Annotated in this window: 50 protein-coding genes (2 of these 50 only partly in view); 27 read left to right on the top strand and 23 right to left on the bottom strand. The window is 66.5% G+C overall.

Annotated features, from left to right (window positions below):
* The 4 genes from amt to M2319_RS01040 all read right to left on the bottom strand — a co-directional run.
* Positions 1-1,336, bottom strand: partial view of an ammonium transporter gene (gene amt / locus M2319_RS01055; protein ID WP_264599574.1) — the start only. The gene continues 1,922 nt to the left of window position 1, outside the view; only the first 1,336 of its 3,258 coding nucleotides appear in the window; the start codon lies at positions 1,334-1,336; the stop codon falls past the left edge of the window.
* 185 nt (positions 1,337-1,521) lie between these two features.
* Positions 1,522-2,403: a 2-hydroxy-3-oxopropionate reductase gene (gene glxR / locus M2319_RS01050; RefSeq protein ID WP_406682055.1), complete on the bottom strand. Its 882-nt coding sequence runs from the start codon at positions 2,401-2,403 to the stop codon at positions 1,522-1,524.
* A 31-nt stretch (positions 2,404-2,434) separates the two neighbouring features.
* Positions 2,435-3,193: an HpcH/HpaI aldolase family protein gene (locus tag M2319_RS01045; RefSeq protein WP_264599573.1), complete on the bottom strand. Its 759-nt coding sequence runs from the start codon at positions 3,191-3,193 to the stop codon at positions 2,435-2,437.
* Between the two features lie 14 nt (positions 3,194-3,207).
* Positions 3,208-4,557, bottom strand: coding sequence for an enolase C-terminal domain-like protein (locus tag M2319_RS01040; protein WP_264599572.1), 1,350 nt, complete (start codon positions 4,555-4,557; stop codon positions 3,208-3,210).
* Between the two features lie 438 nt (positions 4,558-4,995).
* Here M2319_RS01040 and M2319_RS01035 point away from each other — a divergent pair, with 438 nt between their 5' ends.
* From M2319_RS01035 to M2319_RS01010, 6 genes are all read left to right on the top strand, one after another.
* Positions 4,996-6,039 carry a type 2 periplasmic-binding domain-containing protein gene (locus M2319_RS01035; protein WP_264599571.1) on the top strand — a complete coding sequence of 348 codons (1,044 nt, stop codon included), beginning with the start codon at positions 4,996-4,998 and terminating at the stop codon, positions 6,037-6,039.
* Between the two features lie 107 nt (positions 6,040-6,146).
* Positions 6,147-6,584 carry a tripartite tricarboxylate transporter TctB family protein gene (locus M2319_RS01030; protein WP_264599570.1) on the top strand — a complete coding sequence of 146 codons (438 nt, stop codon included), beginning with the start codon at positions 6,147-6,149 and terminating at the stop codon, positions 6,582-6,584.
* A gap of 25 nt (positions 6,585-6,609) precedes the next feature.
* Positions 6,610-8,118, top strand: a complete 1,509-nt coding sequence (locus M2319_RS01025) for a tripartite tricarboxylate transporter permease (RefSeq protein ID WP_264599569.1) — start codon at positions 6,610-6,612, stop codon at positions 8,116-8,118.
* On the top strand, positions 8,115-9,647 hold the full coding sequence (gene garD / locus M2319_RS01020) for a galactarate dehydratase (protein WP_264599568.1): 1,533 nt from the start codon (positions 8,115-8,117) through the stop codon (positions 9,645-9,647). The genes M2319_RS01025 and garD overlap by 4 nt, the downstream gene beginning before the upstream one ends.
* A gap of 43 nt (positions 9,648-9,690) precedes the next feature.
* Positions 9,691-10,728 carry a LacI family DNA-binding transcriptional regulator gene (locus tag M2319_RS01015; RefSeq protein ID WP_264599926.1) on the top strand — a complete coding sequence of 346 codons (1,038 nt, stop codon included), beginning with the start codon at positions 9,691-9,693 and terminating at the stop codon, positions 10,726-10,728.
* Between the two features lie 417 nt (positions 10,729-11,145).
* A complete protein-coding gene (locus tag M2319_RS01010; protein WP_264599567.1) occupies positions 11,146-12,519 on the top strand; it encodes a DUF2778 domain-containing protein in 1,374 nt (457 codons plus the stop codon).
* A 36-nt stretch (positions 12,520-12,555) separates the two neighbouring features.
* On the opposite strand, the gene M2319_RS01005 is transcribed toward M2319_RS01010, so the two are convergent.
* Positions 12,556-13,233, bottom strand: a complete 678-nt coding sequence (locus tag M2319_RS01005; RefSeq protein WP_264599566.1) for a histidine phosphatase family protein — start codon at positions 13,231-13,233, stop codon at positions 12,556-12,558.
* Between the two features lie 324 nt (positions 13,234-13,557).
* On the opposite strand from M2319_RS01005, the gene M2319_RS01000 reads away from it, so the two are divergent.
* From M2319_RS01000 to M2319_RS00990, 3 genes are all read left to right on the top strand, one after another.
* Positions 13,558-15,315 (top strand): PhoX family protein, encoded by a 1,758-nt coding sequence (locus tag M2319_RS01000; protein ID WP_264599565.1) that lies wholly within the window; start codon positions 13,558-13,560, stop codon positions 15,313-15,315.
* Between the two features lie 87 nt (positions 15,316-15,402).
* A complete protein-coding gene (locus M2319_RS00995) occupies positions 15,403-15,780 on the top strand; it encodes a rubredoxin (protein WP_264599564.1) in 378 nt (125 codons plus the stop codon).
* A gap of 46 nt (positions 15,781-15,826) precedes the next feature.
* A complete protein-coding gene (locus tag M2319_RS00990; protein ID WP_264599563.1) occupies positions 15,827-17,560 on the top strand; it encodes a hypothetical protein in 1,734 nt (577 codons plus the stop codon).
* Between the two features lie 105 nt (positions 17,561-17,665).
* Here the strand turns inward: M2319_RS00990 and M2319_RS00985 are convergent, their stop codons facing one another.
* Genes M2319_RS00985 through M2319_RS00955 form a run of 7 tightly spaced genes read right to left on the bottom strand, consistent with a single transcriptional unit; the run spans position 17,666 to position 25,123 of the window.
* On the bottom strand, positions 17,666-18,400 hold the full coding sequence (locus M2319_RS00985) for a GntR family transcriptional regulator (protein ID WP_264599562.1): 735 nt from the start codon (positions 18,398-18,400) through the stop codon (positions 17,666-17,668).
* Between the two features lie 32 nt (positions 18,401-18,432).
* Positions 18,433-19,494 (bottom strand): AbrB family transcriptional regulator, encoded by a 1,062-nt coding sequence (locus M2319_RS00980; protein WP_264599561.1) that lies wholly within the window; start codon positions 19,492-19,494, stop codon positions 18,433-18,435.
* On the bottom strand, positions 19,491-20,615 hold the full coding sequence (locus tag M2319_RS00975; protein ID WP_264599560.1) for an ABC transporter ATP-binding protein: 1,125 nt from the start codon (positions 20,613-20,615) through the stop codon (positions 19,491-19,493). The genes M2319_RS00980 and M2319_RS00975 overlap by 4 nt, the downstream gene beginning before the upstream one ends.
* Positions 20,612-21,733: an ABC transporter ATP-binding protein gene (locus tag M2319_RS00970; RefSeq protein ID WP_264599559.1), complete on the bottom strand. Its 1,122-nt coding sequence runs from the start codon at positions 21,731-21,733 to the stop codon at positions 20,612-20,614. Before M2319_RS00970 ends, M2319_RS00975 begins: the two co-directional genes overlap by 4 nt.
* 10 nt (positions 21,734-21,743) lie before the next feature.
* Positions 21,744-22,625, bottom strand: a complete 882-nt coding sequence (locus tag M2319_RS00965) for an ABC transporter permease (RefSeq protein ID WP_264599558.1) — start codon at positions 22,623-22,625, stop codon at positions 21,744-21,746.
* Between the two features lie 3 nt (positions 22,626-22,628).
* The gene (locus tag M2319_RS00960) at positions 22,629-23,570 is read right to left on the bottom strand and encodes an ABC transporter permease (protein WP_264599557.1); all 942 of its coding nucleotides are present in this window, start codon (positions 23,568-23,570) and stop codon (positions 22,629-22,631) included.
* 2 nt (positions 23,571-23,572) lie between these two features.
* A complete protein-coding gene (locus tag M2319_RS00955; protein ID WP_264599556.1) occupies positions 23,573-25,123 on the bottom strand; it encodes an ABC transporter substrate-binding protein in 1,551 nt (516 codons plus the stop codon).
* Positions 25,124-25,453: 330 nt separating this feature from the next.
* Between M2319_RS00955 and M2319_RS00950 the strand changes: the two genes are divergently transcribed.
* The 3 genes from M2319_RS00950 (at position 25,454) to M2319_RS00940 (ending at position 28,800) form a co-directional block, all read left to right on the top strand.
* Entirely contained in the window at positions 25,454-26,083 is a 630-nt protein-coding gene (locus tag M2319_RS00950) for an isochorismatase family protein (RefSeq protein ID WP_264599555.1), read from the top strand.
* A gap of 160 nt (positions 26,084-26,243) precedes the next feature.
* On the top strand, positions 26,244-27,533 hold the full coding sequence (locus M2319_RS00945) for an amidase (protein ID WP_264599554.1): 1,290 nt from the start codon (positions 26,244-26,246) through the stop codon (positions 27,531-27,533).
* Between the two features lie 220 nt (positions 27,534-27,753).
* Positions 27,754-28,800, top strand: coding sequence for a glycoside hydrolase family 3 N-terminal domain-containing protein (locus M2319_RS00940; RefSeq protein ID WP_264599553.1), 1,047 nt, complete (start codon positions 27,754-27,756; stop codon positions 28,798-28,800).
* Here the strand turns inward: M2319_RS00940 and M2319_RS00935 are convergent.
* The 3 genes from M2319_RS00935 to M2319_RS00925 form a co-directional block, all read right to left on the bottom strand.
* Positions 28,778-30,019, bottom strand: a complete 1,242-nt coding sequence (locus M2319_RS00935; protein WP_264599552.1) for an NAD(P)/FAD-dependent oxidoreductase — start codon at positions 30,017-30,019, stop codon at positions 28,778-28,780. The genes M2319_RS00940 and M2319_RS00935 overlap by 23 nt on opposite strands.
* Before the next feature lie 45 nt (positions 30,020-30,064).
* Positions 30,065-30,409, bottom strand: a complete 345-nt coding sequence (locus M2319_RS00930; RefSeq protein ID WP_264599551.1) for a RidA family protein — start codon at positions 30,407-30,409, stop codon at positions 30,065-30,067.
* A 283-nt stretch (positions 30,410-30,692) separates the two neighbouring features.
* Positions 30,693-31,628, bottom strand: a complete 936-nt coding sequence (locus M2319_RS00925; protein WP_264599550.1) for a LysR family transcriptional regulator — start codon at positions 31,626-31,628, stop codon at positions 30,693-30,695.
* A gap of 252 nt (positions 31,629-31,880) precedes the next feature.
* Here M2319_RS00925 and M2319_RS00920 point away from each other — a divergent pair, with 252 nt between their 5' ends.
* The 6 genes from M2319_RS00920 (at position 31,881) to M2319_RS00895 (ending at position 38,629) form a co-directional block, all read left to right on the top strand.
* Complete coding sequence (locus M2319_RS00920) at positions 31,881-32,930, top strand: amino acid ABC transporter substrate-binding protein (RefSeq protein ID WP_264599549.1); 1,050 nt, start codon at positions 31,881-31,883, stop codon at positions 32,928-32,930.
* Between the two features lie 115 nt (positions 32,931-33,045).
* The gene (locus tag M2319_RS00915; RefSeq protein WP_264599548.1) at positions 33,046-34,275 is read left to right on the top strand and encodes an amino acid ABC transporter permease; all 1,230 of its coding nucleotides are present in this window, start codon (positions 33,046-33,048) and stop codon (positions 34,273-34,275) included.
* Positions 34,272-35,363 (top strand): amino acid ABC transporter permease, encoded by a 1,092-nt coding sequence (locus M2319_RS00910; protein ID WP_264599547.1) that lies wholly within the window; start codon positions 34,272-34,274, stop codon positions 35,361-35,363. The genes M2319_RS00915 and M2319_RS00910 overlap by 4 nt, the downstream gene beginning before the upstream one ends.
* Positions 35,364-35,386: 23 nt before the next feature.
* Positions 35,387-36,589: a pyridoxal phosphate-dependent aminotransferase gene (locus M2319_RS00905; RefSeq protein ID WP_264599546.1), complete on the top strand. Its 1,203-nt coding sequence runs from the start codon at positions 35,387-35,389 to the stop codon at positions 36,587-36,589.
* 85 nt (positions 36,590-36,674) lie between these two features.
* On the top strand, positions 36,675-37,673 hold the full coding sequence (locus tag M2319_RS00900; RefSeq protein ID WP_264599545.1) for a ketopantoate reductase family protein: 999 nt from the start codon (positions 36,675-36,677) through the stop codon (positions 37,671-37,673).
* Positions 37,674-37,696: 23 nt separating this feature from the next.
* Entirely contained in the window at positions 37,697-38,629 is a 933-nt protein-coding gene (locus M2319_RS00895) for an AEC family transporter (protein ID WP_264599544.1), read from the top strand.
* Between the two features lie 28 nt (positions 38,630-38,657).
* Here the strand turns inward: M2319_RS00895 and M2319_RS00890 are convergent, their stop codons facing one another.
* The 5 genes from M2319_RS00890 to M2319_RS00870 form a co-directional block, all read right to left on the bottom strand.
* Positions 38,658-39,746 (bottom strand): ABC transporter ATP-binding protein, encoded by a 1,089-nt coding sequence (locus M2319_RS00890; protein ID WP_264599543.1) that lies wholly within the window; start codon positions 39,744-39,746, stop codon positions 38,658-38,660.
* An 8-nt stretch (positions 39,747-39,754) separates the two neighbouring features.
* Positions 39,755-40,582 (bottom strand): carbohydrate ABC transporter permease, encoded by an 828-nt coding sequence (locus tag M2319_RS00885; RefSeq protein ID WP_264599542.1) that lies wholly within the window; start codon positions 40,580-40,582, stop codon positions 39,755-39,757.
* A 5-nt stretch (positions 40,583-40,587) separates the two neighbouring features.
* Complete coding sequence (locus tag M2319_RS00880; protein ID WP_264599541.1) at positions 40,588-41,430, bottom strand: carbohydrate ABC transporter permease; 843 nt, start codon at positions 41,428-41,430, stop codon at positions 40,588-40,590.
* Between the two features lie 79 nt (positions 41,431-41,509).
* Complete coding sequence (locus M2319_RS00875; RefSeq protein WP_264599540.1) at positions 41,510-42,751, bottom strand: ABC transporter substrate-binding protein; 1,242 nt, start codon at positions 42,749-42,751, stop codon at positions 41,510-41,512.
* Positions 42,752-42,936: 185 nt separating this feature from the next.
* Entirely contained in the window at positions 42,937-43,698 is a 762-nt protein-coding gene (locus M2319_RS00870; protein ID WP_264599539.1) for an SDR family NAD(P)-dependent oxidoreductase, read from the bottom strand.
* A 226-nt stretch (positions 43,699-43,924) separates the two neighbouring features.
* On the opposite strand from M2319_RS00870, the gene M2319_RS00865 reads away from it, so the two are divergent.
* From M2319_RS00865 to M2319_RS00825, 9 genes are all read left to right on the top strand, one after another.
* Entirely contained in the window at positions 43,925-44,698 is a 774-nt protein-coding gene (locus M2319_RS00865; RefSeq protein WP_264599538.1) for a DeoR/GlpR family DNA-binding transcription regulator, read from the top strand.
* A gap of 35 nt (positions 44,699-44,733) precedes the next feature.
* A complete protein-coding gene (locus tag M2319_RS00860; protein WP_264599537.1) occupies positions 44,734-45,537 on the top strand; it encodes a BtpA/SgcQ family protein in 804 nt (267 codons plus the stop codon).
* A gap of 12 nt (positions 45,538-45,549) precedes the next feature.
* On the top strand, positions 45,550-47,061 hold the full coding sequence (locus M2319_RS00855) for an FGGY-family carbohydrate kinase (RefSeq protein WP_264599536.1): 1,512 nt from the start codon (positions 45,550-45,552) through the stop codon (positions 47,059-47,061).
* Positions 47,058-47,693: an HAD family hydrolase gene (locus tag M2319_RS00850; RefSeq protein WP_264599535.1), complete on the top strand. Its 636-nt coding sequence runs from the start codon at positions 47,058-47,060 to the stop codon at positions 47,691-47,693. Before M2319_RS00855 ends, M2319_RS00850 begins: the two co-directional genes overlap by 4 nt.
* 123 nt (positions 47,694-47,816) lie before the next feature.
* Positions 47,817-49,301, top strand: coding sequence for a xylulokinase (locus M2319_RS00845; RefSeq protein ID WP_264599534.1), 1,485 nt, complete (start codon positions 47,817-47,819; stop codon positions 49,299-49,301).
* Positions 49,302-49,355: 54 nt separating this feature from the next.
* Complete coding sequence (locus tag M2319_RS00840) at positions 49,356-50,297, top strand: ABC transporter permease (RefSeq protein ID WP_264599925.1); 942 nt, start codon at positions 49,356-49,358, stop codon at positions 50,295-50,297.
* A 23-nt stretch (positions 50,298-50,320) separates the two neighbouring features.
* Positions 50,321-51,262, top strand: a complete 942-nt coding sequence (locus tag M2319_RS00835) for a sugar ABC transporter substrate-binding protein (RefSeq protein ID WP_264599533.1) — start codon at positions 50,321-50,323, stop codon at positions 51,260-51,262.
* Between the two features lie 42 nt (positions 51,263-51,304).
* Positions 51,305-52,069 carry an ATP-binding cassette domain-containing protein gene (locus M2319_RS00830; protein ID WP_264599532.1) on the top strand — a complete coding sequence of 255 codons (765 nt, stop codon included), beginning with the start codon at positions 51,305-51,307 and terminating at the stop codon, positions 52,067-52,069.
* 101 nt (positions 52,070-52,170) lie between these two features.
* Positions 52,171-55,425 (top strand): GH36-type glycosyl hydrolase domain-containing protein, encoded by a 3,255-nt coding sequence (locus M2319_RS00825; protein WP_264599531.1) that lies wholly within the window; start codon positions 52,171-52,173, stop codon positions 55,423-55,425.
* Positions 55,426-55,467: 42 nt separating this feature from the next.
* Here the strand turns inward: M2319_RS00825 and M2319_RS00820 are convergent, their stop codons facing one another.
* From M2319_RS00820 to M2319_RS00810, 3 genes are all read right to left on the bottom strand, one after another.
* Positions 55,468-56,283, bottom strand: coding sequence for a carbohydrate ABC transporter permease (locus M2319_RS00820; protein WP_264599530.1), 816 nt, complete (start codon positions 56,281-56,283; stop codon positions 55,468-55,470).
* On the bottom strand, positions 56,273-57,145 hold the full coding sequence (locus M2319_RS00815) for a carbohydrate ABC transporter permease (RefSeq protein WP_264599529.1): 873 nt from the start codon (positions 57,143-57,145) through the stop codon (positions 56,273-56,275). The genes M2319_RS00820 and M2319_RS00815 overlap by 11 nt, the downstream gene beginning before the upstream one ends.
* 88 nt (positions 57,146-57,233) lie before the next feature.
* Positions 57,234-57,410, bottom strand: the 3' end of a protein-coding gene (locus tag M2319_RS00810) for an ABC transporter substrate-binding protein (protein ID WP_264599528.1). The gene runs 1,059 nt beyond the window's last position; only the last 177 of its 1,236 coding nucleotides appear in the window; its start codon lies beyond the right edge, outside the window; its stop codon occupies positions 57,234-57,236.

Below are 57,410 nucleotides of genomic sequence, written 5' to 3'. Positions count from 1 at the left end.
CATCCTCCACATGGCCGATGCCGAGGCGCGTTCCGTGTTCGGATTCGTTGAGGCCGACCTCTTCGCCATGGGCGTCGACGCGCAGCAGGATGACCTTGCCGAGCAGGTGGAAGAAGACGAGGCCGAGGCCGAAGGCCCAGGCGAAATTGACGCCCGAGCCGAGCGCCTGCACGCCGAGTTGCGCGAGCCGGCCGCCGGCCGGAAGGTTCTCCACCGGGGCAAGCAGCGCAACGCCGAGCGTGCCGACGACACCGGCAACGCCGTGGACGCCGACGGCGCCGACGGCATCATCGACATGCAGCCGGCGTTCCAGCAGACCGATGCCGACGACCGCGGCGGTGCCGCCGAGAAAGCCGATGATCAGCGCGCCGCCGGGCTTCAGCGCCATGCAGCCGGCGGTGACGGCAACGAGGCCGCCGAGAAGGCCGGAGAACACCTTGTCGGGAAGCAGCACCCGCTCGCGCCACCAGCCGAGCAGATAGCCCGCCGTGCCGCCGGTGGCGGCGGCAAGCACCGTGTTGGCGATGACATGGGCGACGGCCGGCGAGGCCTCGAGCGTGGAGCCGCCATTGAAGCCGATCCAGCCGACGAACAAGAGGATGGCGCCGGCGGTGGCCAGAACCGGACTGTGGCCGTGGAACCGCACCGGTTTGCCGTCGGCATCGAAGCGGCCGTGGCGGGCGCCGATGACGATGCAGGCGGCAAGCGCGATCCAGGCGCCGGTGCCGTGGACGACGGTGGAGCCGGCGAAATCGACGAAGCCCATATGGGCAAGGAAGGCGCCCGGGCTGTCGGTGAGTGCCGTGCCCCAGGCCCAGTGCACGAAGGCCGGATAGACCAGCCCGGAAATGAAGATCGAGCACAGCACATAGGCCGACAGGCGCATGCGTTCCGCGACGGCGCCGGAGACGATCGTCGCCGCTGTGCCGCAGAACATCACCTGGAAGACGAAGAAGGTCAGGCCCCAGGCGTCGACGTCGGACAGCATCAACAGCTTGCTGTCGATGCCGATCAGGTAGCCGGTCGAACCGCCGAAGGCGAACATGAAGCCGATGCCGGCAAAGACGACGACCGAAAAGACGAAGTCGAGCAGGTTCTTCTGTGCGACGTTTATGGCGTTCTTGGACCGCACCATGCCCGCTTCGACCAGCAGGAACCCGACCTGCATGAGAAGCACGAGCGCTGCGGCGACGAGCACCCAGGCGAAATCGAGCTTGCGCTGCACTGCAGCGATCGCCTCGGTGACCTCGCTCGCCGCTGCCGGAGCGGACAACACTGCCAGCAGCACTGATGCCAGCAGCATCCAGCGCGCGCCATGTAGTCCCTTGAAAATCATCGGTCGCCCCCCGCGATCCCTTGTATACACAGTGCGGGATTTTCCGGACGACTGGTAAAAATGGAGATAACGACGGCGCGTTTTTGCGCCGAAGTATCTGAGACATTTGGCCCACGAATTTTCAGGGGGTGGAGCGGACCGGGAGGACGCAGGCCCTCTCTCCCGGTCTTTGTCTGCGCGCGACGTCAGGCGACGTCGTGGTCGGCGAGCAGCTCCAGCGCCTTGACCATCGCCGAATGGTCCCAGCCGGCGCCGCCGTGGGCCGTGCAGGCGTTGAAGAGTTCCTGGGCCGTTGCCGTGTTCGGCAGGCCGACGCCCATCGCCCGGGCGCTCGAAAGGGCGAGATTCAGGTCCTTCTGGTGCAGTTCGATCCTGAACCCCGGATCGAAGGTGCGCTTGACCATGCGCTCGCCGTGAACCTCCAGAATCTTTGAGGAGGCAAAGCCGCCCATCAGCGCCTCACGCACCTTGGCCGGGTCGGCCCCGGCCTTGGAGGCAAACAGCAGCGCCTCGCCGACGGCCTCGATATTGAGGGCGACGATGATCTGGTTGGCGACCTTGCAGGTCTGGCCGTCGCCATTGCCGCCGACCAGCGTGATGTTCTTGCCCATCAGTTCGAACAGCGGCTTCGCCGTCGCGAAGCCCTTTTCCGTCGCCCCGCACATGATGGTGAGCGTTGCCGCCTTGGCGCCGACCTCACCGCCGGACACCGGCGCGTCCACATATTCGCAGCCGAGATCGTTGATCTTCCTGGCGAACTCCTTGGTGGCGATCGGCGAGATCGAGCTCATGTCGATGACCGTCTTGCCGGCGGAAAGCCCTTCGGCGACGCCGCCCTCGCCGAAAAGCACCTCTTCCACCTGCGGCGTGTCCGGCACCATCAGGATCACGATTTCCGACTGCTCGGCGACCTCGCGCGAAGTCGCAACCGGCACGATGCCCTTTTCCTTGAGGTCCGCCGGCACCTTGCCGCGGTCGAGCGTCGTCACGGTGTGGCCGGCATCGAGGAGATGGCCCGCCATCGGCGCGCCCATGATGCCGGTTCCGATGAATCCAACCTTGCTCATCCTGTCTCTCCTTTGTCTGTTCCGCGGGGCGTCACGCCCGAACCGTCTGCAGCACCTGCCTTGCGCCGGCCGCCATCAGCCGGGCGTCAGAGGCAATGGTGACGAACTGGAAGCCCTTCTCGATGCGCTTCCTGGCGAATTCCGGCGTGCCGTTGTGGATGCCGGCGACCTTGCCGTGCTCCTTGGCCTTGGCGAGGATGTAGTCGATGGCTTCGGCGGCGGGCTTGTCCACCTCGTCGAAGGTCGGCTTGCAGCCGAGCGCCAGCGACAGGTCCGACGGGCCGATATAGACGGCATCGAGGCCGGGGACCCTGAGGATGTCTTCCAGATTGTCGAGCCCCTCACGGGTCTCGATCATGGCGAAGACGACGACCGTGTCGTTGGCCTTTTCCGGATAGTCCGGGCCGCCATAGAGGAGGCCCCGGATCGGCCCGAAGCTGCGCGTGCCGAGCGGCGGATAGTGGGTCAACTTAACGAGCCGTTCGGCGTCGGCGCCGGAATTGACCATCGGGCAGATGATGCCGTAGGCGCCGCCGTCGAGCGCCTTCATCAGGATGCCCGGCTCCAGCCAGGGCACCCGCACGACCGGGACGGTGTCGGTGGTGGAAACGGCGATCATCATGTTGACCGCCGCCTGGTAGTCGACGACGCCGTGCTGGATGTCGACCGTGAGGGAATCCCAGCCCTGGTGCGCCATGGTTTCCGCGGCAAAAGCGTGCGGAATGGTCAGCCATCCGTTGACGGCGGCCCCGCCGGCCGCCCAGATCTCGCGCAGTCTGTTCGCTCGCATCGAAAAAATCCTTCCTATCGGACCAGGCAGGGCCGCTTGTTGTCGAAGGCCCAGCCCGGAATCAGGAACTGCATGCCGGCAGCATCGTCGCGCGCGCCGAGCGCCTGGTCGCGGTAGAGCGCGTTGGCGGCAAGGATGCGGTCCATGTCCGGCTCGATACCGAGCCCCGGCCGGTCGGGCACCGCGATCTCGCCGTTCCTGATTTCTAGCGGGTCGCGGGTGAGGTTCTGGCCGTCCTGCCAGATCCAGTGCGTGTCGATGGCCGTCACCTTGCCGGGCGCTGCCGCCGCGGTATGGGTGAACATCGCCAGCGAAATGTCGAAATGGTTGTTGGAGTGGGAGCCCCAGGTCAGGCCCCAGTCGCGGCACATCTGCGCGACGCGGACCGAGCCGCGCAGCGTCCAGAAATGTGGGTCGGCGAGCGGGATGTCGACGGCCTGCAACAGGATTGCATGGCCCATCTGCCGCCAGTCTGTGGCGATCATGTTGGTGGCCGTCGGGAGCCCGGTGGCGCGACGGAACTCGGCCATCACCTCGCGGCCGGAATAGCCGTCCTCCGCACCGCACGGATCCTCCGCATAGGCAAGGACGTCACCCCGGCCCTTGCAGAGGGATATCGCCTCTTCCAGCGACCAGGCGCCGTTCGGGTCAAGCGAGATGCGCCCGTCCGGAAAGCGTTGCGACAGAGCCTCGGCGGCCGCCATTTCCTCCTCGCCGGAGAACACCCCACCCTTCAGCTTGAAGTCCTTGAAGCCGTAGCGCTCATGGGAGGCCTCTGCGAGCCGCACCACCGCGTCGGGCGTCAGCGCGGCCTCGTTGCGCAGGCGGACCCAAGGATCCGCGGCATCGCCCTCGGACCGGTAGGGCAGATCGGTCGCGGTGCGATCGGCGACATAGAACAGATAGCCGAGGACCGGGACGCTGTCGCGCTGCTGGCCTTCGCCGAGGAGGGCCGCGACCGGCAGGCCGAGGAACTGGCCGAGAAGGTCGAGCAGCGCGGCTTCGACGGCGGTCATGGCGTGGACGGCGATGCGCAGGTCGAAGGTCTGCAGGCCCCGGCCATCGGCATCGCGGCCGGCGAATGCCGTCTCCATCGCCTGAAGCACGGCGTTGACATCCCCAACCTCGCGCCCCACGACGAGCGGGGTGGCGTCTTCCAGCGTCTGGCAGATTTTCTCGCCGCCCGGAACCTCTCCAAGGCCCGTTCGGCCGGTCTCGTCCGTCAGGACGACGACGTTGCGGGTGAAGAAGGGCCCGTGGGCGCCGCTCAGATTGAGCAGCATGCTGTCCTCGCCGGCAACGGGAAAGACCAGCATCTCGACGATCTTCGGAGACTGCCCCGGATAGGCCTCGATTGCCGACATTGTCCACCCTTTGATGTGGGCAGGATAGGTCTGCGCCATTTTCCGGCGCGCCGCTTCCTGCCCTTATCGTTTCGTCCCCGTCGCGGGGCCGCCCGCTATCTCGGCAAATCTTGAATGAAAGCGCAACCATATTTTTTGCATTTCTGCCAATACGGCGCCAAATGGCTGTTTTAGCGGCCATATTAGCTGTTTTTGACAGAACAAAACCGGGATTGACAGAATTTCCAGATCGCCCCACGATAAGGAATGACAGCGCTTTCACTCCCTGCAATGGAGTCGACGGCACTGCAAAACGACAACCGGTTGCCGTTCGGGCGGGGCGCATCGCCACCTTCGGGACGGACAACGGGGACGGGAGGCGGCATTTGAGCCGCGTGCGCTCACCGGACGCTCCGAAAAGAGAGCGTCCCAATAAAGATTTTCTATGGGAGAAATGGCATGAACATCTTGAAATCCGGGCTCCTTGCGGCCCTCGTCGCGACCGCCGGCCTCGCTTCCTCGCAGGTCCTGGCCGAGGACATGCCGATCGGCGGCAACGTCCGCATCGTCATCGGGTCCAAGTCGACCGGCGGCGACACCTACCAGAACACCAGCATCGTCGCCCAGGCCCTTGCCGAAAAGCTCGACATCAACGTCAAGGTCGACGCCGTCGGCGCCAGCGCCGCCTTCAAGACCATCGACCGGCTGTCCGACGGCAACACCATCATGGTGTTCCACGACCAGTCCTATCTCGGCTATCTCTATGGCCGGAAAGGCTATTCCAACCCGTTTGACGACTACACCGTGGGCCCGACGGTCGCCATCAATCCGGGCAACGCCTATCTGGTTCCGAAGAGCTCGCCCTACCAGACCATCGAGGACATCATCCAGGCCTGCGCCGACGGCAAGCGCATCCGCGTCGCGATCCAGCCGGGCGGCGTCTCGGAAATCGGCTTCAGCGCCCTGAAGAACGCCATCAAGATCCGCTATCCGGGCAAGGAGGCGAACCTCGTCGCCGTCAATACCGGCTCCCAGGCCGACAAGAACCAGCTCCTGTTCGACGGCCAGGCCGACCTCATCAACGGCTCCGTCCAGGCCAACGAGCAATACACCCGCCTGCCGGCCGACGACCAGAAGGCCATGCGCTTCGTCTGGCTGACCGCCCGCCACGAGACCATCGAGCAGGCCAATCCGGAAGGCATGGGCGAGACCAGCCGCGAAGAGCTTCTGAAATACGTTTCGCCGAACGCCTCTGTCACCCAGGACGGCAGCAAGGACTTCACCTTCGATAAGGAGTTCTTCTTCCTCTACAACAAGGACATGTCCCCCGAGATCGTCGCCTTCTACGACAAGGCGCTCGGCGAGATCTTCGCCGAAGGCAAGATCCAGGAGACCCAGAAGAAGTCCTTCTTCATTCCGAACTTCAAGCCTTCCTCCGAGGCTCAGTCCTATCTGAAGGACAAGATGGAGCAGTACAAGACCATCATCGAATCCATCCGATAGGGTATCCTTGCGCGGTTCCGGCCCGGCCCTTTCGGGCCGGAACCGCGTCCTTCTTTGGTGTCGGGCCGTCGTTGCGGCCCGGGAGAGGCCTTCGGGGAGGTTCCGCGATGCCGAGTACCGGTTTCCTCAGCGTCAAGATCGACTTTTCCCAGTCGCATCTGTTTTTCCCGACCATCATCCAGTGGATCTTGCTGGTCCTGGCGATCGCGATCGCGATCGTCTACGGACCCGGCCTGATCCGCGAGTTCCGGGAAGGCAAGCGCCGCCTGTTGCCGAAAAAGGGCGGGTTCGACGCGCTGCGCCTCTTCGGCACCCTGGCGCTGACCGTCGCCTATTTCCTGTCGATGGACTGGGTCGGCCAGTTCTTCCCCAACCGCGGCCTCGGCTTTTTGATCATGTCGGTGCCGTTCATGTTCGCGCTGTCGCTGCTCTATGTGCACGGCCTCACCTGGCGCCGGCTTGCCGTCATCGGCCTCAGTTCGGTGCTCTCGCCGACCGTCGCCTGGTGCACGCTGGCGCAGCTCTTCCACATCACGCTGCCATGACGCACGCCCACCGGAGGCTGGCCCCGTGGAATTCGTAAGCGCCCTCACCCCGCTCTTTTTCGGCCTCATCGGCTTCGGCGTCGTCGTCGGCATCATCTTCGGCGCCATCCCCGGCATGACCGCTACGATGGCCGTCGCCGTCTGCCTGCCGATGACCTACGGCCTCGATCTCACCAACGGCCTGGCGCTCTTGCTCGGGCTCTATGTCGGCGGCATTTCCGGCGGCCTCGTCCCTGCCATCCTCCTCAACATCCCCGGCACGCCGTCCTCGATCACCACCACTTTCGACGGCTATCCGATGACGCAGAAGGGCGAGGGCGAGCGGGCGCTGAAGACCGGCATCGCCTCCTCCCTCGTCGGCGGCCTCCTCAGCGCGCTGGTGCTGTTCCTGTTCGCGCCGACCCTTGCCGACTTCGCGATCAAATTCTCCTATATCGAGAAATTCCTGATCATCCTGTTCGCGCTGACCGTCATCGCCTCGCTGTCGAAGCGGCTGCTCCTCGGCATCTTCAGCGGCGTGCTCGGCGTCTGGCTCAGCCTCATCGGCGCCTATGACGTCTCCGTCGGCGGCAACGGCGAATACCGGCTGATGTTCGGCTTCATGGAGCCCTATCTGGAAAGCGGCTTCTCGCTGCTGCCGGTGCTGATCGGCCTCTTCGGCCTCGCCACCATCTTCCAGGAGGCGGAGAACGGCATCCGCGAGGAAGTCGCCGGCGACCTGAAGCTCGACGCCGGCAAGCCGTTCTCCTTTGCCGTCTTCAAAGGCCAGATCGTCAACCTCTTCCGCTCCAGCGCCATCGGCACCTTCGTCGGCATGCTGCCCGGCGTCGGCGGCAGCGCCGCCTCGGTGCTCTCCTATACCCAGCAGAAGAACTTTTCGAAGGACCCGTCGAAACTCGGCAAGGGTGCGCCGGAAGGTGTGATCGCGTCGGAAAGCGCCAATAACGGCCTCACCGGCGGCGCGCTGATCCCGCTCTTGTCGCTCGGCATTCCCGGCGACAGCACCACAGCCGTCCTGATCGGCGCCTTCACCCTCCAGGGCATCCAGCTCGGCCCACTCTTCATCGGCGAGAACCTTGCCACCTGGGACACCATGATGGTGGCGCTGGTGTTCGCGAACCTCGTCATGTTCGCGGTCATGTTCTTTGCCATCCGCCACATCGTGAAGGTCATCACGATCCCGAAATACCTGCTCTATCCGGGCATCATCATGATGTGCGTCGTCGGCGCCTACGCCATCAACTACGGCATCATGTTCGACGTCTGGACGCTGCTGCTGTTCGGCATCTTCGGCTATCTCGGACAGAAGGTCGGGTTGGAGATCGCCCCGCTGATCATCGGCTTCATCCTCGGCCAGCAGGCTGAGGTCTATTTCGTCAAGAGTCTGGAATCCTTCGGCACCCTGACCATCTTCTTCACCAAGAGCCCGATCGCCATGTTCCTTTGGGTGCTGATCGGCATCTCCGTCGCCTATTCGATCTTCGGGCTCATCAAGGCGCGCCAGCGCGAACGCGACCACGGGCCCGAGCAATGACCGGCACCGCCCCGATCCTGAAAACCCATCCGGACGACAACGTCTCGATCGTGCTCGTCGAGGGCGGGCTGAAGGTCGGCGCCGAACTCGATGACGGCACAAAGCTGGTCGACAACGTGCCGTTCGGCCACAAGGTGGCGCTGACGGACATCCCTGAAGGCGGGTCGGTCCTGCGCTACGGGACGGTAATCGGCATCGCAAAAGAGCCCCTCGCCCGCGGCGCCTGGGTCAACGAACACCGCATCCACCTGCCCGAACCGCCGTCGCTCGACGCCCTGCCGGCGCCCGCAGCGCCCGCGCCCGCCGCGCCGGCACTCGACGGCCACACCTTCGACGGCTACCGCAACGTGGACGGTAGCGTCGGAACGAAAAACCTCCTTGCCATCACCACCAGCGTGCAATGCGTCGCCGGCGTCGTCGACCACGTGGTGCGGCGGATCCGCGACGAGCTGCTCCCCCGCTACCCCAATGTCGACGGCGTCGTCGGCCTCAACCATTCCTATGGCTGTGGCGTCGCCATCGCCGCGCCGGACGCAAAGGTGCCGATCCGCACACTCCAGAACCTCGCCCGCAATCCCAATTTCGGCGGCGAGGTCATGGTCATCGGCCTCGGCTGCGAAAAGCTGCGGCCGGAACGGCTGCTGCCCGAAGGCGCGACCGGCGACGATGCCACCACCCTCTTCCTCCAGGATCTCCAGTTCACCGGCTTTGCCGCCATGGTCGACGGCATCCTCCGCCAGGCCGAAGGCCACCTGGAACGCCTCGACCGCCGCCGCCGCGAGCCCTGCCCCGCCTCCGACCTCGTCGTCGGCGTGCAATGCGGCGGCAGCGACGCCTTTTCCGGACTGACGGCCAACCCGGTCGTCGGGTATGCCGCCGACCTCATCGTCGCCGCCGGCGGCACGGTGCTCTTTTCCGAGGTCACCGAGGTCCGCGACGCGGTCCACCTGCTGACGCCGCGCGCCGCCGACGCGGAGGTTGCCGCAGCCCTTGCCCGCGAAATGGCCTGGTACGACGCCTATCTCGGCCGGGGCGGCGCCGACCGCAGCGCCAACACGACGCCCGGCAACAAGGCCGGCGGCCTTTCCGGCATCGTCGAAAAGGCCCTCGGCTCGGTCGTCAAATCCGGTACCAGCCCCATCGTCGACGTGCTCGGCCCCGGCGAGCGGGTCCGCCGCAAGGGCCTCAACTTCGCCGCCACCCCGGCCGGCGACTTCGTCTGCGGCACCCTGCAGCTTGCCGCCGGCATGAACCTCCACGTCTTCACCACCGGCCGCGGCACGCCCTACAACCTCGCCGAATGCCCGACGCTGAAGGTGGCAACCAACTCCGCCCTTGCCGGCCGCTGGCACGACCTGATGGACCTCGACGCCGGGCAGATTGCCTCCGGCGGGGCGACCATCGAGGAGTGCGGCAGCGAGCTCTTCCGCCTTATCCTTGAGACGGCGAGCGGACGGCGACAAACCGCGGCCGATCGACTTGGCATTTTCAACGACCTTACGCTATTTAACCCGGCGCCGGTGACGTGACGCTTCCGGCCGTATCGCAGGTGGATGACACTTCGTGGCTGGAATGCCGACCAAGAAGATCGAGAATGGGGATGGCCGGCTGCGCCATGCGGCGCGCAGCGTCACGCTGGAAAGCGTCGCGCGGCTTGCCGGCGTCGCCCCGACCACGGTCTCGCGCGCGCTCAACCACCCGGAAAAGGTCGCCGCCAAGACCCTGAGCCGGATCCAGGACGCCATCGCCTCCACCGGCTACGTTCCGAACCTCCTCGCCGGCGGGCTCGCCTCCAGCCGCAGCCGCCTGATCGCGGCGATCGTCCCGAGCATCGCCAACCTCGTCTATGCCGAAACCATCCAGAGCTTCACCCGGCGCGTGCGCGAAAGCGGCTACCAGGTGTTTCTGGGCGAGACCGGCTACGACCCCGATGCGGAGGAGGAACTGGTCGTCACGGTGCTGAGCCGGCGCCCCGACGCCATCTTCCTCACCGGCATCCACCACTCCGCCACCTGCCGCCAGCGCCTGCTCGCCGCCGGCATCCCGATCGTGGAGACCTGGGACATCACGCCGACGCCGCTCGACATCGCCGTCGGCTTTTCCCATTCCCGGGTCGGCCACTCCGTCGCCGCCTATCTCCACGACCGCGGCCACCGCACCTTCGGCGTCGCCTCCGCCGACGATCCGCGCGCGCGCCTGCGCAACCGGGCCTTTACCGCCGAGCTTGCCGAACGCGGCATCGACCGGGTGGCAACCAGCTACCTCTCCCCCGTCAGCAGCCTGGAACTCGGCCGCCGCGCGCTGGCCGACCTTCTGGCCACGACGCCGACGCCGATGGCCGTCTTCTGCAGCTCCGACACGGTCGCCCAGGGTGTCCTGGTGGAAGCCCAGGCCCGCGGCCTGGCAAGCCCCGACGACGTCGCCATCGTCGGCTTCGGCGACCAGAATTTCGCCGCCTTCACCTATCCGGCGCTGACCACCGTCAAGGTCGACCGCGTCACCATCGGCGAGCGCTCGGCCGAAGCGCTGCTCGCCCGCCTCGACGACGAACCGGTGGAGGAAAACGTCGTCGACGTCGGCTTTGAGATCATCGCCCGCCAGACCGCCTGAGCGAGCCCCGGCACGGACGCGCGATCCGCCGCGGCCCTCCACCACAAAATGACCGTTTTCTGCAGGTTTGGTGCCGCGGCTTGCGGACCGCCGTCCGCCGCAATCGTCGCCGTTCCCCAGCGCCTCGACGCTGCCGGGAGGCCACCAGCGTTAACGGAATCTTGCAGATTTTGGTTATTCAATGCTTGCCGCCGTCGCCGGTTTTTTATGCATTTTCGGTGCTTTGCGCCGGATTGCGCCCGTCGGCGGACCGAAGGGGCGAATGGGGATATCGCAACGAGGCAAGACATCGAGGAGCCCGCGGGCTCCGGGATGGGAAGGCAAGCGTATGAGTTCCGAAGTGATAATGCGTCCGCCGCGGCGCGACGACCCGTGCAGATCGCCAAAGACCCCGCTCTGCGGATCGGGGGGCCGGCCATGACCGGACATGTTGGAGCGCAGGCGCAGGGCGCGCCCGGCCGCACGAAGCGTCTTGCCTATGCCGGCCTTGCCGCGGGCGGCCTCGGCGTCCTTTTGGTCCTCGTCATGCTGGCCGTGCTCGCCCACAGCTTTTCGCAGCTCTCCGAAGGCCTTGTCGGGCGGCCGGACTTCAAGCGCATCTCGGCCAACGAGACCGGCCCGGCGGCCGAAAAGGCCGCCCCGGTGAAGACCGCGCGCGTGGTGACCATTCGGCACAGGAACCGGACGATCAAGGCAGACGCGCCGGGAACATCCGAAAAGGCCGAGGCCGTCGCGCGCAACGACCGCCAGGACCGGTTGCCGACCGTGGCCGAAACGTCTGTCGAGGAGAAGCCGCAGCAGGCCAAGGCGGCCCCGGCCGTTGTCGGCCAGCCGGTCTCATACGCCCTCGTCTACGACCCGGCGGACCTTGCCCGCCAGTCCTCGACCGTCTGGCTGACGGGTGGCCTTGACGACGACATGCCGGGCCTTTTGGCGCCGGCCGTCACCATGGTCGAGAGCGGCCAGGTCGCAGCGCTCGCCCTTGCCATCGACCTCGACCAGCGCTTCGCCTTTGCCCACGACCCGGCAACCTACGGCATCGTCACCGGCGCCGTCCCGGAGGCCGGCACCCGGATTGCCACCGAATCCCTGCCGGTCGATTTCGCCCGGCCGATGCCCCGCCCGCAGATCGCCGCCGATGCCGGGACCCGAACGGTCGCGAGTCTCGCGCCCGAAACGCCCGACCTGCCGGTTTTTGCCGATGTGCGGCCGCGCCCGCGTCCGGAGCGTCCGGCAAGGGCCGTGCGCCGGGATGTGGCGGCAACGCTCGCCTACGCGTCGCCCGAACCCCGTGAGACAGAGGTCGACGGCGAGACCTCGAGCAGCATCTTCGGAAAGCTGTTCCGGGGCTCCGACGGCTCCGAACTGCCCGGCCCCGGCAGTCGCGTCGCCGTCTACGTCATCGAATCGGCAACCGTCCACATGCCGAACGGCGAAAAGCTGGAGGCCCATTCCGGCCTTGCCCACATGCAGGACAATCCGCGCTACGTTACCAAGAAGAACCGCGGCCCGACGCCGCCCAACCTCTACAATCTGGTGATGCGCGAGCGCCGCTTCCATGGCGTCGAGGCGATCCGCCTGTTGCCCGCCGACGGCAAGAAGAAATTCAACCGCGACGGCCTCCTGGCCCACACCTACATGTACGCCCGCGGCGACAGCTCCCAGTCCAATGGCTGCGTCGTCTTCAAGAATTACGACCGCTTCCTGACCGCCTTCAAGAAGGGCCGGATCAAGCGCATGATCGTCGTCCGAACGCTCGACGAGCTGCCCACCTACATGGCGGCTTTGTAAGGGCGCTTCCCATAAGAGACGAACGGCAAGGCGGCCTCACGCCTTGCCCGAGCGGTCCCACCAGCTCGACAGCCGGTCCGTCAGGATCCGGTCCGGAATGCCCTCATAGTGCGAGACGTCGTTGAGGAGCCGCAGCCGGGCCCGCGAATCCGTCATGAAATCGAGGATCGAGAGGGCGGCCGGGCTCTGGTCGAGCCGGTCCCGGTAGCCACGAACGTCGAAGCCGAGCAGGCTGCTGATGACGAGCCGGTTGGTGCCCTTGTGGGAGACCACGAGGACATTGCGATGCCGGTGCGCCTCGACGATCCGCCGGATCACCGGCAGCGCCCGGTTGAGGACGTTGACGCCGGATTCCCCGCCCTTCGGGGCGATCGTGAACGGGTCCTCCTGCCAGATCGCATATTCCTCGGCGAAATCCCGCTCGACCTCCGAGCGGCTCTTCTCCTCCCAGTGCCCGTAGTCGATTTCGCGAAGCCCCTCTTCCAGGGTCGGCTCCAACCCGTGCGGTTCGGCGAGGATGGTCGCGGTCTCGATCGTGCGGTGCATCGGGCTGGCATAGACCGCATCGAGGTCATGGCCGCTGAGCCGCTCTGCGAGGTGGGTCACCTGCTGGCGCCCTTCGTCGGAAAGGTGCACGTCCGAGGAGCCGGCAAACCGGTCCTCCGCGGTCAGGGTCGTCGCGCCATGGCGCACGAGAAAGATACGGGTCGGCACGGGCCAGGGCTCTCCTTGCAGCAATGCGGGCCGGCATCTTGAACGAGAACAAGACGGCCCCGCAATCCCCAATTGGGCGGTCCGCGGCCCGCCGGCGTCCGGGCGACACCCCGGTTCGGCCTGATTTCCCTTAAGGAACCCGGCCGCGCCGTGCGGCAACGATTTTGCCGCACCAGAAACCGGACGCCACCTTCATAGCAACGTCATGTTCTTAATTAAGAATACTTAGTAACCGTTGAAAACAAAGAGCTTTCGGCCGGCAGCATCGCTCCGGCCGGAAAAATGCCTTTCCGACCAGTCTCCAAAAATCACGGGGTGTCATTCATGACCATTCGCTCTCTGCTCCTGTGCACCACGGTGCTGACGGGGCTTTCCACGGCCGCCTTTGCTGCCGAGATGTCCTTCTCGCCGGTCAAGTTCCCTGAGACCGATACCGAGAAGCGCGCCGCGGTCGCCTCCGAGGCCGTCACCGTCGACGGCACCGAGCACAAGATCGGCTACCACGTCCTCATGCGCTCCGGCGACATGGACGTCGGCATCCTCACCGACAAGGACGGCAACCCGGTCAAGAACGAGGACGGCTCGATCCACGTCTCGGTCGACGCCGACTTCACCTCGCTGCTGCCGGTCGGCGGCAAGCTGTTCTCCGTCAGCCATTTCGAGTCGCGCCCGGGCGCCATGTATGTGAGCGAGCTGAAGCAGGGCGAGGACGGCCTGCTGACGGTCGTCTCCACCAAGCCGGTCGATTTTTCGGCCTTCGGCGGCCTGTGGGTGCCGTGCGCCGGCTCGGTGACCCCCTGGGGCACCCATCTGGGGTCCGAAGAGTATCCGGCCGACGCCCGCGCCATCGAGGACGCCAAGACGATCGAGGACATCGACGACTACAACAAGCCGATGGTCCGCTATTTCGGCCTCAATCTCTCCGACATGACGGTCGATGACTTCCGCGCCGCCTACAATCCCTACCGCTACGGCTTCGTGACCGAAGTGACCGTCGCCGAGGACGGCACCGCGACCCCGCAGAAGCATTTTGCCACCGGCCGCGTCGCTGTCGAGCTCGGCTATGTCATGCCGGACGAAAAGACCGTCTACATCTCCGACGACGGCACCAATGTGGGCCTGTTCCGGTTCGTGGCCGACACCGCGGGCGACCTGTCCGCCGGCACGCTCTATGCCGCCAAGTGGACCCAGACCTCCGACGAGGGCGCCGGCGCCGCCGACCTTTCCTGGATTGACCTCGGCCACGCCGACGACGCGTCGGTGCAGAAGCTGATCGAGGCCGGCACCAAGTTCTCCGACATCTTCGAGGTCGGCGAGATGGCCGAGGACGGCACCTGCGGCGAGGGCTTCATGGGCTCCAACGCCGAGGGCGCCGCGGAGTGCCTGAAGGTCAAGGACGGCATGGAACTGGCCGCCTCGCGGCTCGAGACCCGCCGCTACGCCTCGATGATGGGCGCCACCACCGAGTTCCGCAAGATGGAAGGCATCACCTTCGATCCGGCGACGTCCAAGCTCTATCTGGCGATCTCCTCCGTCGAACGCGGCATGGAAGACAACGCCAAGAACGGCAAGGCGACCGACAAATACGACAAGGGCGGGCGCAACGACATCAAGGTCGGCTCCAACAAGTGCGGCGCCGTCTACGAGCTCGACATCGACGGCGACATGGTCGCCAGCACCATCCGCTCGGTCGTCGAAGGCAAGGAAACCTCCTACGAGGACGGCAGCCCCTATGCCGGCAACAGCTGCGACGTCGACGCCATCGCCAACCCGGACAACCTGACCTTCGTCAAGGGCACCCGCACCCTGATCATCGGCGAGGACACCGGCTCCGGCCACCAGAACGATGCCATCTGGGCCTACAATATGGACAGCAAGGAGCTGACGCGGATCATGACGACCCCGTATGGCTCGGAGACCACCTCGCCCTACTGGTATGGCGACATCAACGGCCACGGCTACCTGATCGCCGTCATCCAGCACCCCTATGGCGAATCCGACCAGGACAAGCTCTCCGACGCCGCCGACGCCCGCGCCTATATCGGCTATGTCGGCCCGTTCCCGGCGATCGCCGAGAAGTAGGCGACCTACCGGTCACGATTGACCGGACGACACATTCGGCGGTCGGGAGACACTCCCGGCCGCCCGCATGCCTGACGGATGGACCGGATGTCTCGCGTAATGGAGCAGGACGTCATGATGCACGGAACACTGTCGCGCCGCGGTGCGATAAAAATCCTGGCGGCGCTGTTCCTCGGCCCCCTCCTGGCCCGCCAGGCGACGGCCGCCTCGCTGTCCGCCCCCCCGCCGGAACCGGGCATGGTGCTGAAGCGGCTGCAGAAATGGGAATGCACCAACGAGGAGTGCGAGCCCTATGTCTACGACCCGTCGGTCGGCGACCTCAACGTACGCGACCTCGACAGGCCGATCCCGCCGGGCGTTGCCTTCGAGGACCTGCCGGACGACTGGATCTGCCCGATCTGCAACGATCCGAAACGCGATTTCGAACCGATCGGCGACTGGGTCGAAGTCTGGGTAAAGGCATGAGCCCCTGTTTTGAGAAAGCGCCGGATGCCGGCGGGAGGTTTTTGAGATGACGAAGCACCGGCAGACCCGCGTCGCGGCCCTTCTCTCGGCAACGGCCGTCCTCGCGCTCATGGGATTTGCGACCGGCGCGGTCGCCGCGGACCTTACCGACAAGACGCTGCACAATCCGACCGCCTATATCCCGAGCCAGTGCTACACGAAGATCGTCGACGACGCGCACCGCGTGCACAATCCCTGCTTCACCTGCCATGCGCGCTCGCGCGCACCCACCTGGATCCACGACGACGACCTGCAGATGAGCTACGCCCTGCCGGCGCCGGCGCTCAAAAATCCCTGGACGAACCTCTTCAGGGACCGCTCCGCCGAAGTCGCAGCGACCAGCGACGCCGACATCCTCGCCTACATCCGCACCGACAACTACCGGACCGCCGATGGTGGCCTCGCGCTCGCCAAAAAACTCGCCGACCTGCCGGCCGGCTGGGACGCCGACGGCGACGGCACATGGAGCGGCTTCGTCCCCGACTGCCATTTCGCCTTCGACGACGACGGTTTCGACCGCGATCCGGCCGGCACGCCCACGGGCTGGCGCGCCTTTGCCTATGCGCCGCTGCCGGGCGGCTTCTGGCCGACCAACGGCTCAACCGACGACGTGCTGATCCGCCTTGCCGCGCCCTACCGGCAGAATGCCTCGGGCAGCACCGACCTTGCCGTCTACAAGCTCAACCTTGCCATCGTCGAAGCCCTGATCGCCCGCCGCAATGTGCCGATCGAGGCCACCGACGAGACCCGCTACGGCGTCGACCTCGACCGCGACGGAAGCCTCGGCACGGCCACTGAGGTGACCTATGACTGGGCGCCGCTGGACGGCCGCAACATGTCCTTTGTCGGCGCCGCCAAGGCGTTGCAGGAGGCGGGCGAGGCACCGCTCGCCGCCGGGCTCTATCCGCTCGGTACGGAATTCCTCCACACCGTGCGTTACATCGACATCGACGACGCCACCGGCGAGGTGAAGATGGCGCCGCACATGAAGGAGGTCCGCTACATGGTGAAGACCCGGTGGCAGACCTATGCCGACCGCGAGGAGGGCCACCTCGCCGAGGCCAAGGAACGGGCCGACTTCCCCGACCGCATCGCCCTCTTCTTCGGCGATTCCGAACACGGCATCTCCAACGGCACCGGCTGGCGCCTGCAGGCCTTCATCGAGGCCGCCGACGGCAGCCTCAGGCCGCAGACCTTCGAGGAGACCGTCTTCTGCATGGGCTGCCACGGCGGCGTCGGGGTCACCGACGACGACGTCTTTGCGTTTTCCCGCAAGCTCGGCGCCGGCGCCCATAAGGGCGGCTGGTACCACTGGACCGAAAAGGGCCTTCGCGGCGTGCCGGATCCGATCCGCGCCGACGGCGAGCCGGAATATGCCTACTATCTGAAAAACAACGGCGCCGGCGACGAATTCCGCAACAACCGCGAGATCATCGAAAAGTTCTTCGACGAGGCCGGCAAGTTGCGCCCGGAGATGCTCGATGCCCTGAAGGACGACGTCGCCGTGCTGCTCTATCCCTCGGCCGGGCGCGCAATGACCCTCAACAAGGCCTACCGGCTGATCGTCCGCGAGCAGAGCTTTGCCAGGGGCCGCGACGCCGTCGTCGCGCCGCCCAGGAACGTCTACGAGGACGCCTCCGACGCCGACGAAGAGAACGCGCCCTATGTCGCCGGCCGCCGGCCCCTCGGCGCGCCTTACGCGCGGCAGAGGGCGGCTTCACCGGTCACGACGGCCGACTGACCGGGCTGCAAAGGGCGGGACGCCGCCGGATCATGTGAGAGAGACGCGCAGCCGCGAGGGCGCCTCAAGGCATCGGGAGGTCGATGCCCGCGGTGATCCTTTAGGTCACACCACATGCGGCCAGATGAGCCGGCGGGGATCGTTACGCTCGGCCGCCGCCATCGCCTCGGAGATGATGTCGTAGCCGTTCTGGACGTGTTCGCGCATCAGGAACTCGGCCCGCTGGCTCTGGCGCAGCTTGATGGCCTCGTAGATGCGCCGGTGCTCCTTGGCATAGCGCTTCAGCGACTCCACGTCCGAGGCGATGTGGACGACGTCGAAGATCCGCGGCACCCGGTAGACCGAGCGGGCGATGCGCTCGAACATGTTGCTGTCCACGGCCTGCAGCAGAAGGCCGTGGAAGCGGATGTTGAGCTCGTGCCAGGTCTTCACCTCCTCCGGCGACAGCGCGCTGGCGGCATCGAGGATCGCCTCGCTGCGGTCGAGGCATTGCGAGAGCTGGCGGTCGAGTTCCGGCAGCAGGCCGCGCTCCGCCGCGATCCGGCAGCTATGGCCCTCCAGCAGCGCCCGCATCTCGTAGCTCTCCAGGAGGTCCTTCATGCTGAACTGGCGCACCGTATAGCCGCGGTGCATCTCGTAGGTCAGCAGCCCCTCGTTTTCGAGCGCGGCAAGCGCCTCGCGCACCGGCGTGCGGGAGACGCTGAAGCGCGACGCCAGCTCCATTTCCTTCAGCTTCTCGCCCGGCGCCAGGAGACCGTCGAGGATGAGCTGGCGCACGGCATCGACGATGTCGTCGGTGGTGCCGGACGCCCGCGGTGTCTGGGTCGCGGTCTCGGGCATGGTGGTTTTCTCCCTCTTGCGGAGGACCGCGTTCACGCGGTCTTTCTTTTGTTGGTCAGGATACGCGCAATGACCGTGCCGACAAGCACGGTTGCAAACAGTCTCAGCGTCTGCAGCGTCAGCACGAACGCCACGTCGGCCCGGCTTTCAAGGGCCAGGATCGCCACCGTGTCAAGTCCGCCGGGGCTCGTCGCCAGGAACGCCGTCACCGGGTCGCGGTCGGCGAACAGCACCAGCAGCCAGGCGGAGATCGCCGACAGCAGCACCAGCGACAGGATCGACACCAGCATCACCGGCAGCGAGGCAACGAGCGCGCGGAACATCTGCCGGCGGAATTTGAGGCCGATGGTCCAGCCGATGGCGATGAAGATGGCCCACGCGAGCCAGCCCGGAAAATGCAGCGCCGCCGGCGCCCAGATATTGACCGCACCGCCAATGAGGAGCGGCCCGATGATGGCGCCGGCCGGGACCCTTGAAAAGACGCCGATCACCGCGCCGACGACGGCGACCCCGATCGTGCCGCCGAAGCCGGCAAGCGACGGCGCCGCCGCTTTGGCCGTGGCAACGACCGCCCCTGGATCGACCATCCGGAACAGCGCCTGCGTGACAAGCGAGGCGATCAGCACCACCACCAGCACCCTGAGATACTGCATGACCGCGACAAAGCGCATGTCGCCGCCGAATTCGCCGGCCATCAGGATCATCGCCGGAGCCGCCCCCGGCAGCGCGCCCCAGGTGCCGGTGCCGGGCGGCAGCCGGCCGCTGCGCTCCACCAGCCAGCCGACCAGGACGGCCGCCGCGAGCATGGTGGCGAGCGCCAGGCCGAGCGCCACCCAGTAGTCGGCGATGTCGCGGAAGATCGACGCCTCGATCATGCCGGCGAGCATCGCCCCCATCAGCGCCTGGGCGGCGAGGAACGAGGCCTTCGGCAGTTCCAGTTCGGCGCCGGCGAGCGCCACCGCGACCGCCGCGACGATGGCGCCGAGGATGACCGCGCCGGGCATATGGACGGCCTTCAGCACGGCGATGACGGCGGCCGAGAGGACCCCGAGGCCGGCCCATTGCAATGCGAGCGCCCGAAAAGACGCTGTCATGACGGTTTGACCGCTCCCGTCCCGGCCACCCCGATGCCGGCAAGGACGCCTTCGGCGATCTCTGAGCGGGTCTGCGGCATCTCGGGGAAGTGGCAGGCGACCTGGTCGTCCCCGAAGGCCTGAAGGTCCGGCTCCCGGCGAACGCAACAGGCCGGCCGCACCTGACCGTCGGCCTCGACCGTCTCGACGCCCGGGGCCTTGGCCATCAGCGCCGCGCGGTAGCAGCGCGGATGGAACCGGCAGCCGCTCGGCACCCTGGTCGCCGACCCGATCTCGCCGATGGTCAGCGCCGACTTCTTCTGCGGCGCGCCATGCACCCGCGGCATCGGTACGGCGGCAAGCAGCGTCACCGTATAGGGGTGCAGCGGCCGGCTGTAGAGCGAGGCCCTGGAGGCGAGCTCCACCATCTTGCCGAGATACATCACCATGATGCGGTGGCTGACATGGCGGACCACGGCAAGGTCGTGGGCGATGAACAGGAACGAGAGCTCGCGCTCGCGCTGGATCTTCTGCAACAGGTTGATGATCTGCGCCTGGATCGAGACGTCGAGGGCCGAGACCGGCTCGTCGAGCACCAGCACCTTCGGATTGAGGGTCAGGGCCCTGGCGATGCCGATGCGCTGGCGCTGGCCGCCGGAGAACTGGTGCGGATAGCGGCCATAGGCGGCCGGATCGAGCCCGACGAGGCGCATCAGCCCGGCCACCTTGCGCGGGCCTTCCGCATCCCAAAGGCCGTGCACCTTCATCGGCTCGGCAATGGACTCGCCGATGGTGACACGCGGATCGAGCGCGCCGTAGGGGTCCTGGAACACCATCTGGATGTCGCGCCGGGCCGCCCGCGCCTTGCCGGGAGGAATGCCGGTCAGCTCCCGCCCGCCAAGGAACACCTGGCCGGACGTCGGCTCGACGAGCCGCAGGGCGATGCGCCCGAGCGTGCTCTTGCCCGAGCCGCTCTCGCCGACAAGGCCGAGGGTCTCGCCGGACCGGATGGTGAGCGAGACGCCGTCGACGGCGCGCACCACCTGGCCCTTCTTGCCGAACAGGCTGCGGCCGCCGCCGAAGGTGCGCACCGCATTGTCGATCCGCAGCACCGGCTCGCTGGAAAGCTCTGACGGGTTCATGGGCGGACCTCCGCATGGACGAGTTCGTCGGCGTGCAGGCAGGCGCTGCGGTGGCCGGGGCGGTCGCCCGGCACCAGCGGGGGCCGCACGGTGCAGCAGTCGGCGCGGCCACGGCCGAGGTCGCAGCGCGGCTCGAAGGCGCAGCCGGGCGGCAGCTTGGCAACGTTGGGCGGCTGGCCCTCGATTGCCGGCAACTGCTCGGTGACGGCTTCATCGAGGCGCGGGATGCTGCGAAAGAGCGCCCGCGTATAGGGATGGAGCGGCGCCGAAAACACCTCCTCGATGGTGCCGGCCTCCACCACCCGCCCGCCATACATGACGGCGACGGTGTCGGCATATTCGGCAACGAGGCCGAGATCGTGGGTGATCAGCACCAGCGCCATGCCGAGTTCCTCGCGAAGGCTTGCCAGCAGATCGAGGATCTGCGCCTGGACGGTGACGTCGAGCGCCGTCGTCGGCTCGTCGGCGATCAGGACCTTCGGATCGAGCGCCACCGCCATGGCGATCAGCACCCGCTGGCGCATGCCGCCGGAAAGCTGGTGCGGATAGTCGTCGATGCGCCGCTCCGGATCGGGGATCTGCACCTTGCGCAACAGGTCCACTGCCCGCGCCCGCGCCTCCCTGCGGCCGATCGAAAGGTGCGCACGCAGCACCTCGACGATCTGCTGGCCGATGGTAAAGACCGGATTGAGCGCGGTCAGCGGGTCCTGGAACACCATGGAGATCGAAGCGCCGCGCAGCCGCCGCACCTCCTCGCGCCGCAGCCGCTGGATGTCGGCGCCGTCGATCCAGGATTCGCCGGCGCTGACCTTGCCGCCGGGCGGAACGAGGCCGAGGGCGGAGAGGAACGTCATCGACTTGCCGGAGCCGGATTCGCCGACGACGGCGAGCGTCCTGCCGGGCCGGACGGCGAGCGAGACGTGGTCGACGACGACCGTCGGCTCCGCATCGCCCGGAAAGACGGTGGTGAGGTCGCGCAGCTCCAGCGCCGGACGCACCCGGTCCGGTGCGGCGGTCGGCCTGGTGGTGGCGGGCTCGACCGCGGCAACGTCGGCGGTGGAAGCGTCTTCGGAAGCGCGCGAGGTCACGGCCCTGGCCAGTTTGGATACGGCGTTCATGGCGTCCACCTCACAGCATCCGGGCGCCGGAGGAGCGCCGCATCTGGGGATCGAGCGTGTCGCGCAGCCCGTCGCCGAGGAGGTTGAGGGCGATCACCGAGACGGCGATGAACAGCCCCGCGGAGAGCGAGATCCACGGATTGCTCTGCAAAAAGCCCTGGCCGTCGGAAATGACATTGCCCCAGGTCGGCGTCGGCGGCTGCACGCCGAGGCCGAGGAAGCTGAGTCCCGCCTCGCCGAGGATCGCCGTCGCCGCGCCGACGGTGGCGACGACGATGACCGGCGGCAGGCTGTTCGGCACCACGTGCAGGAAGAGGATGCGCGCCGTGCTCATGCCGATCGAACGCGAGGCCTCGATATAGGTGCGCGGCGCGATCGTCAGGACGACGGCGCGCATCACCGCTGCGACCCGCGGCGCATAGGAGAGCGAGATCGCCAGCACCACCGATTCCAGCGACGAGCCGCGCGCCGCGACCAGCGCCAGCGCCAGGAGGAAGCCGGGAAAGGCGAGCAGGATGTCGATGATGGAGACCGTGATCCGCTCGATCCAGCCGCCGAGGAAGCCGGCCGCGCCGCCGACGACCATGCCGATGCCGAGCGACAGGACGGTGCAGGCGAGCGCCACCTCCAGCGAGATCCGGGCGCCCCAGATCAGCCGCGAGAGCACGTCGCGGCCGAGCTGGTCGGTGCCGAGCCAATGCTCCGCGGAGGGCTGCGCCAGGGTGTTGATGATGTCGGTCTTGGTCGGCGAATAGGGTGCGAATACCGGCGCGCCGACGGCCAGGACCGTCAGCACGGTAAGCAGCACCGCGCCGATCAGGAAACCGGGGTGGCGCAGGAAGCGGCCGAGGGAGGTGCCGGAAAACGGCAGGGAAAGCGTGGTTGCGGCCATGGGTCAGCGGCTCCGCAGTCTCGGATCGACCAGCCCGTAGGCCATGTCGAGCAATGTGTTGATGGCAACGACGGAAACGGCCAGCACCAGCACGCCGGCCTGGACGAGCTGGTAGTCGCGGGCGGTCACCGCCTTCAGGATCATGGTGCCGATGCCCGGCCGGCTGAACACCACCTCGACCAGGATGGCGCTGCCGAGCGCCCAGGCGAAGGTGACGCCGATGATGGCGATGACCGGGATCAGCGCGTTCTTCAGCGCAAGCTTCCAGATCACGGTGCGCTCCGGCACGCCCATGGCGCGGGCGACCTTGACGTAGTCCTCGCTGAGGATTTCCAGCATCGCCGAGCGGGTCAGCCGCGTCACATAGGCGGCGACGGAAAGGCCGAGCACCAGCGACGGCAGGATCAGGTGGTAGAGCTCGTCGAGCACCTCGCCCGACGAACTGGCGCCCAGCGCCGGCAACAATTGCAGCTCCTGCGAGAACAGGAGGATGCCGGCGATGCCGAGCCAGAACACGGGGAACGAGATGCCGAGCAGCGCGACGATCATGATCGCGATGTCGGCCCAGGAGCCCTGGCGCACCGCCGTGACGATGCCGAGGGGAACCCCGACGATCACGGCGATGGCCAGGCCGATGAAGGCAAGGGCGGCCGATGGCGGCAGGCTGGAGAGGATCTCGTCGAGCGCCGGCCGTCCGGTGATGACCGACTTGCCGAGATCCCCGGTAAACACCCGCCCCATATAGATGAGGTACTGCTCGAAGACCGGCCGGTCGAGACCGAGCTGCCTGCGCAGGGTCTCGACCGCCTCAGCGGTCGCATAGTCGCCGAGGATGTATTCCGCCGGGTCGCCGGGGATCGCACGGATCAAAAAGAAGGTGACCGTGACGATCCCGAGCACCGTTATGACGAACTGCGAGGTCCGCCCGAACGCCTTGCCAGACATCATTATTCCTCGATGGAGACCGGGTAGGCGCTCATCGTGAAGAGCGAGTTCTGGGTGAAGCCCTTCACCTTGTTGGTGTGGGCGATGAACAGGTGGTCGGTGAACAGCGGCACCACCGGCAGGTCCTCGGCCACCTTCTTCTGCATTTCCGCATAGACCTTCTTGCGCTCCTCCGTGGAGGTCGCCGTGCCGGCAGCCTGGATCAGGTCCTCGATGCCCTCATAGTGGGCGGTGTTGAGGCCCGGGGGGAATGCGGACCGCGACAGCATGGACAGGATCGGGCTGTCCGGATCGGGCGCGCCGACGACGCCGGTGATCACGGTGTCGACCTCGCCCTTGTTGCGGGCCTGCAGATAGGCGCCGCGTTCCAGCACGGTGATCTTGGGCTTGAAGCCGACCGCTTCCAGGTCGGCGGCGAGCGCGACGACGACCTTGTCATAGGGATTGAAGGCCGGGGCGACGAGCTCGATCTCCGCGCCGGTGGCGCCGGCTTCCTCAAGCAGGGCCTTGGCCTTTTCCGGGTCGTACGCGTAGGTCGCAACGTCGTCGGTGAACTCCTGGAACGACGGCGTCAGGACGCTGGCCGCCTCGCTCTTGGTGCCCTTGAAGAAGCCCTCGATCAGCCCCTTGCGGTTCAGCGCATGGATGATCGCCTGGCGCACCTTGAGGTCGTCGAGCGGCTTGTTGGTCGTGTTGAGGACGAGGTTGATCGTGTGGTTGGCGTCGCGGTCAAGCACCGTCACCTTGTCGCTCGCCTGCAGCCGCGAGATCACCGCCGGCTCCTGCAGGCCGAAGAAGATGTCGATCTCGCCGTTCTCCAGCGCGACGGCGGCCGCCGTCTCGTCCTTGATCAGCCGGAACAGCAGTTCGTCGACCTTCGGCGCGCCTTCGAAATAGTCCTTGTTGGCGACGAGGCGCACTTCGCGGCCCGGCGTCCACTTCTCGAACACGAACGGGCCGGTGCCGATCGGATTGGTCAGGTACTGGTCCTTGCCGATGTCGGCGAGCGCCTTGCGCGAGACGATCCAGCCCTGGTTGAAGGCCGCGACCTTGTGCAGGAAGCCGGAATTCGGCGCCTTCAGGGTGATGACGACGGTCATCGGGTCCGGCGTCTCGATCGTGTCGATGGCGGCGAACTGGCCCTTGTAGTTGCTGCCGGTCTCCGGATCGAGCACGCGCTCGAAGGAGAACTTGACGTCGTCGGAGGTCATCGGGCCGTAGCCCTTGTGGAAGGTGACGCCGTCATTGAGGTGGAAGGTGTAGGTCGTGCCGTCCTCCGACACCTCCCAGCTCTTGGCGAGATCGGGGACGATCTCGTTAGTCGCCTCGTCGTATTTGACGAGGCCGTTGTAGATCTGGGTCGCCACCGTCTGGTTCTCGATCTGGAAGATGCGGGCCGGATCGAGGTTGCCGATGTCGCTGCCGATACGGGTGGTCAGGACGACCGGATCGGCCGCAAATGCCGGAGAAACCAACCCTGCACCGAGCATGCCGGCGACGAGGATGGCTCCGAACCGCCTGCGCGAGAGTTGGAAATCGTGATTGGGGAACATGGTCCACCTCACTTTTGGTTGGCGCCGATCATGCCGTCGGCTTGGTTCGCAAGATTGCATGCAATCTGAATTTTGCACACGATCCCGCGCTTGCAGATTATATGCCAATGGCTCGCAGAACAGATCGATATGTTCATAAACTATTGAAATAATGTATTTTTATGGGATTTTATCGAATTGATGAAATTTTGGGCTATCAGGGTTATCGCGTATATCCTGTGCATAAAATCATCACTTCCCGCTCAACATTTGAACTTTACATACAAAATTTTCGGCTTGTATTCTGAGTGGAATCGGGCACGCAGCCTCCACGCAAGGAAAGGTTTCAGCATGGCAGACTTGGACGTCTTCGAACGGCAGGGCTTCGGTAAGCCCTTGGGATATGGGACGAAAACGGCCCTCCTGATCATCGATTTTCAGATCTGCTTCCTCGACGAGGACGGCCTCGGCGGCTTCAATCTGAAGCAGGCGATCGATGCCACCGCCGAGCTGCTGCCGGCCGTTCGCGCCGCCGGCATGCCGGTCGCCCATGTCCGCTTCGTCGCCCCGGGCACGCCGGGCGGCATCGGCACCTTCGCGGAAAAGGTTCCGGTCCTCAACGAACTGACCCGCGACCATCCGGGCGCGCCGTTCGTGCCCTCCGTCGCGCCGATCGCCGGCGAATACGTCATGGAGAAGGAGCACGCCTCGGCGTTCTTCGGCACCTCGTTCTCCACCTGGCTGCGCACCAGCGCCATCGACACGCTGCTGGTCACCGGCTGCACCACGTCGGGCTGCGTGCGCGCCAGCGTCGTCGACGCCTCGGCCTATGGCATGCGCCCGATCGTCGTGGAGGATTGCGTCGGCGACCGCGCCAAGGCGCCCCACGACGCCAGCCTTTTCGACATGCATCAGAAATATGCGGACATCAAATCCCTCGGCGAGGTGCTCGGTGACCTGAAGCAGGGCCTCGCCGCCTGAGCGGATGATTTCACCATCCTCCAGCATGAAAAGAGGCGGGGAGCCGGTTTCTGACCTGCCCCCCGTCTCACCTTCCTCCCCCGAGCCCGCAAAGGCGCCGACGGCCCCGGCCGATCGGGCGCGCCTGCCGGACTGTCCGCAACATTGGAAGAACGCTTCGATGGAACCCTTTGAACTGACCGCCAGCGAAGCGGCCGCGCGGATCCGCGACGGCCGCCTGACCAGCGAGGCCCTCGTCCGCTCCTGCCTGGAGCACAGCGCCGCGCGCGAGCCGGAAATCCGCGCCTGGCTCCACCTCGATCCCGACCAGAGCATCCGCCGCGCCCGCGAGATGGACAAGCGTGGCGGCAGCGGCCCGGTCTACGGCATTCCCTTCGGCGTCAAGGACATGATCGACACCGTCGACATGCCGACCACCTACAATTCGCCGATCTTTGAGGGCCACCAACCGGCCAAGGACGCCGCCTGCGTCGCCACCATGAAGAGCCGCGGCGCCGTCTTGATGGGCAAGGCCGACACCGTGGAGTTCGCCTCCTTCGGCCGCACCGCGGCGACCCGCAATCCGGCCAAGCTCACCCATACCCCCGGCGGCTCGTCTTCCGGCTCGGCCGCCGCGGTCGCCGATCTGCAGGTGCCGCTTGCCTTTGGCACCCAGACCGGCGGCTCGCACATCCGCCCCGCCTCGTTCAACGGCATCTACGCGCTGAAGCCGACCTGGGGCGCGATCAGCCGCGAGGGCGCCAAGCAGTACTCGCCCTCCTTCGACACCGTCGGCTGGTACGGCCGCTCCGTCGACGACCTCGGTCTCGTCGCCGAGGCCTTCCGCCTTGAGGGCGCCGACAGCGGAGCAGCCAGTCCGGAGATCGGCGACATCCGCGTCGGCGTCTGCAAGTCGCCGGTGTGGTCGGCGATCGAGCCGGCCGGCGAAAAGGCGCTGGAGACCGCCGCCGACCGCCTGTCCAAAGCCGGCGCCAAGGTGTCGTCCTTCGAGCTGCCGGTAGAATACGACCCGCTGTTCGACGCCCACGACACCATCCTGCGCGGCGAGGGCCGCTCGTCCTTCCTCGACATCTACCTCGCCGAGGGCCACCGGCTGCATCCGGGCCTTGCCAACCATTGCGAGGAGAACAAGGGCGTCACCATGCAGGACGTGGTGCGCGCCTATGACATCGTCGATGCCTGCCGCATCCGCTTCGGGACCTTCTTCGACGAGATGGACGTGATCCTGACGCCGGCCTCGCCGGGCTTTGCCCCGGAAGGCCTCGGCTGGACCGGCAACCACATCTTCAATTCGATCTGGACCGCCGTCCACGCGCCGTGCCTTGCCGTGCCCTGCATCCGTTGGGACAATAACCTGCCGGTCGGCGTCCAGTTCGTCGCCCCGCGCTATCGCGACGCCGACCTCATCCGCATCTGCAAGGCCCTCGACGGCGCGATGCAGGAGAAATAGCGGCCCGCCACCCTCTGGCGACGACAGCGCCGGGAGCGTCGCAACGCGCCCGGCGTTTTCGTGCGCGCGTCGATCGCGGCCGACTGCGACACCGCGCCTTGGTTGCAGTCCCGTAGCGGCAAGAGCGTCCGCGCGGGAAAGTCGTTATGATCGCTCGGTGGCGACGCCTCAGAAGCGATCGCTGCACCGCACGCGTTCATTTCAGGGAGTGCCGTCGGCCATGAACCCGAGCGCCGCCTCCGGCGACCTTGCCCGCGACGCCTTTGCCGTGCTGCTGCCGGCCTTCGCGACCCTCGACTGCCACGACGCCGCCCTGCCGCTCATGGAGCGCGGCTGCACATCCGTCCTCATCGGCGAGACCCGGGCGGAATACCTTGCCCGGCGCATGTCGGCGGAGCGCCTCGCCGCCGAGACCGAAGAAGTCTTTTCCGGCGCGATCGCGCACCTGCGCGAGGCCTCTCCCGACCTCATCGTCGCCGTCGACCAGGAGCCAATCGGCATCCGGCGCCTGCAGGGCCTCGCGCCGTTCCTTGCCGAGGATGAGGAAATCTACAGCCTCGACGACGCCACGATCGAACGCCGCGCCTTGGAGATGGCAAGCGTGGCGCGCCGGCTCGGCGTGACCATGTTCCTGGCGCCGATCCTCGATGTCGTGACCGGCCGCAACGACTGGCTGTCGGGCCGTGCCCTCGACGCATCGCCCGAGGAGATCGGCCGCATCGGCGCGGCCTATATAAGCGGCGTTCAGGCGGCCGGCATCGCCGCCGTCGCCAAGCATTTCCCGGGCTTCAGCGAGCTCGCACGCGATCCGGCGATGTACGATGTCGCCCTGGACACGCCCCGCGAAACGCTGATCGCCAACGCGCTGCCCTTCCGGACTGCGATAAGCGCCGGCGTCGCCGGCATCATGCCCGGCCCAGCGCCCGTCGCCGCCCTCGATCCGGACGACGCCGCCTGCACGTCCCGCGCCGTCATCGATCTTCTGAGGGGCGAATTCGCATTCGGGGGACTGGTGGTGACCGACGACCTCGACGCCCCGGCGACCCTTCGCGATCGACCGCTTGCCGAAGTGGCCGTCACGGCGCTCGCCGCCGGGGCCGACCTGCTACTGGTCGTCGGAGGCGATCATTTACACGAGGTCGTCGACAGCATCCTGGAAGCCGTCGCGGACGGCAGGCTGCCGGAAGACCGGCTCCGCGACGCCGCCCGCCGCGTGCGTGCGTTTGCCGCCGCCCCCCGAGCTGTCAGCCGAAACGGGAAATACTGAACGGCTTCATGTCGATCGGCGGGGTCCGGCCGGCGGCAAGGTCCGCGATCAGGCGGCCGGTGGCGGCACCCATCGTCAGGCCCAGATGGCCGTGGCCGAAGGCGAAATAGGTCTTGTCCGCGTTCGGCGCCTTGCAGATCACCGGCAGGCTGTCGGGCGTCGACGGCCGGTGCCCCATCCACGGGGTGACGTCGTCGGTGCGAAGGTCCGGCAGCGCTTCCCTGGCAAGGTCGAGGAGCCGGTAGGCCCGCTGGTAGTTGGGCTCCGCATCGAGCTTGGCGAGTTCCGCCGTGCCGGCGATGCGCACGCCGTCCAGCATCGACACCGCGCCGAACTTCTGGTCGCCGAAGACGACCGGCCGGTTCAGTTCGACACCCGCATTGCGCAGCATCAGGTGATAGCCGCGCTCGGTGTCGAGCGGCACATAGGAGCCGAGCTTCTTGGCCCACGGCTTGGAATAGGCGCCGGCGGCAATGACGATCTCGTCGACCTTGCGGCGCCCGGTGGAGGTGATCAGCGTGCGCGTTCCATCGGCATCGATCTCAAGGTCGTTGACCGTCTCTTCCAGCAGTTCGCCGCCATCCTCGCGGAATTTGTTGGCCAGCGTCTGGGTCAGCACGGCCGGATCGAGCGTGCTGATGCAGTCATTGAAGAGCAGCGCGTGCTTGTAGATGCGCGCGATTGCGGGCTCGAGCTGCGCCAGCGCCTCGGCCGGAATGGTCTCGATGCGGATGCCGTGGCGACGGCGCATGTCGTGGGCCGAGCGCGCGGCCTCGAACGCCGCATCGGTCTTGTAGACATAGAGCTCGCCGGTCTCGCGGATCAGCGACCAGGCATCGGCCGCATCGAACAGCGGCTTGAAGCTGTCGACGGCCAGTTGCAGGATGCTGGAAAGCGCCGTTGCCGCCGCCTCGACCCGGTGCGGCGCCGCCGCAGCGATGAAGCGCAGCAGATAGGGCGCCAGCCGCGGCAGGTACTGCCAGCGCACGACGAGCGGCCCGTTCGGGTCCAGCATCATGCCGGGGACCTGCTTGAGGATGCCGGGCGTCGCCAGCGGCACCAGGCCGCCGACCTGGATGATGCCGGCATTGCCGAAGGAGCAGCCCATGCCGGGCGCGACCCGGTCGATCAGGGTGACGTCATGGCCGTCCCTGAGGAGCTGCAGGGCGCAGCAGGTGCCGACGGTCCCCGCGCCCAGAACGGTGAAATGTCTCTTCATGGCTCGCCTTCCAATGGCTTTTCGCGACGAGGCGTCAGGGGAGCGTCAGACGGCTGCGACGAGCGCGATCTCGATGCGGATGTCGGGGGCGGCGAGCGCGGCGCCGATGCAGACCCGGGCCGGCTGCTTGCCGGGCACGACCCAGGCGTTCCAGGCATCGGAAATCTTGGCCCGGTCGTCGATGTCGGCGAGCCAGATGGTGGCGGACAGCAGCCGCTCCTTGCTGGTGCCGGCCTCGGCCAGCATTGTGTCGAACTTGGCGAGAATCTCGGCGGCCTGGCCCTCGACCGGCAGGCTGAGGTCGGAGGCGACGATGCCGGAGACGAACAGCATGCCGTTATAGGCAACCATGTCCGACTTGTGGCCGGCGGGCGTGTAATGGGTGATCATTGAAAAGGCCTGTCCTTTCCCGGTCCGTCGCCGCCTGCCGGGAGGGCAGGCGGCATCATGCTGGCGGACCGTGCGCAGCGCATGCCCAAGGTCACCCCGGCTCACGCGCCATGCGTTAGCTTTTTGATTTTGCACGTGTCTCGGCCTCAATGCTGAGAGCCGCTTGGGAAGACACGCTTTTGAGGATCAGAACTTTGGGCGGCGGGCGCACGGAAGGGAATACGGCCGATCGATCATAACAGTTATCGCATATCCGCCATGGCAGGAGGCGTTCTCGCCCGCTTCACCGGTGCTCGGACATCGCCTCGATGGACTTGGCGAAGTCGCGGATATCGCTGCGGATCAGCGAGACCAGCTCCAGGGCGCCGCGCTCGATCTTGCGGTTGCGCGCGGTGGCGATGCTGAAGGTGACCTCGATCCGCGGCTCGCCGATCCACGGCATGAAGACATCGGGCCGGTCGATGTCGCCGCAGACCGACCCGAACGGCACCACCGCAAAGCCGCCCTGCCGGCGGGCCAGCGCCTTTGCGGTCACCAGGCTGTCGACCTCGAAGACGACGTTGAGGCCGACGCCGGCGCGCCGCGCCGCATGCTCGATGGCGCGCCTGAGGCCGTGCTGGCGGGTCTGGGCGATGATCGGCACGCCGGCGAGCCGGGGAAGGCTGAGCTCACTCTCGCCATCGAAGCCGTGGCGGCCGGCAAGTTCCCGGGAGCCGTAGAGCACCAGCCGGTCGGTGAAGACCTGTTCGGCGACCAGGTCGCCGGAGAGCCCCGCATCATAGAGGAGGCCGACATCGATGCGCCCGGACAAAAGCATCTCCTGGATGATGCCGCTGCCGCCGCCGGTCACCTGGACGGTCATGTTCGGGCGCATCTCGTTGTATTTGAGCAGGCAGTCCGGCACGAACGCCTCGCCGAGGAACTGGATGACCCCGAGCGAGATCGAGCCGCGCAGATCGTTGCGCCCGTCGTCCACCTTGTGGCGCAGCGCGTCCGTATCCTTGAGGTAGCGCTGCGCAATACCGAGAAACTCCTCTCCGGTTTCCGTCAGCCGCACGCCGCGGCCGGTCCTGTGGAACAGCTTGGCGCCGATATCGTCCTCAAGCTGACGGATGTAGCGGCTGAGCGAGGGCTGATCGAGACCGAGCACCGCAGCAGCGGCAGAGAAGCTGCCGAATTCGGCAATTGCCGAGAAAAAGTGCAGTTGTTTTTCGTTCATGGGACCCGGGATTGCGATTCCGCCATATCTGTTATGGCAATTACTGGAATTGCCGTAGCAAGAACCGAGCCATAGCCTGAACTTATCGAACGGCCGCCAATCCAATGTCTAACGGCCGCAAGATTTTCGGAGCGGAGAAATCCGGCAAGAGAACATCCGCTACCGCCAGCGCACAAGAACGCTGAACACTGTGGAGGACACGCCAAAGCCCCGCGATCACGAGGGGATCGCCACCAAACTGGGGAACTTTGAATGTTGTCTACACTCCAAAGCGCTTCCAGGCGTGCGGCTCTGGCTCTGACGGTCACCGTCGGCAGCTGTCTCGCAGCCTCCAGCATCGCACACGCCGGCCCGACGCTCGACGCCGTCAAGGAACGCGGCGTCCTCAAATGCGGCACCTCGATCGACGTTCCGGGCTTCGGCTATCCCGATTCCGACGGCGTCCTGCACGGCATGGACGTCGACTACTGCAAGGCGGTCGCCGCCGCCGTCCTCGGTGACGCCACCAAGGTCGACTTCATCCCGCTGACCACCCAGACCCGCTTCCCGGCCCTGCAGTCGGGCGAGGTCGACGTCCTGTTCCGCCAGGTCACGACCACCTTCACCCGCGACACCTCGCTCGGTTTCCTCTCCGGTCCCTACACCGTCATCGACGGCCAGGGCATGATGGTGCCGAAGTCCCTCGGCGTCACCAAGGCGACCGAGCTGAACGGCGCCACCGTCTGCGTCACGCCGGGCTCCAACTCCGAGCTCAACATTGGCGACTTCTTCCGTGCCCACAACATGGAATTCACCTCCATCGCCATGGACAGCTTCGACGACATGCGCCGTGCCTTCTTCTCCGGCCGATGCGACGTCTTCACCTCGGACCGCACCTATCTCGGCTCGATCCGCGTCCTGTCGAAGAACCCCGACGACTACGTCGTCCTCAACGACGTCATCGCCAAGTCGCCCCTGGCCCCGGTCGTCCGCCAGGGCGACGACGAGTGGTACAACATCATCCGCTGGGTGGTTTACGCCCCGATGATCGCCGAAGAAGTCGGCGTCACCAGCGAAAACGTCGACGACATGCTGGCCTCCAGTTCCTCGCCGCGGGTGCAGCGCCTGCTCGGCAAGCAGGAGGGCCTGGCCAAGGGCCTCGGCCTGTCCGACGACTGGGCCTACAACATCGTCAAGATGGTGGGCAACTACGGCGAGCTCTACGACCAGAACCTCGGCATGAAGTCGCCGCTGAAGCTGGAGCGCGGCGCCAACCACCTCTACCTCAACGGTGGCCTGCTCTACCCGCCCCCGTTCCTCTGAGCCCTGCCGCCCCAACGGCATCCGGACCTATCGACGGCAATCCGGACCTATCGAAACGGTTTCCCGCCCCATGCGGCGGGAAACCGGACCGGGCCCAGACGGAGTAGTGGATACCATGTTGGACGTTACCTGGCGTAAGGCCGGCCTCGATGAGGCGCCTTCGACCACCGCGACCGGCCTCCTGCCGCCGCCGCCGCCGAGCCTGCTCGGCCCCGCGCTCTGGCGCACACGGCGCGGCCGCGCGGTTCTCTGGCAGATCTTTGGCGCCGTCGCCCTCTTCGTGGTGGTGCTGGTCTTCACCCGCATCATGTACGCCAACCTGGTCCGCCAGAACCTCAATCTCGGCCTCGACTTCCTTAACCGCGAAGCCGGCATCGACATTGCCGAGAGCATCATTCCCTACGCCCCGGACGACAGCCTCGGCTGGATGATCCTGGTCGGCGCGGCCAACACCCTGCGCGTTGCGATCATCGCCTGCCTCCTGTCGACCGTCATCGGCGTCGTCGTCGGCGTCATGCGCGTCTCGGAAAACCCGCTGCTGAAGCTGGTGACGGGCGCCTATGTGAACCTTGCCCGCAACACGCCGCAGCTCCTGCAGATCCTCTTCTGGTACACGCTGCTGCTGGAGCTTCCCGTCGTCCGCCGGGCCCTGTCGCTGGGCGACACCATCTTCCTCAGCCAGCGCGGCCTGCAGGTGCCGGCACTGGAATTCGCCGGCAACAGCGCCGGCCTTGCCGTTGCGGCCGCCGCCGCCATCGCGCTGTTTCTTCTGCTCGCGCCGCTGTGGCGGTCCATCTTCGGCCGCACGCCCCATCTCGTCACGCGGCTCGTGCTGGCGCTCATCACCTTTGTCGCCGTCGCGATTTTCGCCGGCACCTTCACCCTGTCGCCGCCGGTGCGCGGCACCTTCAACTTCACCGGCGGCATGACGCTGACGCCGGAATTCGTCGCGCTCACCGTCGCCCAGTCGCTCTATGCCGGCGCCTTCATCGCCGAACTGGTGCGCGGCGGCATCGAAGGCGTCCACAAGGGCCAGCGCGAGGCCGCCGGCAGCCTCGGCCTCTCCAATCTCCAGATGCTGCGCCTCGTCGTCGTGCCGCAGGCGCTGCTGGCGATCGTGCCCTCGGTGACCACGCAATACATCAGCGTCATCAAGAACAGCAGTCTCGCCATCGCCATCGGCTTTCCGGACTTCTTCTGGGCGCTGTCGACGACCATCAACTTTTCCGGCCACAGCATCGAGGGCGTCGCCATCATGGTCGGCGGCTACCTGCTCCCGACGCTGCTCGCGGCAACGCTCATGAACCGCTTCAACAAGAAGCTGGTGGAACGGGGGCAGCGATGACCACCTTCGTACAGGCGCAGCCCATCCCGGCCCAGCCGAACCCGAACAAGGAAGAGCTCTCGGCGGCCCGCCGCTACGGCAAGGTGCTGCTCGGCACACCCACCAACGTCTTCATCACCGTCGGCTGCGTCGTCATCCTGACGCTGGTGGTGCCGCCGCTCTTCCGCTGGCTCTTCAGCGAGGCGGTCTGGTCGGGCACGCCCGAGGAGTGCCGCCGGGCGGCCGGCGCCTGCTGGCCGTTCATCCAGGAAAAGTTCCGCTTCTTCATCTACGGCATGTTCCCGCTGGAGGAACGCTGGCGGGCGACCCTTGCCATCGTTATCCTGTTCGGCATCACCGGCATCGCCATGGTGCCGCGCTTCTGGGGCAAGGGCCTGGTCCTGGCGTGGCTCGCCGCCATCGTCAGCGTGTTCTGGCTGCTGCTCGGCGGCTTCGGCCTTCCGCCGGTGCGCACCGAAATGATCGGCGGCCTGCCGCTGACCCTGCTCTTGAGCCTGACGGTGCTGCCGCTCGGCTTTCCGGTCGGTCTTCTCCTCGCCCTCGGCCGGCGCTCCGAATTCCGGCTCTTCCGCTGGATATCGATCGCCGTCATCGAGGCGTTCCGGGGCTCGCCGCTTGTCGCCACCCTGTTCATCGCCTCGGTGATGCTGCCGTTCTTCCTGCCGGAAGGCATGACCCTGCCGAAGCTGATGCGGGCGCTCGCCGCCTTCCTGATCGTCGCCGCGGCCTATATCGCCGAGGCGCTGCGCGGCGGCTTCCAGGTCATCCCGGAAGGCCAGTCCGAGGCGGCGTTCTCGATCGGCATGAAGCGCTGGCAGATCCTCTTCCTGGTGACGCTGCCCCAGGTTATCCGCCATTCGATCCCCGGCCTCGTCACCATCGTCGTCCTGTTCTTCAAGGACACCTCGCTGATCATCGTCATCGGCATGTCCGACTTCCTGGCGGCGATCCAGCTCGCCTCGCGCGACCCGGCCTGGATCGGCTTCAGCGTCGAGGGCTACGTCTTCGCCGCCGCCTTCTACTTCACCTTCTGCTACGCGCTGAGCCTTTACGCCCTGCGGCTGGAACGCCGGCGCCAGAACCATTGACCTTCTAGAGGGAAACTTGAACCATGCCTGAACTGGCCAGTCGCGTAAGCAATACCCGCCCGTCCGTCACCATGGCCCTGATCCGCCGCGCCGCGGAACTGCGTGCCGAGGGCAAGCAGGTCACGTCCCTGATCGCCGGCGAGCCGGACTTCAACACGCCGGAGCACATCCGCGCCGCCGGCATCGAGGCCATCAAGCGCGGCGACACCCGCTACACCGCCGGCGACGGCACCAACGAGCTGCGCGCCGCCCTCGTCGACAAGCTGCGCACCGAGAACGGCCTGGAATACGCCCCGTCCGAGGTCACCGTCGCCAACGGCACCAAGCCGCTCTTGCAGGCCGCCTTCCTCGCCCTTGCCGATCCGGGCGACGAGATCATCGTCCCGGCGCCCTACTGGGTCTCCTATCCCGACATCGTGCGCCTCACCGGCGCCGTGCCGGTGCCGGTCGTCTGCAGCCAGGAGAACGGTTTCCTGCTGCAGCCGGAGGACCTGGAGGCGGCGATCACCGAGCGCACCCGCGCCGTCCTCATCAACACGCCGAACAACCCGACCGGCGCGGTCTACGACGCGGAGCTGCTGCGCAAGCTCCACGACGTGCTTGAGCGGCACCCGGCCGTGACCGTCGTCACCGACGAGATCTACGAGCACCTGACCTACGACGGCGTCACCGCGCCCTCGCCCGCCTCGGTCGGCGAGGATGCCAAGGCGCGCACCATCGTCATCAACGGCTTTTCCAAGGGCTACGTGATGATGGGCTGGCGCCTCGGCTTTGCGGCCGGCCCGGCCCACCTCATCAAGGGCATGTCGAGCGTCCTCAGCCATATCGCCGGCTCGCCCAATTCGATCTCCCAGGCCGCCGCGATCGAGGCCCTTCGCGGCGACAACAGCTACCAGGCATCGAACCGGGACTCCTATGTCGACCGGCGCGACCTCGCCCTTTCCATGGTCAACCAGATGCCGGGCCTTGAGGCCGTGCGCACCTCCGGCTCGTTCTTCGTCTTCGCCAACTGCGCCGGAACCCTCGGCCGCAAGACCCCGTCCGGGGAGACGATCAACAGCGACGAGGATTTCTCGCGGCTCGCCATCGACGAGGCCGGCGTCCTCGTGGTGCCCGGCAGCGGCTTCGGCCTGTCGCCCTTCCTGAGGTTGTCCTACTCTGTCGACCTTGAGGACCTGCGCGGCGCTCTGGAAAGGCTGCGCCAGTTCTGCAACCGGCTTAGCTGAGCCCCCTTCCGAGCCCGGCTCGTCCTTTCCCGGAAAGACCCTTTCCGGGCCAAGACCCCCTGCCTCCACCGTTCAGGAGATGACAATGAAGATCTGTGTCTACGGCGCCGGTGCCATCGGCGGCCATCTCGCCGTGCGTCTTGCCGAGGCCGGCCACGACGTTTCCGTCGTCGCCCGCGGCCCGCATCTGGCCGCCATACAGGCGACCGGCCTGTCGCTGCAGAGCGACGGCAGGACGGTCACCGTCCACCCCCACGCGACCGACACTCCCGCCGACCTGCCGGTCCAGGACATCGTGCTCGTCACCGTGAAGACGCCGGCGCTTGCCGGCATCGCCGACGGCATCGCGGCCCTTTGCGGCCCCGAGACCGCCGTCGCCTTCTGCGTCAACGGCCTGCCCTGGTGGTATCTGGCGAGCCTCGACGTGCCCCAGGACGCCTGGTCGCCGGCGATCGCCGACATGATCGGGACCTTGAAGGACAAGGTCGGCATTGAGCGCACCATCGGCGGCATCGCCTTTTCGGCCAACCATGTGGAGGCGCCGGGCCTCATCATGAATTCCAGCCCGACGGCCAACAGGTTCGTGTTCGGCGAGGCGGACGAGCGCGTCCGGCCTGCATGCGCGGCCCTCGTCGAGGCCCTTTCCAGCGATGCCCTCAACGCGGTCCACAGCGAGACCTTCGAGCGCGAGATCTGGAAGAAGCTGAGCCTCAACTGCGTGACCGGCGGGATCGGCGCACTGACCGGCATGACCTCGCGCAACCTCCTCATCTTCCCGCCGCTCGCTGATCTGACCCGCGACGCCTGGCTGGAGGTCGGCGCCGTCGCCGCCGCCTTCGGCCTGACCGACGTGCTTGCCCCGATGAAAGAGACGGTCGCCAAGGTCGGCAATCACAAGTCCTCCATGCTGCAGGACTTCGAATTGCGCCGGAAGCCGGAGATCGAGACCCTGATGGGCGGCGTCAGCGATCTCGGCCGGCTGAAGGGCGTTCCGGTGCCGACCATCGACATGCTGCTGGCTCTCACCCGCGCCCGGGCGGAGACGCTCGGCATCGCGCCCTTCCCGAACCCCACCGAGTCCTGAACCCCTCACCCGGCAGATCGCCCATGTCCATCCTTGCCATCATCCTCCCGGTGATCGGTCTCATCGCCGTCGGCTGGCTGGCGCAGAAGACGCGCCTCGTCTCGCGCGCGGCCGAGGAAGGCCTCACCGAGTACGTCTTTTCCATTGCCGTGCCGGCCCTGATCGTCCTCACCCTGACCAAGGACTTCGATAGTGCGGATTTCTCCTGGGCCTACCTGGTCGCCTATTTCTCCGGCGTCGCGGTCGCCTGGCTCGCCGGCATGCTGCTCGCGACCCGGCTCGGCAACGGCACCTGGAAGGAAAGCGTCCTCTTCGGCTTCGTCTCGGCCCAGTCCAACACGGTCCTCCTCGGCATTCCGCTGATCATCCGGGTCTATGGCGATGCCGCGGCGATGCCGATGTTCCTGCTTCTCGCCGTCCACCTGCCGATCATGATGACGGCCGTCACGCTGATGGTCGAAGGCCCGACCTCCGGCACCGGCCTCAGGACGCAATTCGCCAAGATCGGCGGCTCGCTGATCCGCAATCCGATCGTCGTCGCCATGATCGTGGGACTGTTCCTGAAGCTCACGGGCCTGACGCCCGGCGGCATCCTGGCAACGCTCCTGGAGGGCATCGGCAAGACGACCGCGACCTGCGCCCTCCTTGCCATGGGCATGTCGCTGGCGCGCTACAATCTGGTGCGGGGGCTGACCAGCGGCCTGATGCTGAGCCTCGTCAAGCTCGTCATTCACCCGCTGGCGGTCTGGGTGCTGGCCTTCAAGCTGTTCGGCCTGCCGCCCGTGGTCGGCGGCGTCGCGGTCATCTATGCCGCCCTGCCGTCGGGCATCAACAGCTACCTGGTCGCCAAGCGCTACGGCGCGGCGGAAATGGAAGTCTCGGCGACGATCATCCTGGCAACGCTGCTGTCGGTCGTCAGCCTGTTCCTGTGGCTGTCGTTCCTCAACGCGCAATAGGGCCAACCCACCAAGCGGACGGACGGCGTCAGGACGCCTCGCCGCCCCACCGTGCGCCGGTCTCTTTCAGGAAAACGTGCAGCCGGTCCCTGCTGAGCGACAGCGGCACGGTGGCGCCTTCGGTGAAGCGGTTGAGGAAGCGCTCCTCGAAGATCGCCTTGAAGTCGGTGGTGCCGGCCCTCAGCGTGACGATGCCGCGGGCGCCGAGGAGTTCGATGAAGCGGACCGAGAAGGAGATCGTCGCCGCGGTCTCCTCGGCCGGCAGGTCGTCGGGGAAATAAAAGTCGTCCGGCCGGAAGCCGATGGTGACCTTGGTGCCGTCCTCCGGCAGCGAGGACGCCGCGATGGCGCCGATCGGCGTCTCGACCTTACCGCCCGCCACCTTGCCGTCGACGAAGTTCATCGCCGGGCTGCCGATGAAGCCGGCGACCATCAGCGAGGCCGGCCGGAAATAGATCTCCGAGGGCGATCCGATCTGCTCGATCCGCCCCTTGTTCATGACGACGATCCGGTCGGCCATGGTCATGGCCTCTTCCTGGTCGTGGGTGACGTAGACGGTCGTCGCATCGAGGCTGCGGTGGAGCTGCAGGAGTTCCGTGCGCATCTCCACCCGCAGCTTGGCGTCGAGGTTGGAGAGCGGCTCGTCGAACAGGAACAGGCTCGGCTCGCGCACGATCGCCCGGCCGATGGCGACCCGCTGCTGCTGGCCGCCGGAAAGCTCGCGCGGCCGGCGGTTGAGGAGATCGGTGATGCCGAGCATCTCCGCGGCCTTGGTGACGCGGGCAGCGATCTCGTCGGCCGGCAGCTTCCGCGCCTTGAGGCCGAAGCCCATGTTCTGGGCGATCGTCATATGCGGGTAGAGCGCGTAGTTCTGGAACACCATGGCGATGTCGCGCTCGCGCGGCTCAAGGTTGGTGACATTCCGCTCGCCGATCCAGATCTCGCCGCCGGTGGCCGGTTCCAGGCCCGCCAGCATCCTCAGCGTCGTCGACTTGCCGCAGCCGGAGGGCCCGAGGAGGACGGCGAACTCGTGCGGCTCGACGACGAGGTCGATGCCCTTCAGCACCTCAACGGCGCCGAAGCTCTTCGATAGGTCTTTCAGTCGAACGCCAGCCATGGACAGCCCTAGAACTTGACGGCGCCGCCGCCGAGGCCGCGCACCAAATGTTTCTGGATGAAGAAGGAAACGATCAGGATCGGCACCACGGCAATCAGGATGGCGACCGCCATCTTGCCCATGTCGATGCCGCGGAAGGTCCAGAAGCCGGCGATCGCCACCGGCAGGGTCTTGCTCTCGCCGCCGGTGAGGATGAGGGCGTAGAACATGTCGTTCCAGGACAGCACGAAGCCGAACACGGCGGCCGCCGCGATGCCCGGCCGGATCGCCGGCAGGATCACCTTGTAGAAGGCCTGGAAGCGCGTGTAACCGTCGATCATCGCCTGGTCCTCAAGCTCGCGCGGCACGTCGTCGAAAAAGCCGATCAGAAACCAGGTGACGACCGGCACGACGAAGGTGAGGTGCGCAAGGATGACGCCCATCAGCGAGTCGATGAGGCCGAGCTGGTAGAGGATCAGAAACAGCGGCAGGATCAGGATCGCCGGCGGCATCATTTCGGCCGCAAGGATGGTGAAGCGGAACCCGGCGCCGGTCTTGTAGCGCGAGAAGGAGTAGGCGGCCGGCGCCCCCGTGAAGAGCGCGACGCTGACGGTGACGACGGAGACGATCAGGCTGTTGAGGATGTTCTTCGGAACGTCCGAACCGAGCAGCACGTCGTTCCAGTTCTTCGCGGTCGGCGAGAAGGTCCACACGTCCGGCAGCGCAACGACGCTCGCCGGCTTGATCGAGGCGAGAAAAATCCACAGGAACGGGAACAGCACGATGACGATCGCCAGCGCCACGAGGAGCGCAACGGCTAGGCTGGCAAGACGGCTCTGTCCGACGGTGTTGGTCATGAGCCCTACTTCCTCTGCATCGCCGAATAGAGGATGACGACCAGCACCAGGGTGATGGCGATCAGCACGAAGGCCATGGCCGCGGCCTCGCCCATGCGGAAGAACCGGAACCCGGTCTTGTAGATGTGAAAGAGGATGACCTCCGTCGCGTCCCCCGGCCCGCCGCGGGTGATCGCGTAGACATATTCGAACACCTTGAAGGCATCGAGGGCGCGGATGATGAGGGCAACGAGGATGACGGGCCGCAGCATCGGCAGGGTGACGTGCCAGAACGTCATCCAGGGCGAGGCGCCGTCGACCTTGGCCGCCTCGAAGGGCGAGCGCGGCAGCGCTTCCAGCCCGGCAAGGAACATCAGCAGCATGAACGGCGTCCACTGCCAGGCATCGATCAGCATCAGGCTGAAGAGGGCGAGATCGGCGTTGAACCAGTCGACCCCGAGCCCCATCAGGCGCAGATAGTGCGGGATGACGCCGAGTTCGGAACTGAGCATGAAGCGGAACATCAGGCCGACGGCGATCGGCGTGATGAACATCGGCGCCAAGAGCACGGCGCGGGCGAAATTCTGGAACCGCACCAGCCGCTGCAGCAGCAGCGCAAGGCCGAGGCCGAGCACCAGTTCCAGGCTGACGGCACCGGCGACGAACATCAGCGTGTTCGTCATCGCTTTCAGGAACGGCGCGTCGCCGAAGATGAAGAGGTAGTTGTCGAGGCCGCGGAAGCGGACGTCGTAGAGCCGGGTCAGCCGGTAGTCGTGCAGCGATATCCAGGCCGAAAAGACCAGCGGGTAGGCCATCACCGCTGCAAGAAGCAGCGTCAGGGGCAGGATCAGTCGATAGCGCAGCGACACGATGCCGATCTTCCCGTCAGAGGCCAAAAGGACCGCGACCGGCAGGATGGGCGCCGGTCGCGATTGCTTGCTGGAGGACCTATTGGGTCCGTTTCACGCCGCTTGCGGCGGCGTCGAGCGCTTGTTTTACGGTCTTCTGTCCCGAAACGGCCGCGCTCAGCTCCGTTCCGACGATCTCGATCAGCTCTTCGGCATGGGGGCCGGTGGCGAGCGGCGCGGCATCCTCAAGGATGCCCTGCAGCGTCGTGTAGTAGTCCTCGCCGAAGCCCTTTTCCCAGACGTCCTTGTCGTTGATGACGCTGGTGCGCACCGGCGCGCCGCCGGCGATCACGCGTTCCTTGGCAACCTCCGGGCTGGTGATCCAGGAAACGAACTTCCAGGCCGCGTCCTTGTCCTCGGCATTGGCCGGGATGCCCCAGAACCAGGCGCCGAGCGCCGCCTTGCCGCCGGGCACTTCATAGAGCTTGAACTTGCCGGCGAGGTCGCCCGACATGCCGTCCTTGGCGTTCAGCGTCGGCAGCATCCAGTTGTAGCTCAGCATGGTCGCGGCCTTGCCGGAGGACACGGCGCGCAGCGCCTCGTCGAAGCCCCAGTTGAGCGAGTTCTTCGGCGCGGCGGTGTTGTAGGTGTCGATATACATGTCGAGCGCCTTGACGGCGGCGTCGTTGTTGATGATCACCTCACCGTTCTCGTCGAACAGCTCGCCGCCCTCGGCATAGAGCCAGTTCTTCCACTCCTCCATGATCTTGTAGCCCTTCTGGGGCTGCATGGCGGCGCCGTAGAAGTCGTCGGTGGTCAGCTCCTTGACGACGGAAACGTAGTCTTCCAGCGTCGTCGGAACCTCGATGCCTTTCTCGTCGAAGATGTCCTGGCGGACGATCAGGCCGAGGGCGTAGTTGTAGTAGGGAACGCCGTAGGTCTTGCCGTCGACGACGCCGACATCGGCAACGGCCTTGATGAAGTCGTCGTACTTGTAGCCGTCTTCGGCCTTGATGAAGTCGTCGAGCGGGGTCAGGTAGCCGGCGCGCGAGAACTCTTCCATCCACGGATTGTCGATGATGATGACGTCATAGGTGGCGCTCGGCGCCAGGCTCGAGGTCAGGATCTTGTCGCGCATGGCGTCGAACGGCATGGCGTCGAAGGTGACCTTGATGTCGGGGTTCGCCGCCTCGAACTTCTCCGTCAGCTTCTTGACGATGTCGTAGTCCGGCACTTCCTCGATGATGATGTTCAGCTCCGCCGCAAGGCTCGCCCCGGAAATCATCACGGCCGCGGCCCCGGTCATGAGTGTGGTCAGGGACCATTTGCATAGTCTGTTCATCGCTTTTCCTTTCGCTGACAGCGTCTGTTCCGGCGGCCGTCTTGCGGGCCGCGCTCCTCCAAAAGACGCTTAGGATGCGCCCGTCGGGCTCTCGATGGTGCCTTTCTCTCCGCCTTCTCCCCGGTGCCGTCCGTCACATGCGGCACTCTTGTTTTTTGAGGTGTTCTGTTGTCCTGCCGGCCTCCTCAAGTCGTGTAGACGCCGCCCGTCACGTTGATCGCCTGGCCGGTCATGAACCGCGCCGCGTCGGAGGCGAGGAAGACGATGACGTCGGCGACGTCTTCGGGCTCCTCCAGCCGGCCGAGCGGCGTCTGGTCGATATAGGACTGGCGCACGGCCTCCGGCGTCGAGCCGGCGAGCTTTGCTTCCCAGATGACCTCGCGGTCCTGCATGGGGGTGCGCACGAAGCCCGGGCAGACCGCGTTGACGCGGATGCCGTCCCTGGCGTGCTCGCGGGCGAGCGCCTGTGTCCAGCCGACGACGGCGAACTTGCTCGCCGAATAATGGGCAAGGAACGGCGCGCCGACCTTGGCCGCCAGCGAGGCGGTGTTGACGATGACGCCGGGGTGTTTTTTGGCGAGGAAATGCCGGACCGCCGCCTGGTTGGTCAGGAAGACGCCCTTGGCGTTGACGTCGACATTGAAGTCCCAGTCTTCTTCCGTGAGGTCGATCGCCCGCTTCATGCTGGAAACGCCGGCATTGGCAACGACGATGTCGATCGTCCCGAACGCTTCGCCGGCCTTGGCGAACGCCGCCTCGATCGTCGCCCTGTCGCGCACGTCGACTTTGGCTGTAACCGTGCCCTCGTCGAACTCGGCAGCAACGCCCTGGAGCCGCTCGGCATCGATGTCGGTCAGGGCGAGCCGGCAGCCCTTTTTGGCAAAAGCCCTGGCCGCGGCGAGGCCGATCCCGTTGGCGGCCCCGGTGATGAGGACGGTTTTGTTCATTTCGTTCCCACACGGTCGTTATAGCGTCACATTCTCACATAAACGAACACATATCAATCACATTTCGTTTGAAAATGTGCTTTTTCTGTTTTAGATTGACCAAACAAACAAAATTGCACAAACCGGATACATATCGGGCCGCGGAAAAATCAGGCCGGATCGGACCTGGTGCAAATCGGGCCAAGCACAACTCGGGAATGGGTGCTCCTTCATGCCGGACGTCAAAATGCCAGCGGTGCAAAGGCACAAGCTCATCCTGGAAACCGTCCAGGCCGAGGGCTTCGTGACCGTACCGGGCATGGCCGATCTCTGCCGCGTCTCCGAAATGACCCTGCGCCGCGACCTAGACCAGCTCGCCGAGCAGAACGTCCTGGTGCGCACCCATGGCGGCGCGGTCTCGCTGGAGCGCTCCGGCGGCCTCACCGTCGATCTGGTGGAGCCGAGCGTCGATGCCCGCGCCACCCGCAACAGGGCGGCCAAGCAGGCGATCGCCCGGCGCGCGGTCCAGATGATCGATCCGGGGACAAGCATCGCCCTCGATATCGGCACCTCGACCTTCGAGCTCGCCGACCTGCTGCAAGACGTCGCCGTCAACATCTTCACCAACAGCCTGAAGATCGCCGGCCATCTGAGCGCCGCAACGCCCGACGTCTACATGCCAGGCGGACAGGTTTCCGGCACCGAGCCCTCGCTGATCGGCGCCCGGGCCGCCCACTACCTCAACGGCTATTATTTCGACATCGCCTTTATCGGCGTCTCCAGCCTCTCCACCGAGGGGTTCTTCGACTATTCGCTCGCCGACGCGGAGATCAAGCGCACCCTGATCGCCCGCTCCGAGCAATCCGTCGTCCTCCTCGACAGCTCGAAATTCGAGCGCATGTCCGTCGCCCTCGTCGCCAGCATGGGCGAGATCGACGTCCTCGTCACCGACGCCCGCCCGCCCGAACCGCTCGCCGATGCGCTGGCCGATGCCGGCGTGCGCGTCGAGATCGCCGGCTGACGACCACGAAAAGACCAAGAACGAAGGAAAACCAGATGATTTTCGACTTTTTCGGCGACAAGAAGAAGGCCGTGATCGCCATGGCGCATATCGGCGCGCTGCCCGGCTCGCCGCTCTATAATGCCGATGGCGGGATGGCGAAGCTCGTCGACGACGTCGTCAGCGACATCGAAAAGCTGCAGGCCGGCGGCGTCGATGCGATCATGTTCGGCAACGAGAACGACCGGCCCTATCTGCTGAAAGCAACGCCGGAAAGCATCGCCGCCATGACCGCGGTGGTCGCCGCCGCCAAACAGGTCCTCAAGGTCCCGTTCGGCGTCAACTATCTCTGGGATCCGACCGCCACCGTCTCCATCGGCGTGGCCACCGGCGCCTCGTTCGTGCGCGAGATCTTCACCGGCGTCTTTGCCTCCGACATGGGGGTCTGGGCGCCCGACTGCGCGACCCCGTCGCGCCTGCGCCGCAACCTCGGCCGCACCGACATGAAGATGCTCTTCAACATCAACGCCGAGTTCGCCCATTCGCTGGACCAGCGGCCGATCGGCCTGCGCGCCAAGTCCGCCGTGTTCTCGTCCCTCGCCGACGCCATCCTCGTCTCCGGCCCGATCACCGGCCAGCCGGCCGATGCCTCGGACCTGCGCACCGCCGCCGAGGCGGTCGAGGGCATGGTGCCGGTCTTTGCCAACACCGGCGTCAACGTCGACAACGTCCGCGACGTCATGTCGGTCGCCTCCGGCTGCGTCATCGGCACCCATTTCAAGGTCGACGGCGACACCTGGAATTCGGTCGACGGTGAGCGGGTCAAGCGCTTCATGGACGTCGTCAACTCCGTCAGATAGGGCCCCCGCGCCATGGCATGCGTCCTCGGCCTCGACATCGGCACCACGTCGACGATCGGCATCCTGATCTCCCTGCCGGACACGGTGCTGGCAAAGACCTCCCGCCCGGTCACCTTCTCCTCGCCCAGACAGGGCTGGGCGGAGGAGAACCCGGAGGAATGGTGGGAGAACGTCGCCGGGATCGTGCCCGACCTGATCGCCGAGGCCGGCATTAGGGCCGCCGACATCGTCGCCGTCGGCGTCACCGGAATGCTGCCGGCCGTCGTTCTGCTCGACCGTGAGGACCGCCTCCTGCGTCCCTCGATCCAGCAAAGCGACGGCCGCTGCGGCAAGGAAGTGAGCGAACTCGCCGCGGAGGTCCCCGAGGCCGAGTTCGTCCGGAAGGCCGGCAACGGCATCAACCAGCAGCTCGTCGCCGCCAAGCTGCGCTGGATCGAAAAGCACGAGCCGGACGTCTTTGCCGGCATCGACACCGTCTTCGGCTCCTACGACTACATCAACTGGCGGCTGACGGGCATGAAGGCCGTGGAGCAGAACTGGGCCCTGGAGGCCGGCTTCGTCGATCTTTCGACCGGCGACCTTGCCGACGACCTCATCGCGCTGGCCCATATCCCCCGCTCCGCCGTGCCACGCCAGATCGGCTGCCACGAGGTCCTCGGCCCCGTCAGCGCGTCTGCTGCGAAGGCGACCGGCCTGCCCGAAGGCATTCCGGTCGTCGGCGGCGCGGCCGATCACATCGCCTCGGCCTATGCCGCCGGCATCACGAAGCCCGGCGACGTTCTTCTGAAGTTCGGCGGGGCCATCGACATCATGCTGGCCTCGGAAGAGGCCAGGCCCGATCCGCGCATGTTCCTCGACCGGCACCTGATCCCGGGCCTCTTCATGCCCAATGGCTGCATGGCGACCGGCGGCTCGGCGCTCAACTGGTTCGCGGAAAAATTCGCCCGCGGCGAGGCGGAGGCGGCCGCTGGCGCCGACCTCACCCTGCACCAGCACCTCGATGCGATCGCGGCGGAGACGCCCCCCGCGGCCGACGGCGTCGAGATCATCCCCTATTTCCTCGGCGAGAAGACGCCGCTGCACGATCCGGACGCCCGCGGTGTCATCAACGGCCTCAGCCTCAACCACGACATCCGCCATGTCTGGCGCGCATTGCTTGAGAGCTACGCCTATGCGCTGCGCCACCACATCGAGGTCTTCAACGATATCGGCCACCCGACCCTCAGCTACCTCGCCTCAGACGGCGGGTCGGGTTCGCGCCTGTGGATGCAGATCTGCGCCGACGTCCTCCAGCATCCGGTGCAGTTGCTCGTCGGCCATCCCGGTTCGTGCCTCGGCGCGGCCTGGATGGCCGCCATCGGCGCCGGCCTGACCGACGACTGGGACGGGGTCTCGAAATTCGTCTCCTATGGCGAGCGCGTCGAGCCGGACCCGGCTAACGCCGACCTCTATGACGCCGGCTATGCGCGCTTCCGCGCCAACTATGAGGCGCTCGCGTCCGCCCGCCGGACGCTTGCCCAATGACCATCCGCGCCGTTGCCTGGGACGTCGACGGGACCCTCGTCGACAGCGAACCGCTGCACCTGAAGGCCCTGCTGGCGACCTGCGCGGCCTATGGCGTCGACATCTCCGACCTTCCCGACGACCGCTTCGTCGGCGTCAATCTCTACGGCGTCTGGGACGCGCTGAAGGATCGCTTCCCCTGGAGCCTTTCCCGGGATCGGTGGATCATCGTCCTCAACGAGCACTACCAGCGCAACGCCGACAGCCTCAAGCCGATCCCCGGGGCGGCCGAAACCGTGCGGGCGCTCGCCGATCGCGGCATCCCCCAGGTCGCCGTTTCCAATTCCAACCGCATCGTCGTCGACACGAATTTGAAAGCCCTCGGCGTCGCCGGCCTGATGCGGTTTTCCCTGTCCCTCGACGACGTGCCGGCCGGCAAGCCCGATCCCGCCCCCTATCGTGTGGTCGCCGAACGCCTCGGCCTTGCCCCGTCCGAGGTCCTCTCCATCGAGGACAGCCCCTCCGGCATCGCCTCGGCGCGCGCAGCCGGCGTCGTCTCCGTCGGCTTTGCCGCCTCCCCGGTCGATGTCGGCGATGCCGACCGCACGATCGCGGCACTGGACGAAGTGCTCGACATCGTCAGCGCGGCCTGACATCCCCGCCTCGCTTTCAGGGCACCTCCGCAACGCCTGGCGTGTTGAACAGCAATGCCGCTTGGGGATATGTGAGGCGTCAAACCGGCAGGATCGCCGGGAGAGGCCGAAAGCGCGCGTCCAGTGAACATATTGGCAATCGATCTCGGCGGGTCCGCCCTGAAGGCGCGGCTCTATGATGGAACGGACCGGATCCTGGCGAGCGCGCGCCTCCCGGCAGGTTTCTCTCGGCCGGACGAGGTCTCGTCGGAACAGGACCCCGACGAGTGGTGGCGCCTGCTGGAAGCGGCCGTTGCCGAGATCGCCGAGACCGCACGAACGGCCCTTGCCGACACGGGCGCGGTGGCAATCTGCGGCATGACCCGCACCCAGGTCTTTCTGGACGAAGCCGGAAACCCGATCCGGCCGGCCATCGGCTTCAGAGACCGGCGCGCCGAGCGGGTGGCCCTTGAAGCCAGAGAAAAGCTCGATCCCTCGCGCATCCCCGAGGCGGCGAACCTAAACGCCTACCATCCCGCCGCAAGGCTTGCCTGGCTGAAGGACCACGAGCCGGACGCCGCCGCACGGCTGAACGCGATCCTCGAACCCAAGGACTACCTCACCTTCCGCCTCACCGGCGAGAAGATGACCGACCGGATCTCCGAGGCCCGGTTGATCGCGTCCTATGACGGTGGCCCCGCCTCCCTCGCCGCGGCGCTCGGCCTGCCGGACGTACTGCCCCCCATCGGCCAGCCCTGGGACCGGGTCGGCACGGTTCGGGAGGGATTGCCCGGCGCGTTGGGTCTCCTTGCCGGCGCCACGGTCTGTTGCGGCTCCCACGACACCTGGTCGGCGGTCGCCGGCATCGGCGCCATGAACCCCGGCAGCGCCTATTGCATCTCCGGGTCGAGCGAGGTGTTCGGCCTGATGACCGACCGCCCGGCGAGCGCCGAGGGCCTCATCACCCTCGACTGGGGCGACATCTGGCACATCGGCGGACCCGGCCTCAACGGCGCCAACGTGCTCGACTGGCTGCTCGACCGCATTGGGCTCGGCACCGGAAACACGGCTGACGCCATTGCTGCGCTTTTGGCCGAACCGCCCTCGCCCCGCCCCCTGCTCTTCCATCCGTTCCTCTTCGGCGAGCGGGTGCCGTTCTGGGACGAAAACCTCGCCGCGGCGTTTTATGGCCTATCCTCCGAACACGGACGCGGCGATATGGTGCGCGCGGCCATGGAAGGCATTGCGATGGTGAACAGGCGGACCCTGGAGCTGGCGGAAAGCGCGGCGGGAATCCGGGCGAATGAGGTGTTCCTCGCCGGCGGCGGCGCACGCGTACCCGAATGGCCGCAGATCCGCGCCGACATGCTGAACCGCCCGGTCATCGTTTCCGAAGACCCCGAGGCCGGCCTGATGGGCTGCCTCGCCCTTGCCCGGGTCGCGGGCGGCCGAAGGGCAAGCCTTGCCGAGGCCGCGACCGCGCTCGCCCACAAGACCGTTCGCTTTGACCCAAGCCCCGATCGCCGCGAGCGGATGGATTTGCTATACGAGCTTTTCCTTGAAAGCTTCGATACGGTGACGACGATCTCCCGCAAGCTCACCGGCCTCGCAAGCGGCCGGCCCACATGATATCCAGCCGATGATGCCCTCCCCGTTCGCCGCCACGAGACAAAGGCCGTGCCGATGAAGCAGCTCGTCGCCAAATACGGCACCGCCCTTTCCGGCCTCGCCCTGTTCGTCGTCTTCCTGCTGTTCGCGCGCAATTTCGCCTCGCCGGCGAACCTCTTGACCGTGCTGAAGCAGGCGAGCTTTCTGGCGATCTTTGCCTGCGGCTTCACCTTCGCGCTTCTGACGTCGGAGCTCGACCTCTCCTTTGCCAGCATCGCCAGCCTTGCCGCCGTGATCGTCGGCTGGCTCCTCCATTCCGACACGTCCTGGCTCATCGCCGTCGCCGCCGGCCTCGCCATCGGCACAATCGGCGGACTTGTGAACGGGCTCCTGGTGACCGCAATCAAGGTACCCTCGCTGATCGCCACCCTGGGGACTGCCTCGATCGCCACCGGCACCGCCTTCATGGTCACCGGCGGCGTTGCCTTCGTCGGCCGCTTCGATGCGAACTTCCTCGCCCTTGCCCGCGGCAAGCTCCTCGGCATTCCGCTCCTCGTCCTCATCATGTTCGCGATCGTCGCCATTTCCTGGTTCGTCACCCGGCTGACGCCCCTCGGCGTCCACATGCAGGCGACCGGCGAGGCCGAGGGCGCGGCCCACCGCGCCGGCATCGCCACCAAGCGCATGAAGCTCCTCGGCCTGACCCTTTCCGGAGCGGCCGCAGGCGCCGCCGCCGTCCTCCTTGTCGCGAACCTCAGTTCCGCGGCGCCGCAGATGGCCGGGGACTTCCTCCTCAATGCCATCGCCGCCGTGCTCCTCGGCATGACCATGTTCGACCCCGGCCGGCCGAACATCGCCGGCAGCTTCGTCGGCGCCCTGATCCTCGCCGTTCTCGCCAACGGCCTCGTGCTCTTCGGCGCTCCCTATTACCTCCAGGACATCATGCTCGGTGTCATCGTCATCGGCTCGGTCGGCGTATCCGCCAGCGTGCTCAAGAAGGCCGCGTTCTCGGTCTGATAAATTCCAGAAGGAGAAACCAAATGAAGAAAACCCTCATCGGGCTTGCCGCGGCAGCGGCGCTGCTCGCCCAGTCCGCCGCCGCCAACGCCTTTGAAATCGGCGTCGTCGCCTTCCAGATGTCGTCGGAGACCCACGCCCGCGTCGCCAACGCCGTGGAGGCCGCCGCCAAGGAGAAGGGCTGGGACGTCACCGTGCTGAATTCCAACGGCACCCTGCCGACCCACGCCGAGCAGATCGAGAACCTCGTCCAGCGCGGCGTCGACGGCATCATTCTCGCCATGTCGAAGCCCGTCGAATTCGACGCCCAGATGGCCGCCGTCAAGGAAGCCGGCATTCCGCTGATCACCGTCATGAGCGGCGCCAGCCCGCACGCCCTGATGGACGTCCAGGTCAACGAATACGCCGTCGGCGCCTCGGCCGCGCTGTACCTCCTCGGCCAGATCGGCTACCAGGGTCCGATCCTCACCCAGCGCTTTGAATCCAACGTCGGCACCCGCGTGCGCGGCAAGATGCTCGACGTGGTGCTGTCGGAGAACACCGGCGTCGAAGTCGTCGGCACCCACTCCATGGCCCGCACCAAGAGCTGGCGCGAGGACGTGCGCAGCGGCATGAGCGCGCTCATCCTCCAGAACGCCGGTAATTTTAAAGGCATCTGGGCCTCCTTCGACGGTCAGGCCTTCATCATCGATGATCTCCTGAAGGAGCAGGGCATGAACAAGGGCGACGTCGTCCTCGTCTCCATCGACGGCGGCGCGGAGACCTATCGCCGGATCAAGGACCCGGACTCCATGCTGATGGCGACCGTCGCCATTCCGTTCGAGAAGATGGGCGAGGCGGCCGTCGATGCCATGCAGAAGATCGCCGTCGACGGCGCCGACAAGGCGACCATCACCTCCGGCCCCTACCTCTTCCTGGACGCCGAACTGGTCGACGCGGCCAATGTCGACAAGTATCTCGACTAGAAAGCGGACAGGCGGGCGGCTTCGGTCGCCCGCTGCATTCCCATGACCCAGATCCTTTCCGTCCAGGGCGCCTTCAAGAAGTACGGTGCGGTCACCGCCCTCCGCGGCGCCGACCTTTCGGTAACCGCCGGCGAAGTGCATGCGATTTGCGGCGACAACGGCGCCGGCAAGTCGACGCTCATCAAGCTGATCGCGGGCGTCGAGACGCCGGACGCGGGAACCATCGAAGTGCGCGGCACGCCCGTCGCCTTCGACGACCCCCAGGATGCGCTCGCCGCGGGCATCGCCACCATCCATCAGGATCTCGGCCTGGCGCCAGCCATGGCCATCTACCAGAACATCTATCTTGGCTCCGAACTGCGCGTCCGCTTTGCCGGCATCCCGATCCTGCAGAAGCGGGCGATGATGCGCGGCGCGCGGGAGATCCTCGCCAAGATGAACTCGGTCATGACCGACATGACCAAGCCGGTAGAAGCCCTTTCCGGCGGCCAGCGCCAGGCCGTCGCGATCGCAAGGGCCCTGCGCTGGAACGCCGAGATCATCATCATGGACGAGCCGACGGCGGCGCTGGGCGTCCGCGAGACCCAGGAGGTCGTCCGGCTGATCAACGAGCTGCGCAACCGCGGCGCCACCGTCCTCCTCATCAGCCACAACATGGCCGACGTGGTCGCCGTCGCCGACCGCGCGACGATCCTGAAGGGCGGCCGGGCGGTCACGTCCCTGTCCCTGGAGGGCGTCTCGGCCGACGCGCTGGCGAAAATGATCATGGAAGGCGCGGAAAGCGCCGACGACACCGAGGACGCGTGAGGCTCGGGCTTTTTCCTTCGGGCAACCGCGCGCGGAAGGATGCCTTCAATCCGACAACGAAGCGCCCTAGGTTCACCTGATCCAACCAAGGACAGGCGGCAATGACGGGCACGGAAAGACGGACCACTCCCACGGACGCGGACCTTGATCTCGGGCATGCCACCAGCCCCTCCGGGCTCGGCGCCACAGTGCTCCCCAACGGCGCGCTCTTTGCCATCGAGCACGACGCGGGAGATCACCGCACCATGGTCAGCCAGGTGCTGGGCTCGCCCCTCGGCGGCGGCCTCGGGCGCATCGTCCTGCGGCTCGCTGATGGCGCCGTCATCCCCATCGCCGGCTCGGGCGCGCGCGGCCTCGTCGGCTGCCAGGACAACCGTATCGTCTGGCAATGCGAGGACGACGGCGTCGCGTACCGCACCACGCTCTGGCTCCATCCCACGCAACTGTTGTGGCTCTGGCGGATCGACGTCACCAACGGGGGCGAGGCCCCGCTGCGGTGCGATGCCATCCTGATGCAGGACCTCGGCCTCGCCGACCGCGGCTTCCTCACCAACAACGAAGCCTTCGCCTGCCAGTATCTCGACCACCACATCGCACACCACCCGGACGCCGGCCCGGTGATCCTGACCCGCCAGAACCTTGCCCAATGGAACGCCCATCCCTGGGTCGCCCATGGCTGCCTTGACGGCGCCGCCGGCTTTGCCACCGACTTCCGCCAGGTGCTCGGGCCGGACCACCGCGACCGGGTCGGCGTCGACCTCCCCTTCGGAACGGACCTGCCGTCAAAACGCCTGCAGGGCGAATGCGCCGGCGCGATCCTGCAATCCGCCCCCCAAAAAATCGCCCCCGGCGGCACGGCGTCCCAAACCTTCTTCGGCGTCTACCAGCCCGACCATCCGGCCGCCTCGAGCGACGCCGACCTCGGCGTGGTGGAAGAGGCCCAGCGCGCCAGCGAGGTATTCGAGCCGCGGGACATCCCCCTCCAAAAAATCCGCCGCAGTGTCCTTGAGGAGGCCCCGCCCCTTGCCGTGGGGCCCCTGAGCGATGCCGAGATCGCCGAGCGCTATCCGGATCGCTTTCACGAGGAACGGGACGGCGCCGAGATGCTGTCGTTCTTCGTCCCCGAAGGCCGGCAAAACCGCCACGTCGTCCTGCGCGACAAGGAACGGCTGGTGGCCCGCCGCCATGGCACCATCCTCCTCAGCGGCACGAGCTGGATGCCCGAGGACGATGCCCTGTCGCTGACCGCCTGGATGCACGGCGTCTTCGGCGCCCAGCTCACCATCGGCAACACCTCGCTGCACAAGCTGTTTTCCGTCTCGCGAGATCCCTACAACATCGTCCGCTCCAACGGCCTCAGAATCCTCGTCGATACCGGCGAGGGCTGGCGCCACCTCACGGTGCCCTCCGCCTTCGAGATGGGCCTTCAGGACTGTCGCTGGATCTACCGGCTGGGCGACCGGACGATCACCGTCTCCATGACGGTCGGCGGCGATGCCGCCGCCCAATTGCGCGTGGTCGCCGACAGCGGACCCTGCCGATTCCTCGTCACCGGCCACCTCGTCCTCGGTGAGCGCGAGCTCGATGGCGGCGGACGCATCGAGATCGACGGCGCGACCAAGCGCGCGACCTTCCGGCCCGCCGAGAACCGGCTCTGGGACGAGCGCTACCCCGAGGCCGTCTTCCACCTCGTTACCAGCACGCCGGACGAAATCGAGGCCATCGGCTGCGACGGACTCCTCTTTGAGGATTCCAGAAACCCGACCGGCGACGTCGTCGCCGTCCGCACCCGTGCCACCAACGACTTCAGCCTCGCCATCGTCGGCTCGATGACGTCGCAAGACGCGGCTGCGACCCTCGCAGAGCGCTACGCAAGCGGCATCGACGATGCGGCGATGGTGGCCGGCACAAAACCCATCTGGGACGCAGTCTCGCCCCGCCTCATCCTCGACGAGAACCAAAGCGACGACACGGTCGAGGCGATGAACACCGCCCTTCCCTGGCTGATCCACAACGCCCGCATCCACGTCGCCGCGCCGCACGGGCTGGAGCAATATACGGGCGCTGCCTGGGGCACACGCGACGTCTGCCAGGGCCCCCTGGAACTCCTCCTGACCCTGCGCCAGGACACGCCTGCGAGGGAGATTCTGAAAACGGTCTTTTCCCAGCAGGACGAGGTCAAGGGCGACTGGCCGCAATGGTTCATGCTGGAGCCCTATTCCTTCATCCGCGACGCCGGCGCCCATGGCGACGTCATCGTCTGGCCGCTGAAGGCCGTCTGCGACTATCTGGAAGAGACCGGCGACCTCGCCTTCCTCGATGAAAAAGTCGGCTGGCGCCGCGAAGGCGGCGGCGCGGCGAGCGATGCGGAGAGCACCGTCGAAGACCACGCCGCGCGATTGATCGCCACCGTCGAAAGCCGCTTCCTTGCCGGCACCCACCTCATCCGCTACGGCAATGGCGACTGGAACGACTCCCTGCAACCCGTCGACCCGCAAAAGCGCGACTGGATGGTCAGCAGTTGGACCGTTGCCCTGCTCTATCGGCAACTCCGCCGTTATGCAGCACTCATGCACAAGGCCGGACGCCTTGAGGCCGCCAAGCGCTGCGAGACGATGGCCGCGGCAATGCGCGACGACTTCCGCAAATATCTGCTCCGCGACGGCATCGTCGCCGGCTATGCGGTGTTCGACGCGGACGGGAAAACGCCCGACCTGCTGCTCCACCCGACGGACAAAACGACCGGCGTCTCCCTCTCCCTCATTTCGATCACCGAGGCCGTGGTCGCCGGCCTCCTGACGCCCGACGAAGTGAGCGCGCACCTCCGCCTGCTCAACGACCGCCTGTCCTTCCCCGACGGCGTCCGGCTCATGGACCGGCCGGTCCCCTATCGCGGCGGCGTCGAGACCGTGTTCCGGCGGGCGGAATCCGCCGCCTATTTCGGCCGCGAGATCGGGCTCATGTACGTCCACGCCCATCTGCGCTATGCGGAAATGCTGGCCGGACTCGGCGATAGTACCCGCCTCTGGAACGCCCTTGCGGTCGTCAATCCGATTGCGGTGACGGACGAGGTGGCGAATGCCGCGCTGCGCCAGCGCAACGCCTATTTCTCCAGTAGCGACGCCGCCTTCGCCGACCGCTACGAGGCCTCGCGCGAATGGGAGCGGGTCCGGGACGGAACGATCCCGGTGGAGGGCGGCTGGCGCATCTATTCCAGCGGCCCCGGCCTCTTCATCAACATGCTGATCCGCCACGCCCTCGGCAGCAGGCGGGAATTCGGCGAGGAGATCACGGCCCCCTGCCTGCCGCCGGACCTTGCAGGATTGAACGTCGACTGGACCTCGTCCCGGCGGTAGCCAGGCACCCGCTCCGCGATTCAAATGGCCGCCGCCTCGCCGTCACTTCAGCCCGCCGGCAAAGCCCCGTGTCAGCCCCTTTTGGACGACGCCGACGAGGGCGAGGATCGGCAGCGAGGCGATGAAGCCGATGGCCGACAGCCGGCCCCAGAACGTCTCGTCCTCGGTGATCAGCGTCGCGATGAAGGTCGGCAGGGTGAATTTCGACGGCGTCTGGATGAAGAGCAGCGCATAGACGAACTCGTTCCAGCACAAGATCAGAAGGAACACGGCGGTGGCGATCAGCCCCGGCGTCATCAGCGGCACCACCACATGGACCATGCGCTGGAAGAGCGAGGCGCCGTCCATGAGCGCCGCCTCCTCATAGGCGACCGGAACGTCGCGCACGAAGCCGAGCAGCATCCAGATCGCGAACGGCAGGGCGTAGACCTGGTAGACGAGCACCAGTCCGGCGAGCGTGTCGAGCAGGCCAAGGGTCCGCAGCACCTGGTAGAGCGGGATGGCGAGCACGATCGGCGGCGACAGCTTGATCAAAAGCACGAAGAGCAGGAAGGCCATGTCGGCGTTCTTCGGCAGCTTCAGGCGCACCAGCGCATAGGCGGCGAGGAAGCCGGCGAACAGCGCCAGGAACGTTGCCCCGAAAGAGACGATGAGGCTGTTCAGCATCTTGCCGAGGATGCCGTCGCCGATGAGCTGGCGGTAGTGCTGAGCTGTCGGCGCATTGGGCAGGAGATCGACGACCGGCGAGACATATTCGATCGGCGGCTTCACCGAGGTGCCGACCATCCAGACGATCGGCAGGAGCACGATCGCGGTGACCAGATAGGCGAGCGCCGGGCGAAGCAGCTTACCCCGCATGGGACTCGCTCCTGATGATCCGGACCGCATAGAGCGCGGCGAGCGCGCCGGCGACAAGGATCATGATGACGGCGGCGGCCGAGGCCATGCCGACGTCGAAGAACTGGAATCCGAGCCGGTAGACATACATGGAGAGCGTCTCGGTCGCCTGGCCCGGCCCGCCGCCGGTCAGCGCATAGACCTTGTCGAAGATCTTGAAGCTGTCGATGGAGCGCAAAAGGCTGGCCAGCAGGATGTGCGGAACCAGCAGCGGAATGGTGATCCTCAAGAGAATCTGCCGCGGGCCGGCACCGTCCATGCGCGCGGCCTCATAGATCTCCGGCTGGATCGACTGCAGGCCGGCAAGGAGGATCAGGAAGGTCAGCGGCACGGTCTGCCAGACGTCGACGAGGACCAGCGACAGCATGGCGATGTCCGGATCGAACAGCCATGCGACGGGCGGCAGGCCGCCGGCCCTCAGCACGTTGTTGAGGAAGCCGAAATCGTAGTGGAACCAGGCCCGCCAGATGGCGGTGACGACCATGGTGGAGAGCACGAAGGGGGCGACCAGCGTCGGGATGACGACAAAGCGGCCGGGAAAGCGCTTGCTGACGAGGAGCGCCAGGAGAAGGCCGAGCCCGACCTCGCTTGCCGTCGCTACGACGGTAAAGAAGATCGTGTTCCAGGTGGCGATGCGGAAGAAGCTGTCGCCGAGGAGAGCGGCGTAGTTCTCCAGCCCGACGAAGCTGGCGCCGGCAAAGCCGTACTCGGTGTAGAAGAAGGAGAGCAACAAGACGCGGACGAGCGGATAGATCGTCAACAGGCCGAAGAGGAACAGCGCCGGCGCGAGAAACAACAGGGGGACCAGGCGCCCGGTTTTCATTCCAATTCCTGTGGGGTCTTTCGCCGTCAAAATCACATCGCAAGGGGAAGCGGGAGGCCCGCTTCCCCGGTTCTTGATTCGCTGACGTTTAGTGCGACAGGGCGCGGGCGATCTTGCCGTTGGCCTCGGTGAGCGCGTCCTTCGGCGCCATCTGACCGATGAGGGCGAGCTGCAGATAGTCGCCGAGGATGGTCTCGACCTTCGACCACTGGGTGATGCGCGGCCGCGGCTGGGCGTTCATCAGGGCCGCGACCTGGTTCGGATA

The organism is Rhodobium gokarnense (genome assembly GCF_025961475.1).
In the GTDB taxonomy this organism is placed as follows: Bacteria; Pseudomonadota; Alphaproteobacteria; order Rhizobiales; family Rhodobiaceae; genus Rhodobium; species Rhodobium gokarnense.
This window is presented reverse-complemented; position numbering and strand designations above follow the sequence as displayed.

Coding starts and splice junctions, on each gene's coding strand:
- M2319_RS00935 (WP_264599552.1), bottom strand. CDS start 30,019: ATGAAGAGACATTTCACCGTTCTGGGCGCGGGGACCGTCGGCACCTGC.
- glxR (WP_406682055.1), bottom strand. CDS start 2,403: ATGAGCAAGGTTGGATTCATCGGAACCGGCATCATGGGCGCGCCGATG.
- M2319_RS00840 (WP_264599925.1), top strand. CDS start 49,356: ATGAAGCAGCTCGTCGCCAAATACGGCACCGCCCTTTCCGGCCTCGCC.
- M2319_RS01040 (WP_264599572.1), bottom strand. CDS start 4,557: ATGTCGGCAATCGAGGCCTATCCGGGGCAGTCTCCGAAGATCGTCGAG.
- M2319_RS00870 (WP_264599539.1), bottom strand. CDS start 43,698: ATGAACAAAACCGTCCTCATCACCGGGGCCGCCAACGGGATCGGCCTC.
- M2319_RS00815 (WP_264599529.1), bottom strand. CDS start 57,145: ATGAAAACCGGGCGCCTGGTCCCCCTGTTGTTTCTCGCGCCGGCGCTG.
- M2319_RS01010 (WP_264599567.1), top strand. CDS start 11,146: ATGACCGGACATGTTGGAGCGCAGGCGCAGGGCGCGCCCGGCCGCACG.
- M2319_RS00830 (WP_264599532.1), top strand. CDS start 51,305: ATGACCCAGATCCTTTCCGTCCAGGGCGCCTTCAAGAAGTACGGTGCG.
- M2319_RS00960 (WP_264599557.1), bottom strand. CDS start 23,570: ATGTCTGGCAAGGCGTTCGGGCGGACCTCGCAGTTCGTCATAACGGTG.
- M2319_RS00820 (WP_264599530.1), bottom strand. CDS start 56,283: ATGCGGGGTAAGCTGCTTCGCCCGGCGCTCGCCTATCTGGTCACCGCG.
- M2319_RS00890 (WP_264599543.1), bottom strand. CDS start 39,746: ATGGCTGGCGTTCGACTGAAAGACCTATCGAAGAGCTTCGGCGCCGTT.
- M2319_RS00945 (WP_264599554.1), top strand. CDS start 26,244: ATGGAACCCTTTGAACTGACCGCCAGCGAAGCGGCCGCGCGGATCCGC.
- M2319_RS00875 (WP_264599540.1), bottom strand. CDS start 42,751: ATGAACAGACTATGCAAATGGTCCCTGACCACACTCATGACCGGGGCC.
- M2319_RS01045 (WP_264599573.1), bottom strand. CDS start 3,193: ATGCGAGCGAACAGACTGCGCGAGATCTGGGCGGCCGGCGGGGCCGCC.
- M2319_RS00895 (WP_264599544.1), top strand. CDS start 37,697: ATGTCCATCCTTGCCATCATCCTCCCGGTGATCGGTCTCATCGCCGTC.
- M2319_RS00950 (WP_264599555.1), top strand. CDS start 25,454: ATGGCAGACTTGGACGTCTTCGAACGGCAGGGCTTCGGTAAGCCCTTG.
- M2319_RS01000 (WP_264599565.1), top strand. CDS start 13,558: ATGACCATTCGCTCTCTGCTCCTGTGCACCACGGTGCTGACGGGGCTT.
- M2319_RS00985 (WP_264599562.1), bottom strand. CDS start 18,400: ATGCCCGAGACCGCGACCCAGACACCGCGGGCGTCCGGCACCACCGAC.
- M2319_RS00915 (WP_264599548.1), top strand. CDS start 33,046: ATGTTGGACGTTACCTGGCGTAAGGCCGGCCTCGATGAGGCGCCTTCG.
- M2319_RS00965 (WP_264599558.1), bottom strand. CDS start 22,625: ATGGCCGCAACCACGCTTTCCCTGCCGTTTTCCGGCACCTCCCTCGGC.
- M2319_RS00825 (WP_264599531.1), top strand. CDS start 52,171: ATGACGGGCACGGAAAGACGGACCACTCCCACGGACGCGGACCTTGAT.
- M2319_RS01015 (WP_264599926.1), top strand. CDS start 9,691: ATGCCGACCAAGAAGATCGAGAATGGGGATGGCCGGCTGCGCCATGCG.
- M2319_RS01035 (WP_264599571.1), top strand. CDS start 4,996: ATGAACATCTTGAAATCCGGGCTCCTTGCGGCCCTCGTCGCGACCGCC.
- M2319_RS00940 (WP_264599553.1), top strand. CDS start 27,754: ATGAACCCGAGCGCCGCCTCCGGCGACCTTGCCCGCGACGCCTTTGCC.
- M2319_RS00835 (WP_264599533.1), top strand. CDS start 50,321: ATGAAGAAAACCCTCATCGGGCTTGCCGCGGCAGCGGCGCTGCTCGCC.
- M2319_RS00855 (WP_264599536.1), top strand. CDS start 45,550: ATGGCATGCGTCCTCGGCCTCGACATCGGCACCACGTCGACGATCGGC.
- M2319_RS00975 (WP_264599560.1), bottom strand. CDS start 20,615: ATGAACCCGTCAGAGCTTTCCAGCGAGCCGGTGCTGCGGATCGACAAT.
- M2319_RS00900 (WP_264599545.1), top strand. CDS start 36,675: ATGAAGATCTGTGTCTACGGCGCCGGTGCCATCGGCGGCCATCTCGCC.
- M2319_RS00980 (WP_264599561.1), bottom strand. CDS start 19,494: ATGACAGCGTCTTTTCGGGCGCTCGCATTGCAATGGGCCGGCCTCGGG.
- M2319_RS00850 (WP_264599535.1), top strand. CDS start 47,058: ATGACCATCCGCGCCGTTGCCTGGGACGTCGACGGGACCCTCGTCGAC.
- M2319_RS00905 (WP_264599546.1), top strand. CDS start 35,387: ATGCCTGAACTGGCCAGTCGCGTAAGCAATACCCGCCCGTCCGTCACC.
- M2319_RS00995 (WP_264599564.1), top strand. CDS start 15,403: ATGTCTCGCGTAATGGAGCAGGACGTCATGATGCACGGAACACTGTCG.
- M2319_RS00920 (WP_264599549.1), top strand. CDS start 31,881: ATGTTGTCTACACTCCAAAGCGCTTCCAGGCGTGCGGCTCTGGCTCTG.
- M2319_RS00885 (WP_264599542.1), bottom strand. CDS start 40,582: ATGACCAACACCGTCGGACAGAGCCGTCTTGCCAGCCTAGCCGTTGCG.
- M2319_RS00865 (WP_264599538.1), top strand. CDS start 43,925: ATGCCAGCGGTGCAAAGGCACAAGCTCATCCTGGAAACCGTCCAGGCC.
- M2319_RS00860 (WP_264599537.1), top strand. CDS start 44,734: ATGATTTTCGACTTTTTCGGCGACAAGAAGAAGGCCGTGATCGCCATG.
- garD (WP_264599568.1), top strand. CDS start 8,115: ATGACCGGCACCGCCCCGATCCTGAAAACCCATCCGGACGACAACGTC.
- M2319_RS00970 (WP_264599559.1), bottom strand. CDS start 21,733: ATGAACGCCGTATCCAAACTGGCCAGGGCCGTGACCTCGCGCGCTTCC.
- M2319_RS01030 (WP_264599570.1), top strand. CDS start 6,147: ATGCCGAGTACCGGTTTCCTCAGCGTCAAGATCGACTTTTCCCAGTCG.
- M2319_RS00930 (WP_264599551.1), bottom strand. CDS start 30,409: ATGATCACCCATTACACGCCCGCCGGCCACAAGTCGGACATGGTTGCC.
- M2319_RS00910 (WP_264599547.1), top strand. CDS start 34,272: ATGACCACCTTCGTACAGGCGCAGCCCATCCCGGCCCAGCCGAACCCG.
- M2319_RS00955 (WP_264599556.1), bottom strand. CDS start 25,123: ATGTTCCCCAATCACGATTTCCAACTCTCGCGCAGGCGGTTCGGAGCC.
- M2319_RS00990 (WP_264599563.1), top strand. CDS start 15,827: ATGACGAAGCACCGGCAGACCCGCGTCGCGGCCCTTCTCTCGGCAACG.
- M2319_RS00925 (WP_264599550.1), bottom strand. CDS start 31,628: ATGAACGAAAAACAACTGCACTTTTTCTCGGCAATTGCCGAATTCGGC.